This window comes from Thalassospiraceae bacterium LMO-SO8, from assembly GCA_031655335.1.
In the GTDB taxonomy this organism is placed as follows: Bacteria; Pseudomonadota; Alphaproteobacteria; order Rhodospirillales; family Casp-alpha2; genus UBA1479.
Window position 1 is genome coordinate 2,250,001 of sequence record CP134226.1, and the last position, 56,077, is coordinate 2,306,077.

The following is a 56,077-nucleotide window of genomic DNA, read 5'->3' on the forward strand; positions in this document are numbered from 1 at the left end:
TCCGTAGGTGCGGCAATACCGAATATTTTGGTCTGGCAAGTTTTGAATACCGCGGGCCGGTTGAGGTCTGGGGTTCCTGCACGGGGCCCCGTTCTGAGACCGGTTCGAGTTGAGTATCGAGTTTTCCCGTATGTATCCGTAAGGACGCGGTTCCTGACGGCATGAGGCACACAAAAGGCTCATGTTGGAAGGGGATTGCGGAAGACGCGGAACGGTCTGCCTTGCTTCGGCGAGGGGGTCCGGTCGGCTTATTCATGCGTATGGGGGACGTTCTCAAGTGTGACAAGAGCATCTGGTGGATGCCTTGGCGTCAAGAGGCGATGAAAGACGTGGCACTCTGCGATAAGCTTCGGGGAGGGGAGAGCACCCTTTGATCCGGAGATCTCTGAATGGGGCAACCCACCGCTTTAGCGGTATCGCATACTGAATACATAGGTATGCGAGGCAAACCCGGCGAAGTGAAACATCTCAGTAGCCGGAGGAAAGGACATCAACCGAGACTCCGTTAGTAGTGGCGAGCGAACGCGGACCAGGCCAGTGGCTGGATTGTAAGAACCGGAACCTTCTGGAAAGTAGGGCCATAGCGGGTGATAGCCCCGTACGGGTAGAAAGCAGTTCAGTCCTCGAGTAGGGCGGGACACGTGAAATCCTGTCTGAAATTGGGGGGACCACCCTCCAAGCCTAAGTACTCCTTGACGACCGATAGTGAACCAGTACCGTGAGGGAAAGGTGAAAAGCACCCCGACGAGGGGAGTGAAAGAGACCTGAAACCGGATGCTTACAAGCAGTGGGAGCCTCCTTGAGGGGTGACCGCGTACCTTTTGTATAATGGGTCAGCGAGTTGATTTTGCGAGCAAGCTTAAGCCGTTAGGTGTAGGCGGAGCGAAAGCGAGTGTTAATAGCGCGACGTAGTTCGTAGGATCAGACCCGAAACCCGGTGATCTAGCCATGAGCAGGTTGAAGGCGGGGTAACACCCGCTGGAGGACCGAACCCACCTATGTTGAAAAATGGGGGGATGACTTGTGGTTAGGGGTGAAAGGCCAATCAAACCGGGTAATAGCTGGTTCTCCGCGAAAACTATTTAGGTAGTGCGTCACGTATTACCGCCGGGGGTAGAGCACTGGATGGGCTAGGGGTCCCCACAGGATTACCAAACCTAACCAAACTCCGAATACCGGTGAGTAGAGCGTGGCAGACAGACTGTGGGTGCTAAGGTCCATGGTCGAAAGGGAAACAGCCCAGACCGCCAGCTAAGGTCCCTAAGTCATGGCTAAGTGGGAAAGGATGTGGGAAGGCCAAGACAACCAGGAGGTTGGCTTAGAAGCAGCCATCCTTTAAAGAAAGCGTAACAGCTCACTGGTCTAGTTAAGCCGTCCTGCGCCGAAGATGTATCGGGGCTAAAGCCATGCACCGAAGCTGCGGACTTCTCTTCGGAGGAGTGGTAGCGGAGCGTTCCGTAGGCCTGCGAAGGTGATCCGTGAGGATTGCTGGAGGTATCGGAAGTGAGAATGCTGACATGAGTAGCGACAAAGAGTGTGAGAGACACTCTCGCCGTAAGTCCAAGGGTTCCTCGGCAAGGCTAATCCGCCGAGGGTGAGCCGGCTCCTAAGGCGAGGCCGAAAGGCGTAGTCGATGGGAACCTGGTTAATATTCCAGGGCCTGGCGGAGGTGACGAATGGTGGAAGTAGTTCCGGCTTATTGGATTGTCGGGGCTGCGAAGCCGTTCCAGGAAATAACCCCGCCGTATAGACCGTACCCCAAACCGACACAGGTGGACTGGTAGAGCATACCAAGGCGCTTGAGAGAACGATGTTGAAGGAACTCGGCAAATTGCACCCGTAACTTCGGGATAAGGGTGACCCGTCTTTGGGCAACCAGGGGCGGGTGGCACAGACCAGGGGGTGGCGACTGTTTACTAAAAACACAGGGCTCTGCGAAGCCGCAAGGCGACGTATAGGGTCTGACGCCTGCCCGGTGCCGGAAGGTTAAGAGGAGAGGTGAGAGCTTTGAATCGAAGCCCCGGTAAACGGCGGCCGTAACTATAACGGTCCTAAGGTAGCGAAATTCCTTGTCGGGTAAGTTCCGACCTGCACGAATGGCGTAACGACTTCCCCACTGTCTCCAACATCGACTCAGCGAAATTGAACTCTCCGTGAAGATGCGGAGTACCCGCGGTTAGACGGAAAGACCCCGTGCACCTTTACTACAGCTTCAGAGTGGTATTAGGGAATGACTATGTAGGATAGGTGGGAGGCTATGAAGCATCGGCGTCAGCTGGTGTGGAGCCATCCTTGAAATACCACCTTTTTGTTCTCTGATATCTAACCGCGGCCCATGAACCTGGGTCCGGGACCCTCTGTGGCGGGTAGTTTGACTGGGGCGGTCGCCTCCTAAAGAGTAACGGAGGCGCGCGATGGTGGGCTCAAGCCGGTCGGACATCGGCTGTTGAGTGCAATGGCATAAGCCCGCCTGACTGCGAGAGCGACGGTTCGAGCAGAGACGAAAGTCGGTCATAGTGATCCGGTGGTCCCGCGTGGAAGGGCCATCGCTCAACGGATAAAAGGTACGCCGGGGATAACAGGCTGATCGCCGCCAAGAGTCCATATCGACGCGGCGGTTTGGCACCTCGATGTCGGCTCATCACATCCTGGGGCTGGAGCAGGTCCCAAGGGTTCGGCTGTTCGCCGATTAAAGTGGTACGTGAGCTGGGTTTAGAACGTCGTGAGACAGTTCGGTCCCTATCTGCCGTGGGTGTTCGAGACTTGAGAGGATCTGCCCCTAGTACGAGAGGACCGGGGTGGACGGACCTCTGGTGGACCTGTTGTGGCGCCAGCCGCATAGCAGGGTAGCTAAGTCCGGCCGGGATAACCGCTGAAAGCATCTAAGCGGGAAACCCTCCTCAAAACCAGGTCTCGCTTGAGAGCCGTGGAAGACCACCACGTTGATAGGCCGGGTGTGGAAGCGCAGTAATGTGTGAAGCTGACCGGTACTAATGGCTCGATTGATCTTGAGAACCCCTCCATACGTATGGATAAGCAAAACCCATACAGGGGAAACCGATACTCGGTATTCCCGACTTGCCAGACTGTTCTTGGAATATGCCCAACGAATATAACGAATATGCGCGAACCCGGTTTGACGACCTGGTGGTTATGGCGGAAGTGCCCCACCCGATCCCATCCCGAACTCGGCCGTGAAAGCTTCCAGCGCTGATGGTACTGCGTCTTAAGGCGTGGGAGAGTAGGTCGCCGCCAGGTCTTCAAACCGGGTTCCACCCAATTCCTCTTCATAATCTCCCGCGCAACCGCGCGGACCATTCCAGGCGCCGCAGGCGTCCCAGCACAGACAGTGCTATTCGGTGACGCGGGGTGGAGCAGCCCGGTAGCTCGTCAGGCTCATAACCTGAAGGTCGCAGGTTCAAATCCTGCCCCCGCAACCAAAACAAAAACGCCCTAACCTCATAAGGTTATGGGCGTTTTTGTTTGGCTAAACCCCAACCACCAAAATCCAGGGGTCAACCTATGGAAAGCAGGTGGAAGCAAGAACCGCCAAGGTTCTGCATGGAAAACCGGCGAAACCATGCGGCTTCGATGCGTTGATGGAGAAGGCCGCCGCATATGCATGTCGGTATGGTCACGGCGTATTTCGTCATGGACTATGCGAAATTGATCATCGGTGAGACCATATAATCGATGGCGACGATCTTATCGCCGCCTGGGCGCAGGTCTCTGTGTCCAGGGACCAGCAGGAAAAAAGAGAAAGAGATAAGTCGGAATGAATTCTAGAAAAATCCTGATAGCCGGCGCGGTGATTGTCGCCGTCGCAATTGGCGGTGGTTTCTTCTGGTGGCAGCAACACCAAAGCGATCTGCCCGAAGGGTTCAGCCGCGCCAATGGGCGGATCGAGGCGAAGCGGGTCGATGTCGCGCTGAAATTCGGCGGGCGGATCGCCGAGGTTCTGGTCGAAGAGGGGCAGATGGTTGCCGCCGGGGCCGTGGTCGCGCGTGTCGATGCGTCCGAGCTTGAGGCGGAGGTTCGCGCCGCCGAGGCGGCAACCCGGCAGGCGGTTCAGGAACTGGCGCAAGCCAAGGCCCTGTTCTCCCAGCGGGAAGGGGAACTGGCGCTCGCCAAATCCGAACTGAAGCGAACGGAGCTGCTGGCCAAACGTGGATTTGCGACGGGGGAAATACTGGACCAGCGCCGTTCCCAGGAAATCACCGCCTCCGCGGCCCTCAACACCGCCCGCGCGCAGATCGCCTCGGCAGAGGCGGCGATTGAGGCATCGGAAGCCAAGACCGCCGCCCTGAAGGCGAATCTCGCCGACCATACCCTGATCGCGCCACGGCGCGGGCGGGTGCAATACCGCCTGGCGGAGCCCGGGGAAATCCTCGCCGCCGGCGGCAAGGTCGTCACCTTGCTCGACCTGACGGACGTCTACATGGATGTCTATCTGCCCACGGACGACGCGGGCCGCCTGCGCTTTGGCGCCGAAGCACGGCTTATTCTTGATGCCGCCCCGCAATACGTGATCCCGGCGACGGTAACCTTCGTCGCGTCCGAGGCGCAGTTCACGCCAAAATACGTCGAGACCAAGAGCGAACGCGAGAAACTGACGTTCCGCGTGAAGTTGCAGATCCCGGCGGAGGTTCTCGGCAAGTATCAGGACGTCGTGAAAACCGGTGTGCCCGGGGTGGCGATTGTCCGCGTTTCGCCGGCGGTGGAATGGCCGGGGACGCTGGCCGTGAACCTGCCTTGATGACGGCGCCGGCCGATCCGGCCGCCGTCCTGAACGGCGTCACGCACCGCTATGGGGCGGTGGCGGCCCTTGACGATGTGTCGGTTTCGATCCCCGCCGGCCGGATGGTTGGCCTGATCGGGCCGGACGGTGTCGGCAAGTCGACGTTTCTGGCGCTGATCGCCGGGGTGCGCCGCCTGCAAACGGGCACCGTCACGGCGCTTGGCGGATCGATGGGCGACCAGAGGCACCGCGACGCGGTCTGCCCGCGCATCGCCTACATGCCGCAGGGGTTGGGCCGCAATCTCTACCCGACGCTTTCGGTCTTTGAAAACATCGATTTCTTCGGACGGCTTTACGGCCAGTCGGAACACGAACGCCGCACACGCATCGCCCACCTGCTGCAAAGCACCGGACTTGACCCGTTCGCGGACCGTCCCGCGGGCAAGCTGTCCGGCGGCATGAAACAGAAACTCTCCCTGTGTTGCGCGTTGATCCATGACCCCGATTTGCTGATCCTCGACGAACCGACAACCGGCGTCGACCCGTTGTCGCGTCAGCAGTTCTGGAAACTGATCGACCGCATCCGTGCGCGCCGTCCGGGCATGAGCGTGATCACCGCGACCGCCTATATGTCGGAGGCCGAGCGGTTCGACGATCTGATCGCCATGAATGCCGGAAGGATCCTTGCCGTCGGCGCGCCGGACACCCTGATGGCCGCCGCCGGCGCCGATACGTTGGAAGCCGCGTTCATTGCCCTTCTGCCCGAAGAAGACCGGCGCGGACATCGGGCGGTCACCCTGCCGCCACGCCCCCCGCAGGACGGCCCGCCCGCCATCGAGGCACAGGACCTGACCATGCGCTTCGGCAATTTCACGGCCGTCGACAATGTCAGTTTCCGCATTGAACCAGGCGAGATTTTCGGATTTCTCGGATCGAACGGCTGCGGCAAGACCACGACCATGAAGATGCTGACCGGCCTGCTGACCGCGAGCGAAGGCGAGGCCCGGTTGTTCGGGAAATCGGTCGGCAGCGACGGCATGGCGATGCGCCGGCGCGTCGGCTACATGTCGCAATCCTTTTCGCTTTATTCCGAACTTTCGGTGCGCCAGAATCTGTTCCTGCATGCGGACCTGTTCCACATCAAGGGTGATCGCCGCCGGGCCCGTGTCGACGAACTGATCGACCGCTTCGACTTGCGCGACGTGGCCGACGCCACGCCCGGAAGCCTGCCGCTGGGCGTGCGCCAGCGTCTGCAATTGGCCGTCGCGGTGCTGCATGAACCGGAAATGCTGATCCTTGACGAACCGACCTCGGGCGTCGATCCGATCGCGCGTGACGCGTTCTGGGAATTGCTGATCGAATTGTCGCGCAAGGACGGGGTGACGATCTTCATCTCCACCCATTTCATGAACGAAGCGGAGCGTTGCGACCGTATTTCGCTGATGCACGCCGGAAAGGTTCTGGCGCAGGGGACACCCGACGGTCTGCGCGCGCAGCGAAACGCTCCCTCGCTTGAGGCGGCGTTCATCGGATTTCTGGCGGACGCCGGCGCGGAAGACGCCTCCGCCGGGCGCGGGCTGGCCCTTCCGGCAACGGCGGCGCCGCACGATGCGGGTTCCAACTGGATCTTCGCCGCCCGCATCTGGGCGTTCGCGCGGCGCGAGGCCATGGAAATCCTGCGCGACCCAATTCGACTGACCTTTGCCCTGGCCGGCCCGATCGTCCTGATGCTGGCGATGGGGTTCGGCATTACGTTCGATGTCGAAAACCTGTCCTACGCCGCCCTGGATCAGGACCAGTCCCGCGAAAGCCGCATGTTTCTCAACGCGATGTCGAGTTCGCGCTATTTCGACGAACGGCCCCCGATTGCCGATTTCGCCGAATTGGACCGCCGGATGAAGGCGGGCGACATCTCTCTCGCCGTTGTCATTCCTCCTGGGTATGGCCGCGATCTCCTGGCGGGCCGCACCCCGCAAATCGGTGCCTGGCTGGACGGATCGAACACCACGCGGGCGGAAACGGGGCGCGGCTACGTGCAGGGCGTGCTGTATGCCCATCTGGCCGATGTGTCGATGCAGGAAACCGCCGTGGTTCCCCGCTACTACCCGGCAACGGTCGAACCTCGGTTTCGTTATAATCAGGCATTCCGGTCGCAATACGCGATTCCGCCGGGCGTTCTGATGATGTTGCTGATCATGATTCCCGCCATGCTGACGGCGCTCGGCGTCGTGCGGGAAAAGGAAATGGGATCGATCCTCAATCTCTATGCCGCCCCGGCCCGGAAAATAGAATTCCTGCTTGGCAAGCAACTGCCCTATGTCGGTGTCGCGCTGGTCAGTTTCATCAGCCTTGTGACGCTGATGCTGACGGTGTTCGGCATCGGTATGCCGGGCGGCGTTCTTGCCCTGGTGTCGGGCGCGGTGCTTTATGCGATGGCGGCCACGGCCTTCGGTCTCGTCGTGTCGACCTTTGTCCGCTCGCAGATCGCCGCGATCTTCGCGACGGCGATTATCGTCACGATCCCGACGGTCAATTTTTCCGGGATGATGTATCCGGTGTCGACGCTGGAAGGGGGGGCGGCGATCATCGGAAAGGTCTTTCCGGCGCTCTATTTTCAGAAAATCAGCGCCGGCGTTTTCAACAAGGGGCTCGACATCGCGGTTCTATATCCCAACCACCTGATTCTGGCCGGGTTCTGTCTCCTTTTTTTGGGGATCGCGACGGCGTTGCTGCGCAAGCAGGAGGCCTGAACCATGCAGAAGATTTCCAACATCTATCGGCTGGGCGTGAAGGAACTGTTCAGCCTGATGCGCGATCCGGTCCTGATGGGGCTGATCTTCTATACCTTCACCTTCGCCATCTACACCGTCGCCAACGGGGTGCAGACGGAATTGCACAATGCCTCCATCGCCATTGTCGACGAGGACCGCACGGGCTTGTCAAACCGCATCACAGGCGCCTTCCTGCCGCCCTACTTCAAAACGCCCGAGGTGATCGATCTGCATGCGGTTGACGCGGGCATGGATGCCGGCCGGTACACATTCGTGCTGGATATCCCCCCGGGATTCGAGGCGGACGTGCTGGCCGGGCGGGGGCCGGCGATTCAGCTGAACGTCGACGCGACGGCGATGACGATTGCGGGCAACGGCGCGACCTATATCTCCAGCATCATCAATGCCGAACTTCTGAAGTTCGTCAGCCGGTCCGGCGGCGTCGCGGCGCTGCCGGTCGATCTACAGACACGGGCGAAGTACAATCCCAACCTGAACTCTTCGTGGTTCATGGCGGTGATGCAGATCATCAACAACCTGACGATCCTCGCGATCATCCTCAGCGGAGCCGCGGTCATCCGGGAACGCGAGCACGGAACCCTGGAGCACCTTCTGGTGATGCCGGTTGCGTCGGGGGAAATCATGCTGGCCAAGATCTGGGCGAACGGGTTGGTCATCGTCCTGGCGGCGGTGCTGTCGCTGCACTTCGTCGTTCAGGGTCTGCTCGGCGTTCCCATCGTCGGGTCGGTCATCCTGTTTGCGCTTGGTTCCGCCGTCTATCTGTTCGCCGTCACCGCGATGGGCATCACGCTGTCCACCGTCGCGACCACGATGCCCCAGTTCGGGTTGCTGTCCATTCCGGTATTCGTCGTGATGAACCTGCTGTCCGGCGGGGTCACGCCGTTGGAAAGCATGCCGCCGGCGTTGCAGACCGCGGTGCAGGTTCTGCCCTCGACCCATTTCATCAAGTTCGCGCAGGCGGTTCTGTACCGCGGGGCAGGGATCGAGATCGTCTGGCCGGAACTGCTGATGACCGCCGGCATCGGCGGGGCGTTCTTTGCCTTCGGCCTGGCCCGGTTCCGGGCGACGCTGGCCGCCGCCAGATAGGGGCCGCGTCCCGCCGGGCGCCGCGACTTCCCGTTCCTGAAATGCGTGCCGCGAATTGAGATGGCCGCGCGCCCCCGCATTCAAAACAGCATGCCCGCAAGCCATTGGGGGCAGGCGGGCATTATTCGCGCGCTTTCCGGTACGGGAAAGCCGCATAACATGTATTTGACATCCATGAAAACGAAGGCTATTTAACATGTGTAAATAAAACATCTTTATGGAGGTATCTATGAATCATCTGCGTAACAACACCCCCCGTGCCTGGGTTCTTGGGTTGGCCGCGGCCGGGCTGCTTTCTGCGATCTCCGCGCCCGCCGCCGCCAAGACGGTGAAAGTCGACATCCCCGTCATCGAAAAAGAACTGCCGATCGACAACAAGGGCACGACGCAACGCATGTGGACCTTCGGCGGCACCGTGCCCGGCCCGCTGGTCCGCGTGACGGAGGGGGACGAGATCGATTTCACGCTCCTCAATCAGAAGACCAACAAGAACAGCCATTCCATGGATTTTCACGCCGCGGTCGTCGACGTCCTGGATGAGTTCTCGGAAGTCCGCCCCGGCGACACCAAGCAGTTTACGTTCAAGGCGAACCATCCCGGCGTCTTCATCTATCACTGCGGCGCCAGTTCCATGGCCGAGCATATTTCGCGCGGCATGTACGGCGTGATCATCGTCGATCCCAAGGAAGGCTATTCGGACGCCTATCCCAAGCCGGACCGCGAATACGTCCTGGTCCACGGCGATCTGTTTCAGGACGGCACCAGCGCCCAGGACCGGGCGATGAACAAGCAATGGGTCGGCACGCTGGTGAACGGCAAGCTGTTCCACTACGACCCGGTGCACGATCCCAACGCGGCCCTGACCCTGGAAGCCAAACCCGGCGAGCGTGTCCGCATCTTCTTCGTCAACGCGATGATCAACGAAGCGGCGGCGTTTCATCCGATCGCCGGCATCTGGGACCGGGTGTGGGACAACGGCAATCCGAAGAATATCCGCTACAGCCTGCAAACGGCGGAAGTGCCGCCGGCCCACGCCATGACCTTCGACATCGTTCCGCCGGCCGACCGTGCAACCAATAACGCCATTGTCGATCACCGGATGAAGCATGCTCTCAACGGCGCGATCTCCGTTCTGATGAACTTCAAGGACGCGAACCCGGACAAGGGCAAAAACGGCAATCTCATTCTGCGCTGAGAACAGGAGTTCCCCCCATGCGAAAGGTTATCGCACTCGGCGGCGCGGCCCTGATGACCGCGCTGTCCGTTACCTCGGCCCCGGCGGCCGAGGCGCCGGCGAAGATCCAAAAAGAGTGTGCGGTGTGCCATCAGATGTCAGGGCCGGCGAGCCCCGATCTGGCGGCGCGTCAGACCCGGAAGGGGCCGCCTCTTTTCTTCGCCGGAAACAAGTTCCGCCGGGACTGGCTGGAAACCTGGTTGCAGAAGCCCACCCGCATCCGGCCGGCGGGGGACTTCGCCCCCGACCATGCGGCCAAGGGGCCGGAGGGGGACGCCGTTGACGCGGCGTCCCTGTCCGACCACCCGGCGGTCGATGCGCCGGCGGCGAAGGAGATCGCGGACTACCTGATGACCCTGACACCGAATACGGCCCTCTTGGCGAAAGAGGACTACACCCCCGGCCGCGTGTCGGCCCGGATCGGGGCCATGGACTTCGTCAAGTTCAAGGGCTGTAGCGGCTGTCACAAGGATACGCCCAAGTACGGGGGCTTTTCCGGCCCCGAACTCCATACCGCGTGGCAGCGCCTCCAGCCGCCGTTCATCGTGTCTTACATCCGCGATCCGGCGGCCTGGGAGCCTCGGACCCTGATGCCGAACAAGCATCTGAACACGGCCGGGATTCACAAGCTGGCCAATTACCTGCGGACCATCGGCGAAAAACCGGAGAAGGCGAAATGAACAAGCTTTTCATACTGGCTGTCTTTCTGTGCGGATCGATCCTTTATCCGCGGCCGGCGCCGGCCGCCGACGCGGCGCACGGCAAGACGCTTTACCGGGTCTACTGCACCCAGTGCCACGGCCTGTCCGGCGACGGAAAGGGAATCAACGCCCCTCAGCTTTCTGTTCAGCCGCGCAATCACCGGGACCGGGCGGAAATGTCGGCCCGCACCGACGACGACCTGTTCAAGGCGATCAAGGAAGGCGGCCAGGCGGTCAACAAGTCGATCCTGATGCCCAACTGGGACGGCAACATGACCGATGACGAAATCCACGACGTGGTCGCCTACCTGCGCGCGCTTTGCTGCGCCGGCGCCAAATAGGAGAACGTGACATGCAAAGATCAGGACTGCTCATCCTCGCCCTGGCGCTGGGGGGCCTGTTGCCCGCCGGGGCCTGGGCCGAGGCCCGCCATTTCGACATGACGATCGAGGAAGTAACCGTCGATGTCGCGCCGGGCCTGAAATACAAGGTCTGGGCCTACAACGGACAGGTCCCGGGCCCGTTGCTGCGGGTCAAGGAAGGGGACGATGTCGAGGTCACGGTGACCAACAACACGACCCTCAGCCATACCATTCACTGGCACGGCATGTACCAGACCAACAGCTGGCGCAGCGACGGCGTGCCTAATGTGACGCAAAAGGCGGTCGAGCCGGGCGAGAGCTTCACCTATCGCTTCACCGCCGACAAGGTGGGTACCCTTTGGTACCACTGCCACGTCAACGTGCCCGAACACGTGGGCCTGCGCGCCATGTGGGGCCCCTTCATCATCGACCCGAAGGAGCCGATTCCCATCGAAAAGGAAGTCACCAAGGACGCCATCCTGATGTTTTCCGGCTGGAACCCCGAGGTCGCCCAGGAATACGGCAAGGGCGGGGTGCCTGGTGAGCCGATCACGTATTTCTCGATCAACGGCAAGTCCTTCCCGACGACGCAGCCGCTCCGGGTCAAGAAGGGCGACGTCCTGCGTCTGCGCCTGATCGCGGCCACGCTCGATGTGGCGTTCCACCCGCACGGTCATGACATGCTGGTCACCCACAAGGACGGTCTGCCGTTGGCCTCGCCCTATGCGGCGGATGTCATTCACCTGAGCCCCGGCGAGCGTTACGACGTCATCATGCGCATGGACAATCCGGGCCGCTGGATCGCCCACGACCATATCGAGCATCATACCTCCAACAACGGCAAGGCGCCGGGCGGATCGGTCCTGGTCATCGAATACGAAGGCGTCAAAACCGACGACTGGTACGTCTGGAAGGACAAGAAATACGACGCCGATTTCTATTATTCGGAAAGCATGACCAAGGGGCCGGGGATCCACGACGTTCCCGAACATGAAGGCACGTTTCCGGAGCTTCGCCGCTGACCGTCTTTGATCCGTGGCATGCCATCGGCCGAACGGCGGCGCCGGGTGCGGGACACCCGGCGCCGCCCAAAGGCGTCCGTGCCCCGGTGGACGGCGGGTGTTGCGAGTGGCGGCGTCCTCTTGTGTGATCTATAATCCGGCGCATGCATTTAAGCCGCCATTCAGATTATTCCTTGCGTGTTCTTCTGTATCTTGCGGCGCGTCCCGACGAACGGGGCACGCTGTCGAAGATCGCGGCCTATTTCAACATCTCGCACGAACATCTGCGCAAGGTCGTCCATGAACTGGGCAAGGCCGGGTTCATCAATACCTTCCAGGGCAAGGGCGGCGGCATGGAGCTTGCCCGCCCGCCGGACCAGATCAATGTCGGCGCTGTCTTGGCGCGGCTTGAGGGGGGCGCCCCCTTGATCGACTGCGCCGCCATCGAATGCCGTCTGTCGCCGTTCTGCTCTCTCAGCAACGCCCTTGCCGAGGCGCAGAAGGCCTTTTTCGAAAGCCTCGGGCGGCACACCTTGGCGGACCTCATCTCCAGCAAGGACATGGTCCAAAAGCTGATCGCCGTGGAGTGACGGCGCGGCGCCGGGGCGTCAGGCGGCTTCCGCGGCGACCCGGCGAATGCCGTCAAGCGCCGGTTCCAACAGGTGCGTGTCCGCGTCTCTGGAATAGACCAGATAGGCGGGCAGCGGGAAGGTCGGCGCGTCGAGCAGCCGGTGCAACTGCCCGTCCTGCAGATAGGGCTGTACCAGGCGGATCGGAAAATACCCGGACCCGCCGAACTGCAATACATGTTGCAGGCCGAGCCAGCCGATATTGGCGGTGATCCCCGCCCCCACGAATTCGGGGAACCGCGCATTGTGTTTGGCGTAGAATTCAGGCCCCCAGTCGACATAGACATAATCGGCATCCGGTTCCGCCCGCGCCGTCGGCCGGCTCGAAACCATGACCAGGCTTTCCGCCATCAGGGCCTCGACCGTCAGGCCTGGGCGGCTTTGCGGCGTGTACATGACGCCGATATCGAGGCGCCCTTCGATCAATCCTTGCATGAGCTCCGCCTCGAACCCGATCTCCGCGCGGACCGAGATGTCGGGGGCGCTTCGGCGCATCAGCGGCAGCCAGCGGAGCAGCAGACGTTCCCACAGCCCGAACCGCCCCCCCACCGTGAGCGACGCCCGGTAGCCCCTGGAAATGCCGACGTCCTGGCGCGCGTGTTCGACCGTGCGCACAAGAACGGCCGCGTGTTTCTGGAACTGGTGCCCGGCCGGGGTCAGGGCCGTCCCGGCCTTGTTGCGCACGAACAGTTTGCAGCCCAGCTGTTCCTCCAGGGAATGGATGCGGGCACTGACCGTGGATTGGGTGACGTGCAGGCGGTCGGCCGCGCCGATGAAATTGCCGGCGTCGATGACGGTGAGAAAGGTGCGGGCGAGTTCGGTATCCACGGGGGGCCTGATCATGTGCTAAAATTATATCGGTGATATCGATTTAATCGGCAAAATTTAATCGTTTGCAAGATATAAAAGTCAAGTCGTACCTTTTCCTGACCAACGCACAAGCGCACGGCGGAATCGGTCCCGGAAACGGGCCGGTCCGCGAAAGGGAACGACTCCATGCAGCTTACCCATTCCAGCCTTCCGTACGCCTATGACGCGTTGGAGCCGCATATCTCGCGCGCGACCCTGGAGGCCCATCACGGACGTCACCACCGCGCCTATGTGGAAAAGGCCAAGACGTTGGCCAAGGAACTCCGCATGGACGACATGCCGCTGGAACAGATCATCCAGTTCGCGTCCCGCAACGGCCATCAGAAGGGACTTCTGAACAACGCGGCGCAGGCGTGGAATCACGCGTTTTTCTGGCGCTGCCTGCATCCCGACGGCGGCGGCCGCCCGGCGGGGGATCTCGCGGACCGCATCGACGCCACGTTCGGCGGTTACGACGCCTTTCTCAAGGAATTCACCGCCGCCGCCCTGGGTGTGTTCGGCAGCGGCTGGGTTTGGCTGGTCATCGACGGTCCCGGGCTGGCGATCATGGATACCCCCAATGGCGAGACGCCGATCATGCGGGGCCTCTCGCCGCTGTTGACGCTCGATGTCTGGGAGCACGCCTATTACCTCGATTATCAGAACCGGCGCCCCGACTACGTGGCGACGATCATGGAACATTTGGTCAACTGGGGGTTCGCGGCGCAGAATTTGGCGCGGCCGCGCGCGGCGGCAAGCGCCGCCGATCCTCAGACCTGGAACAGCGCCGGGGGATGACGATGGTGCCGTCGGACATTCGATTCTGGTTCGGCTATTTCTTCATCGGCCCGCCCGCGTCGGGAAGGCTGCATCGCATGCTGGGCCTGGATGCCCGTCCCCGCGAGGCGTCGAACGGCGACCACCGCTGCGAGGTCATTCCCTTCCCCGGCGCGGCCCGTGTGACCCCGCCGCCCGCCAGGTCATTCCGTCCGGTCTGGAACCGCGCCCGGCGGAATGCCGAAATGATCTGGAGCCACCCGAAGACGCAGGGGGCTTTCGTCGTCCAACGGCTGGTCGCGATCACTCTTGCGGTCACCCTGGCGTCTCTGTTCGAACGGATATGTGAGTAGGGCCATGGACGGAATGATGATGAAATCGACACTCTGCACGCTGCTCGGCTGCCGCTATCCGGTGCTTCAGGCGGGCATGGGCGGCGTCGCGCGGGCCGATCTGGTCGGCGCGGTGACCCGTGCCGGCGGCTATGGTTTCCTTGGCATGGTGCGCGAAAGCCCGGATTTGATCCGCCGACAGATCGACGCCGTGCGGAACGGCACGGACCGGCCGTTCGGCGTCAACCTGATCCCCGCCGCGACCGATGCCCGGTTGCTCGAAGACGAACTGGCCGCCTGCTTCGATGCCGGCGTGCATTCGATCTGCCTGTTCTGGGACGTCTACCCGGACGTCATCAAGCGGGCCAAGGACCATGGTTGTCTGGTGTTCCATCAGGTCGGTACGGTCGAGGATGCGCGGCTGGCCGAACAGGCCGGCGCCGACGTGATCATCGCCCAGGGGGTGGAGGCCGGCGGGCATGTCCACGGCACGACATCGTCGCTGGTTCTGGTTCCCCAGGTTGTGCGGGCGGTATCCGTTCCCGTGGTTGCCTCGGGCGGGTTCGCTTCGGGCCGGTCGCTGGTCGCGGCTTTGGCGTTGGGGGCGGCGGGAATCCACTGCGGCACGGCGTTCCTGGCGACCGAGGAATCCTTCGCCCATGCCTATCATAAGGAACGGGTCGTCGGCGCGCGTTCGGAAGACACCCTGCGCACGGACCTGTTCGCCATCAATTGGCCCATCGGGGCATCGGTCCGGGTCATCGGCAACAGCCTGACGGCCAAGGCCGGCCCCGCGCGTTTCGGCCATGACCCTTATTTGCGAAAGCGTGAGCCCATCGCCCTGGAAGACGACCGCCCGATCTACCGCTACAGCACGGATTCCCCGCTGCGCAACATGCGGGGCGAACTTGAGCAACTGGCGCTGTTCGCCGGGCAGGTGGCGGGTGAAATCGACGACATTCCCACCGCGGCGGTGCGGATTGAGCGGATCATGGCCGAGGCGGCCGGGATCGTCGCGGGCCTGTCGGGCCGTTTCGAGGAGGTTGAGTGAATGGAATGGCGTGAGGTCAACAAGTGGCGGCGGGAAACGCGGAATGAAATTCTTGTCGCCAGGTTGGCGCGGCCGTTGGCGGTCCGCAAGGCCACCCGGGACAGGATCGTCGAACATCTCGGCCGTGAAATGCCCTGGCTTGGCCGGGGCGGGTTCGGGTTCTACTGGCCGTTCCGGGGTGAACTGGATCTGCGCGATTTCGCCGCGGCGGCGACGTCCGGGGGCGGGGCGATGGCCTTGCCGGTGGTCGTGAAGGAAAAGCAGCCGGTTGAGTTCTGGGAATGGTGCCCGGAGACCAAGATGGTCCCGGGGGTGTGGAGCATCCCGGTTCCGGCGTCGCGCAAGCCCATCCAACCGCCCGCGTTGCTGATCCCGTTGTTGGGGTTTGACGATGCCGGATACCGGCTCGGCTACGGTGGCGGCTATTATGATCGGACCTTGGCGGCCGCAGCCGGGAAACCCCTGGCCATCGGCGTCGGTTATGCCGTCGACCGCCTCGCCACCATCCACCCGCAGCCGCATGACATCCCCATGGACGCGATCGTCACGGAAGAGGGCGTGCGGTGGATCTCGGCGCGGAATCCCCTTGCCGCGGGCCCCGTGTCCGCCGGTGACGCGGGAGAGCCGCCCTGCATGATGAGCGAGGCCGATCCCGCCTACATGGGCTATCTCACGGATGAGGAAACGGCCGCGTTTCTCAACGAACTTCTGGAAGGGGAGCGGGCCGGCGCGCGCGGCGTGATCGAGATGGCGCGGGCAACCCCGGATCTGGAACTTCGCGTCGCGCTGTCCGCGGTGGCCCAGGACGAGGCCCGGTACTGCGCCATGCTGTCCCGCCATATCGAACGCCTGGGCGGTCAGCCCAGCATCGAAACCGGCGCGTTCCTGGACAAGCTGCGGGACACCGCGGACCAACAGGCCAAGATCGAACTGTTGAACAAGGGGCAGTCCTGGGTCGCGCGGCGGCTGGTTGAATTTCTGCCGAAAATCGCCGACCCCGATCTATACGACGATTTGTGCGAAATGCGCGAGGTCCATGACCGCAACGTCGCGCGCTGCGCGCGGTTTACCCAACTGCCGGCCTGACGGCCTGTTCATGAACCACGGGGACGGCGGCTCTCTTCGGCATCCGCATCCCCGCAGCAGATCCCCGGGTGGCCTGCCTGCCGCCCGGGGATCGTCGCCGCCGATTGTGTTTTTTTGGCACATATTGCAAAATTTCCGGCACTGTTCCGGCCCTTTCCCGGAACCTGCGGGAGGCCCATGACCCAGACGACGGCAAACAAGGCGGCGGGATGGCTTGGCGAGGTGTCGGGCGCGGTCGCCGATTTCGGCACGTTTCTGCCGCTGGTCATCGGCGTGCTGGCCGTGCGCGGGTTCGACGGCACCGGCGTGCTGACCGGCTTCGGCCTGTTCGCCCTGGCCGTGGCCCTGGTCTACCGCCGGCCCATCCCCATTCAGCCCATGAAGGCGGTGGCGGCGTTGATCATCGTCGGCGCGGTGACCCCGGCCCAGGCCATGGCCAGCGGCCTGATCATCGGCGGGGTGCTGGCGGCCCTGGCGGTCACGGGCATCATCACGCGCATCGCGCGGTTGATCCCCAATTCGGTCATCATGGGGGTGCAGTTGGGGGTCGGCGTACAACTGGCGTTGCTCGGGTTTCAACACATGGCGGGCGAGCCCTTGTTCGGCGGCGCGGCACTGGCCCTGCTGTTGCTGTTGTTCCTCACGCCCTACCGGCATCTGGGGTCGCTGGTCGTCGTGGTGACGGCGGCGGCGGCCTTTCTGATGACCGGCGGCGCGGGACTTGCGGTGACCGGCCCGGGTCTGCATTTTCCGTTGCCGGGCTTCCCGGCCCTGGCGGATTTCCAGGCGGCGCTGACGACCACGGCCTTGCCGCAGTTGGCGCTGACCCTGTCCAACGCGGTCCTGGCGACCTCGGCCATCGCCGCCGAATACTTTCCCGACGATGCCAAGGAACGCACCAGTCCCCGGCGTCTGGCGCTGTCGACGGGGGTGTTGAACATTGTGCTGGCGCCGCTCGGCGCCCTGCCCATGTGTCACGGGTCGGGCGGGCTGATCGCGCAGTACCGTTTCGGGGCGCGGACCTGGGCCGCGCCGGCCCTGTTCGGGCTGTTCTGCCTGACGCTCGGCATCGGCTTCGGCCCGCAGGCCCGCGACGTTCTGATGCTGGTGCCGGTCGGCGCCGTGGGCGCGATCCTGGCCGTGGCGGGGACCGAGATGGCCCTCAACCGCCGGATTCTCGGCGTCAAACCAAGCTGCCGCGTGGTCATCCTGCTGACCGGGGTGGTCTGCGTCGGCGTCAACATGGCCGTGGGCTTGGCCGTCGGTCTGGCGGCGGAAGCCCTGCGCGGCGCCTACTACCGCCGCCGCGGCGAAACCTCTGGAATTTGAACGCCTAGGCGCCCAGCATCACATCCGAGGCCTTGATGATGACCGTCACCTCCTTGCCGGCGGCGAGGCCCAGGGTTTTGACGGAATCCAGGGTGATGGACGAGACGATGGTATTGCCACCGCCGATGTCGACCGTGACCTGGGCGGTGACGACACCGTCCTTCACCTCGACGACCTTGCCGGTGATCTGATTGCGCGCACTGATCTTCATGGACCTGACTCCCGAATGGGTTGGCGGGGTTCCGTTTGTGACGCCTCGGTTATGACCTTTCCTGGGGGCATTTACAGGCTCTCATAAAACTGCATAATTATGCAAATATTACGGAACGAAAATACCGGATTATCGGGTCGGAGGATCAAGCCCATGCGAATCGCCGTTTTTGTTGCCTGCTTGTTGATGTCCGGAGGGGCCATGGCCGACACTGTGAAACTCCATGCGGCGGGCAGCCTGAAGGCCGCCCTCACGCAGGTTGCGGGTGATTTCCAGGCGGCATCGGGCCACAAGGTCGAAACGGCGTTCGGGCCGTCGGGCCTGCTGCGCCAGCGCATCGAAAAGGGTGAGCCGGCGGCGGTCTTCGCCTCGGCCAACATGAAGCATCCGAAAACCCTGGAGAAAGCCGGCAAGGCCGGGCCGGTGCGCATGTTCGCGCGCAACAAGCTCTGCGCCATCGCCCAGCCCGAGGTGGCCGTGTCGACGGACACGCTTCTGGACGTGCTGCTCGATCCCAAGATCACGGTCGGCACCTCGACGCCCAAGGCCGATCCTTCGGGCGATTATGCCTGGCGGCTGTTCGCCAAGGCGGACAAGGTCAAGCCGGGCGCGGAAAAGACGCTCGACGCCAAGGCGGTGAAACTCACCGGCGGGCCGACCTCGGAAAAGGCGCCCAAGGGCCGCAACCAATACGGCTGGGTCATGGAAAACAAGCGCGCCGACGTGTTCCTGACCTACTGCACCAACGCGGTGCTGGCGAAGAAAGAGGTTCCGGGCCTGCAAATCGTCGCCGTGCCGGATGTCCTTTCCGTCGGTGCCGATTACGGCATCACCTTGATGACGGGGGCATCCAAGGCGGCGGCGCAGCTTGCCGATTACATCCTGAGCCCCGACGGCCAGAAGGTGTTGGCCCGCTTTGGGTTCGACGCTCCGGCAAAATAGGACCGGGGTGGGTATCGGGCGAATCGCCCGGATCCGCCCGGCGCCGGGAGGGCCGATTTGCCGCCGCAAACGCGATGCCGGTGATCCCCGCGGGCGGGTCACTATCCGATTTGCGTAACCGATGTCCGATTTGCGCGGCAAAACTTCATGCACGGCCTATTTGCGCTTTCGGTTCCCGGGTTTCTCCCCCTTAATCCATCGTGGAAAGAATAATGCCTTGCGTGGATGGAGACGCGCGGCCGGATCGTGTCGGTCGGGCAGCATAATCTTGCGCTTGATCATAATGCAGTGTGCTTGTGCCTCGCCTGTCTGGCCGTGTAAGCAGTAACCTGCCGATTTGCAGCCAGCGAACACTTATGTGTATTTGCGTGCAGGCGGCGGGGAGTGCCGCAGTTGAAAAGAGAATTGGACGATTTTGAGTAGTGGGTTGTCTTTTTTCACTTAAATATTTGCACGCGCTTTGTGAGCACTCGCCGAGTGATTGGGGTTACGGAAAAGACGGCCTGTAACAGGCCGCAACGGGGGTATCAGTGAGTAACGGATTTGTGTTGGGTGTTCGGTGGCACGGTCTGCCAGTTGTCGTGTTGGCCGCCTCTCTTGGTGGGTGTCAGACCTTAAACTTCGACACGGCGGCGACCATGTCGTCCGGCGAAGAGGGGGCAAACCTGTCGGCGCAAATGTCGCAGCCGCGCGAGCTTGTCACCTTGATCCGGGAGGGTGAGCAGGCTCTCCGGGACAAAGACCTGGATAAGGCGCAACGCCTGTTCAGCGGCGCGCTCAAGCTTGATATCACCAATGCGGATCTGCAGTTCCTCAACGGTCTCGCCTATCATCTGATCGGTATTTCCAAGGACCGGTCCAAGCTTGAGTTGGCCGAACAGGGGCTGCTGCTCGCCCTCAAGTTCGATCCCAGCCATCTCGCGGCGCGCTATCAGCTGGGCCTGCTTTACATGGATCAACGCCGCTATGCCCTGGCTCAGGGGCATCTTGCCGCGGTTGCCCTGCACCGGCCGGATGATGCCGCCTTGCTCTACAATCTGGCGGCCAGTTCCTACTACAGCCACGACCCGCAAATGGCGGAAGCGGCCCTGAACCAGTTGACCAAGGTCTCGCCGGAAGCGGCGGCCGACCCCGATATCCTGTGGTCCCAGGCCCTGGTCAAGGCGGCTCTGAACGACAATGAAGCCGCGAAGGATTATCTCAATTCCTTCCGCGACAAGGATGCATCCAACGGCAAGGTCGAACAGCTTGAACGGCGGCTGCATTCCTGGCGCGGGTTCTACGAGCACGACGCCAAGGTCATTCCGGCCCAGTTCGGCCAGCAAAACCCCTATGGCTCGCCGTCCGCCCAGGGCAATCCCTATGGGGCGCCGAGCAGCCCTTACGGCAGCGCCCCCGCGAACCCCTATGGTGCGGATTCCGGGGCAGGTGTCGCGCCGGGCACCGCCACGGGGGGGCTGCAGAACGATTCCGGCATGGTCGTCGTCGACGTCGTCATCATCGGCACCCAGGAAGACGTGCGCCAAACCCGGGGCATCAACCTTCTGAACGGCTTGCAGCTTCAGTTCGGCAACCCGACGACGGGCGCTTACGGTTTCGGCTGGTCGCGCAACAACATCAACGACAAGATCGACAGCGGTCTCGACGAAAACACGCGGACGATCACCAATCAGATCGGCATCCCTGCCGTGACCTATTCGTTGAACATCGCGAACTCGGCCGATTCGGAGAATGAAATCCTGGCCAAGCCGAGCCTGGTCGCCCAATCGGGCCTGACGTCCGAATTTTTCTCGGGCACGGAAATCCTGGCCGCCGCCGTCTCCGGCGGCGACGGGGATTCGGTTTCCGTGCAGAAAGAGGTCGGGGTCAAGCTGGCGGTGACGCCGGAAATTCTCGAAGACGACTTCCTGCGCTTGCACGTGGTCGCGGAACGGACCTTCTTGACCGATCCGGCAAGTTCCGTGCTGTTCGAATTTCGCCTCGACACGACGAAGACCAACGTCAATTCGACGGTCACCATGCGGTTCGGCGAAACCCTGATTTTGGGCGGGCTGAGTGAGCGTGAAACGTCGAATTCCAAGGACGGCGTGCCGGGGCTCATGGATATCCCGGGCGTCAGTCTGTTGTTTTCCGAGCGGTCCAAGCGCCACTTCGAACGCTCGATCCTGATTTTGCTGACGCCCCGGCGCCCGCAGTATACCCGCCAGGCGGAAGACAACCGCAAGAAGACCCGCGAACGTTTGAGCGATCTTGAACGCGATCTGGAACGCCTGGCCAAACGCCACGAAGACTGGTTCACCCCGCGTCCGACATTCAATCAGATCATCGATAACCTGAAGAAACGCGAATTCTTCGAGGAATTCCGGTCGGGCGATTTCCGCCTCAGAGCTTGGAACGAAGATCCGAGAAACTTCGAACACATTGCCAGCATCCAAAAACGACTGGCGAACAATTAGAAACTTTAATCGTCTCTGAGCGGTGGGACGCATGAACCCCCATCCGACGCGAATGCCTGCGATCGATTAGGGAGGTCATGAATTGTGATGGTGAAGAACGTGTTTCTGCGCGGGATAACCTGTGCGGTACTTGTGCTGGCGCTTTTACCCTTTGTCGGCGGTCGTCCCGCGACAGGGCAATCGTCGCGCGTAACGGCGCCGCCGGCCAGTGAAACGATCAAGGCGGCCTGGACGCCGATCCCCGGCCGCGCCAAGGACCTGTCGATCAATGCCGCCGCCATGGCTTACGCCGTGGGGGATGACGGCGTCGCCCTTCGGTGGCGGGCGGTCAGCCAGAAATGGGCCAGGATGTCGGGGGCCTTCGTGCGCATTACAGCGGCCGAAGGCAACCGGCCCTGGGGCGTGACCCCGGACGGCAACGTCATGCGCTTCAACGGCCTGTGGTGGGAGGCGAAAGGCGACAAGGTCGCCGACGTGGCCGGTGACGCGGTCGGCAACATTTACATCGCCCGGCTTACCGGCGCCGTCGAAAAATGGGAGCCGCTGTCGCAAAGCTGGAAGCCCGTGCCGGGGCAGTCGGCGCGGCGCATCGCCCTCGATATTCGGGGCAAACCCTGGATCGTCACGCCCAAGGGGCAGATCATGCGCTGGGAAGACGGTGCATGGATCGCCATGCCGGGCATTGCCCGTGATATCGCGCTCGGCGCCGACGGTTCGGCCGTTATCGTCGACGGCGACGGACAGTTGCGGAAACTGCGCATGTCGCCCGTCCGCTGGGTGCCTTACGAGGGGATCTCCGGCGTTATCGCCGCGGGCCTTACCCCCAACGGCGGCCCCTGGGTGACCTTGGCCGACGGGCGTATCCTCGCCACCGTGCTGATCCGCGATCAGGTGCCGCTGACCGAGGAAGAAAACAAAGACAAGGCGGAAACACCGCATGCCCCGGTGCCCCAGGCGCCGCTGGCGCAGGCGAAACCGATCATTGCGCCGCAAATCACGGCGGGCAATGTGCAGCCCACGACAAGCACGGCCACGGAAAGCACCGCGCCGGACGCCAAGGCGACCACGCCGACGGCCCAATCCATCGGCACGTCGGGCAGCGGCTCGGGCACGGGTAACAAGTCCAATTCCAACAGCAATTCCGTGTCTCCCGGCGGCGGCGGCGGAACCAGCGACCCGGCCGCCAGCACGACGAACGAGAAACTGGAATTCGTCGATACGCGCGGCACCGCCCAGCAGATCGCCATCGGCCGCGACGGCAGCGTGTTCGCGCTGGATACCAGCGGCGGGATCACGCGGTGGAGCAATGCCCGGGGAGTGTTCGAAAGCTTTCCCGGACAACTGGCGCGCATCGCCGTGGACAGCACGGGCAGCCCGTGGGGCGTGACCGGCGTCGGCCGGGTGTTCCGTCACAACGGTGCGTCCTGGGTCCAGATTCAAGGCGTCACCGCGTCGGACATCTCCATCGGCGGAAAGGACGACATCGTTCTGTTCGCCAATGCCGACGGGCTGCTGTCCCGCCTCGACCGGGCCACGGGAAAGACGGACAACGTGCCCGGGTTGGGGGTTCAGGTCGCCGCCGGACCGGACGGCACGCCCTGGACCATTTCCAAGGAACAGGTCGCCCAGCGCTGCGGCAAAAGCCCCTGTACGCCCCTTTTCCAACTGGCGCGCAGCATCGCCGTGGGCCCCGACGGCACGGTGTTTCTGGTCAACACCAACGACCTGTTGATGCGTAAGCGGCCGTCCGATAAGAAATTCTCTCAGGTGCTGGTGCCGGGGCATACCCCGGCCTCCGTCGCTGTCGGCCCCAACGGATTTCCCTGGGTCGTGACGAGCGCGCGCAAGGTCCTGTCATCCCGCTACTTCGAACGCAACGAGGCCGGCGACCGGGTCCTGGCCCAGAAGTCGACTGGCAGCACGACGGGCAGCGGCTCGACCGCCGCCGTGGTCGCGTCCCAAAGCGCCAGCGCCTTCACCTTCACCAAAAACCTGAAGTTCGAGAAGTACAAGTCGAGCGACGCCGACGCCAACATGGGCATGCTGTCGGACGTCCATGCCGGGCATACGGGTGCGGTCTACATTTCGGGCGATACCGGGGTCTTCAAGTTCAACACCAAGACCGAAAAGTTCGAGGCCTTGGACAAGGCGTTCTCCAATTCGTCCCTGGCCGATGTGGGCGAGGACGAAAGCGGAACTTTGTGGGGGTTAAGCCAAATCGCGCCGGCCCGCGTCTATCGGATCAAGGGAACGCAGGAAAAGGTCTACTACGTCATCAACTCCACCGACACCACCACGCCACGCAACATGGCGGTCGCCGCGGACGGCACGGTGTACGTTGCCGTCGGCGCCCAGCTTTACAAGATGGAAGCCGGCAAGAGCGTGTTCAAGCAGATCGAAAGCAGCGGTATTTTCTATGTTCACCTAGGCGCCGGCGGCGATCTGTGGATTGTGAACCAGTCGTCCGAGGTGCAGCAGTACACGGGCTCCAGGTTCGAAAACCGGCCCAAGGGCACGGCCCAGAAGGCGCAGGATCTGGGCGTCGGCGCAGATGGGTCGGTATATGTCCTGGATCAGTCGACATCCCTTCTGAAGAAATGGAATGCGTCCAACGGGCGTTTCGATGCCGTCAACATCACACAGGCAATGCACCAGGTGACCGTGACCATCGAAGGCCGGCCGTGGATCGTCAACACTTCCGGCGACATCACGTCTTCCGGCGACATCTGGCGCGCCAAGGACTGATCGTTCCGTGTCGGTTAGTTGCCCGACGGCTGCGCGGCGTCCGGCTTCGTGCCGCTGCCGTTCCGGCGGCGCGGGGCGGCGGGCCTGGCCGCCGGTTCATGACGGGCGAGGGCGGCTTCCAACGCATCGACCCTGCGTTCCAGCCGAGTGAGCCGGGCATCCTCGGTCCCGCGGGCGGCCCGGATCATGGCCCGCAGGATGCGCCCCGCCGCGGCCATGCCGCCGGTCACCCGGCGGCCCATCGCGGTGGCCTGGGCGGGGGATGTCGCGGCAAGGATCCAACCAACGACGCTGACGGCCCCGCACCACACGGCGAAACCGGCACCACCGCCGCCGCCATAGAGCAGCAACACGGCGGGGGCCAGCACGCCGGCGATGGCAAGCCAGGTCTGCCACGCCTTGCGTTTAAAGGGGGGCAGGCCGAACACCCGCCGCCGCTTGGCGTCGCCCACGGCAAGATAGGCAAGGGCCGCCGTGGAGGCGGCGACGGCGGCGACGGTGGCCAGGATGCTCATTCCGCGGGTTCCGGCAACGGGTCGCCGGCAGGACGGCCATGGGGCTGCCGCGTCGCCCAGCGAAACAGCAGGACGCCGAGCACGAGGAACATCAGATCGAAGGACAGAACCGCCCCTTGTCCCTGAACCGCGGCATCCGCCCAGCCCAGGCCGCCCATGGCCATGCGCACGACGGGCAGGACGACGCAGGCGGTGCCGAGCAGGCGGCGGAACCGTTGGGCCAGGCCGCCGCCGTTGCCCGCGAAGACGCCGACCGCGATACAGGCGAGGGCGCCCAGGACGAAGCCCATCGGTGTCCAATAGAAGGGGTCGGCTGTCGACAGGGACAGGAAGAAGCCATAGGCCGCCGTCGTCATGGCGAACGGCAAGCCGTAGGCGGTGATCGTGACCGCGCGCCCGAAACCGCGCCATAGGGCGGCGTCTTCGCGGCGGCGCACCCAAAGCTGCATGCCCGACAGGATCACGTAGCACATGGCGGCACCTAACCCGACCCACACGGCCTTGGACAGAGTGCCCGCGAAATCGCCCGTGTGCAGGGGCCAGATCAGCTCGTACAGCGTATTGCCCGCCGACGGCTGCCGGCCGACCCGTGGCTTGACGCCCAGGAACCGGCCGTCCGTGCCGTCGAACACGTTGCGCACCCAGGCCAGGTTTCCTTGTGGCGGCATGTGCCAGACGTTGATGCGCGCATCGGCGCGGCCATAGTGATCGACCACGACGAAGCGGACCGGCGCGCCGGCCAGACCCGTGGACCGGGCGACCACGGCGTCGAGGTCGGTCAGGGCCACCGGGCGCGGGTCGGGGGTCACGGCGGGCTCGAAAAGGGTTTCGCGCATCGCCTTTTGGTCGCCGCCGAAGGCGACCTGGGATATCAGGGGCAGGGCGACCGTCCCCGCGAAACTGAAGAACGAGCCGGTGAACCCCAGAAGAAAGGCGAACAAGAGCCCCCAACTCGCGGCCAGCACATGGCGGTCGCGGGCCGTGACGAGGCGGTCGCCCGGCCGGGCGGCGACGAACAGGTCGCGGATCAGATGGCGGTGCATGAGAAAGCCGGTGACGCCCGCCGCCATCATGGACAGCCCCAGGATTCCGGTCAGGATCAGGCCCCACGGCCGCGGGACGTAAAGCTGCACGTGCAGATCGACGAGGAAATCTTCGAGCGCGCTGGCTTCGAACCATTCCGGTTTCGTGAACACGAACCCTTCGTTGCGCGCCAATTCCGCGCCCGTCGCGCCGTCAAGCCGGAACAGGGTGCCGTAGTTTTCAATTTTCCCGCTGTCCGGATTGCGGGCATGGGCATGGGGAAACACGTTCAGGTCGCCCTTGGCCGTCGCCCAGACGGCGATTTCTTCTAGGTATCCCTTGGTCATTCGGTCCGCGATGGGGCGGATCTTGCCGTCGAGGTCGCCCGTCAGCGGGGCATGATTTTTCGCGCCGCCGACGGACCATTCGGCAATTTCGTGGGCGAACACGGCGACCGTGCCGGTGGCGACGACGGCGTAAAGCAGCAGGCCCAGGACCGTTCCGGACCAGCCGTGCACGGCGGTCAGGCGTTTCAGTTGGGATTGCGAAAGAGATTTCATCGGTGGGGCTTCCATCGCTGTTCGATCTGGCGCTGTTCGATCTGGCCGGGGTGCGTCATATCCACCCCGCAAAGGCCATGGCGGCGGTCATCCCGCAGACGATGGCGGTGCCGCACATCACGGCCGTGCAGCGCAGAAGGCTTTCCTCCACGCAGGCATAAACGAAGACCACGGCCCAGATCAGCGGCACCAGGATCAGGGGAAAGGCGATGTTGTCGATGCCGGCGGCCCCCTTGGGCAGCCAGACCGGCATGGCCATGGCGAACAGAAGGGCCGCCGCCACCGCGCCGGGGCCGGCCAGCAGCCAGCGGGTCAATCGGGGGCGCGCGTCCAGGGCGCGGCGCAGACGTTCCGTCATGCGCAAAGGGCCGGTCGGTTCGTCGCAAGCAGTGTTCATGACTCTAAGACGAATCAACCGGCCTGAATCCTCGTGTCCCGGGAGAAAATTTTTCTCCCGGGACCGGGGCAGGGCGCCGGATGTCTCCGTGGCCTACCATCGGTAGGACAGGTTGCCGATCACGGTCAGCGGTTCACCCGCCGTGCAAATCCCGGCGCTGTTCCGGTAATAGCAGGACCCGACATGCTGCTTATCCAAAAGGTTTCGCGCATGCAGCCCGAAGTGCATACCGTTCCATTCGTAATGGACCGAGGCGTCGAACAGAAGAAAAGCGGGAACGGAAAGTGTCCGGTCGCCGTCACCCCAATGCATGCCGCGATAGCGGACGCCGGCACCGAAGCCCAGGCCTTTGAAGGCACCATCCGGGATGGTGTAGTCCGCCCAGGCCGTGGCGACGTGCTTGGGCGCGGGCGCCAGGACGTCGCCCAGGTCGGCCGGATCGACGCTCTCGATGACTTCGGTTTCCATGTAGGTGTATCCGGCGGTCACGTTCAGGCCGAAGTCGAAACTCGCGACACCTTCCAGTTCGATACCTTGGGAGCGGACGGCGGCCGTCTGGTCCGTCGTGTTCGTCGACGGATCCGTTTCCGTATAGTTCTGGCGACGCAGGTCGAAGGCGGCCAGCGTCACGGAACTGCGGCTGCCCTCAGGCTGGAATTTGATCCCGACCTCGTATTGCTGGCCGGTTTCGGGTTTGTAGTTCTTGCTGGCCGGGTTGGTGCCGATCACGGGCGCGAAGGATTCCGCATAGCTGGCGTAGGGTGCCAACCCATTGTCGAACAGGTAGACCACGCCCGCCCGGCCGGTGAAGGCGCTATCCGATTGCTGGGAAACCGCCTTGGTGAGGTGATTGACGGTTTCGGTCACCGCGCGGTCGAACCGCCCGCCCAGGGTGAAGCGCCAATGGTCGCCCCATTCGATCTGGTCCTGCAGATAGATGCCTGTCTGACTGCGCGTGAAGTCCTTGTTGATGATGATGTTCCCTTCGGACGTCTGCGTGCCGTAGACCGGCGCGAAAACGTCGATCGATGTCGCCGATGCGGAGCTAGCGATCTGTTCCAGGTACATGAGCTGATAATCGAGACCGGCCAGCAAGGTGTGCCTGGTGCCGGCGACATCCAGTTTCAGTTGCGCATTACTGTCCGTGTAGACACCGTCCAGGTTGCCGAAATTGCCGTAGACGCTGCGCGACAATGTCCGGTTGCCGTCGAACCCCGAGCCGTAAACAACGACATCGTCCAGGTCGACGTTGTTGTAGCGGAGTTTATGGCTGAGTTTCAGGCGTTCGCCCACGTCGTGCGCGACCTCGTACCCGATGGCGTATTCCGTCCGGTCGACCCGGTCGATATCCGGCTCGCCCACGAAGCGGCTGAGCGGAACCTCACCGTTTGGGTTTGCGACCACCGTTCCGGACCTGGGAAGGGCCTGGGAGTTTTTGGTCTTGTCCTGCTGGTAATGGCTGAACAGCGTCACGGTGGTGTGCTTCGACGGCTGCCAACTCACTTGTGGGGCAAACCAGTAACGATCGTCCTCGATGAAGTCGATGAAGGTGTCGCTGTCGCGGTAGAGGCCGGTAAAACGATACGAGAACTGCTTGGACTCGTCGATCGCCCCTGCGAAATCGAACTTGCCCTGATATCGATCGAAATCGCCGCCTTCAAAGTGGACGATGTTGATGGGGTCCGTTGTCGGGCGCTTGGAGACATAGTTGACCAGTCCGCCGGGCGATCCCTGACCGTAGAGCACGGAGGCCGGGCCGCGGGGGACCTCGACCCGTTCCGCGCCCCAGGGTTCCGGATTGTAGCTGACGACGTAATCGGGGAAGGTTAGCGCCAGGCCATCCTGAAAAATCCCGTTGGTCGTTGCATTCAATCCACGCATGCGCAGGTCGGTATAGCGCGGTTCGTTGCCATAGGGTTGCGGATCGACGCCTGGCGTATAGCGCAGCACCTCGTTGATCTTATTGACGTTGCGGGCATCCATTTGGTCGCGAGTGATGACGGAAATCGACTGCGGCGTCTCGATCAGCGGCGTGTCGGTCTTGGTCGCCGACAGGCTGCGTTTCGCGACATAGCCCGCGACGGCGCCGCTGGCCTTTTCACCCTGACCCTCGACGGTCACGGGGCCCATGGTCATGACGTCGCCGTTGGCGTCCTTGCCGGGCAATTCGACGGTGACCGACGCGGAAGATGTATAGCGCCCGATCAGGCCCGAGCCGGCAAGCAGGCGGGTCAAGGCGTCGCGCGCGGTGAAGTCGCCGGCCAGCGCCGGGGCGGTCCGGTCGAACACGGCGGGTTCCGTATAGAGAACCTGAAGGCCGGTGACGGCCGAGAATTCGGCGATGGCCTGGGGCAGGGGCTTCGATGAAATCTTGAAGGTGAAAACGTCGTCGGCCTGAGCCTTTTCGATGGCCCTGTCCGTGCCGTTGCCGGCCGGGAACGTCTCCGGCGCGGCGTCCGCGGGCGTGGCCAGCATCAAAGCCAGCAGCGACGCGCCGGCCAACAGGCCGGACCGCGCCATGTATGTCATCCCGCGGCCGGCTGCCCGCGTGGACTGGTGTTCGTTGTTCATCCCCGAATTCCCCTTAGAGTTCATGTTCATGCATTTAATTGCAACTAAGTTGCAAAATCATATGAACATGAGACGGAATTCAAGGGGCGCTTCCCCCAGTGCTGCCGGCATAATTTTTCATGTCCGCCGTCGGCGGGCGCGGCGCGTCCTTAATGCAGCACGACCAGATAGCCGGTGATGCGTGTTGCGCCGAGGGGCAGGGTATCGGTGATGGCGCGAAGCGCCGCATCGGTGTCGTCCGTGCGGAATACCCCGCTGACCTTGAGGTCGCGCAGCGCATCCTTGGCGATCACGATGCGGCCCGGCCGGTAGCGGTTGATTTCGGCGACCACGCTGGACAGCGGCGTGTCGTAGAACACGAACTGACCGCGCAGCCAGGCGGTCACGGCGGTTCGGTCGAAGGGTTCTGGATGTGAGATGCCCGCCGCCGTCAGTCGGGCGCTTTGACCCGGCGCCAGGATCAGGGCCTCGCCGGGCATGTTGCTGGTCAGGTTGACCCGGCCTTCGGCCAAGCTGACGTCGGTTTTGCCGTCGGCGATGCGAAGGTTGAACCGCGTGCCGGTCACGCGGACGGCGCCCATGGGGGTGTCGACCGTAAACGGGCGTCCGGCGTCCGGCGCGACATCGAACCAGGCCTCGCCCCTGAACAGGCGGACATGGCGAACATCATCGGCCATGTCGACGGCGATCGCCGTATTCGTGTTCAGGGTGATGCGGCTGCCGTCGGCCAGGTCAACAGGGGTGCGCCCGCCGATTGACGTCGTGTAATCGCTTTGCAGACGGACCGCGATGTCGTCGCGCCACATCAGCCCGGTCCCCAGCAGGATGATCAAGCCCGCGGCGGCTGCAAGGCTGCGCAGGGGGCGATGCCGCCGGACGGCGCGGAGGCGTCTGTTCTCCGCATCGGCCAACCTGCGGGTGGGCAGTTCCAGCCGACCCCACAGGCGCTCGGCCTCGGCAAAGGCCGCTTCATGCCGTGGATCGGCGCCGAGCCAGGCCTGAAAGGCGTCCCGCAGGGCCGCCTCGGCGGCCGCATCCCCGTTCCGTTCGCGCAGGCGCGTCAACCACGAAACGGCCTGTGCGAAAGCCGCGTCGTCCGGGTGCTGATGGGCGGAATGATCCTGATCGTCGGTCATCTGAACCTGTTGCGGGAGGCAACGGCGCATCAGGTCGATGTGCCTATGCGGGGGGCCTGATGATAAGACGATTGGCGGCCGGAAAATCCCCCCATGATATCCGGGGCCGTCGGAGGCGGTCACACGTCGCGCCCGGCATCACGCAGACGCCGGCGGCAATGGATCATGGCGCGGGCGATGTGCTTTTCCACGGTCTTATCGGAAATGTTCAGGGTATCCGCGACCTGGCGCATGGTCAGGCCGCGCCCACGGTACAGCAGGAAGACCTCGCGGCATTTATCGGGAAGTTCCGCAACCGCCTGGGTCAGAATGTGCCATTCCTGCCGGGCCGCAACGACATCGTCGGGGGCGGGGCTTCGGCTTTCGATGCGCGCCAGCGTCCCGTCGTCGGCATCGCCGTCGACCCAGGTTTCCCTGCGCCGGTTCCGGCGCAAGTGGTCGATCGCCAGGTTTCCCGCCATGCGGTACAGGTAGGCCCGGGGGTTGTCGGGCATGACGGCACCGGAGGCGGTTGCGCGAATCCAGGTTTCCTGGACCACGTCCTCGGCGATGGCGAGCGACCCCGTCCGCCGCTGGATGAAGCGGCGAAGTTCTTCGTAATAAATCTCCGCGGCCTGGGCCAGGGAATGGAACGGGCGTGCGGTCATGTTGCCGGTCTGTGGTCGTCGATCATCTTATTCGGCCTGGTCGTGTCATGATGTGGGCGAGCAAGGCATGGACTGAACAGGCGGTTCCGAGAAGCCGGGCCTGCATCCGCCGATAACTTACAATTGTTAAGAATGATTCTCAATAACGTTTGACGGCGTGCCAAGCGCGGGGCCGTGTCGTCGGAAACTTGTATTGCGTCGCACAAAAAACCTGGACAGGTTCGCCGCGCCGGTGCTTTCGTAGGGACATGACCAGGGGGACTCACGCAAGGTATAGATCGGGGACGCGGCGCGCGGTTGCGTGGGTTGCCTTGTTCCTGTTCGCTCTGCATGGGATTCTTCCGGCGGGCTACATGCTCGATACGGACTCCCTGCGCGACGGCCGCTATGAGGTCGTCATCTGTACCGGGGCCGGTTTACAGACCGTCGTCCTCGACAAGTCAGGCAACCGGATTGCCCCGGACGGCCCGGCCATCCCCGGCGGCGATGGGACGTTGAAATGCCCCTTCGCGACGGTCGCGGGCAAGGCCCTGGCGGTGCCCGAACAACCCGTCCCGATGACGGTCCATACGGTCCGCACCGTCCCCGGCACCCTGCCGCCCGCCCTCGGCCTGCCGGCGTCGGCGGACCGCCTGCCGCTTGGTTCCCGCGCACCTCCCATCCTCCTCGGCTGATTTCCGCCCGCGTCGGCGCGCCCAAGGCGTTCCCGGCAGTCTTCGTGCCCTGACGGCATTCAAGGACAGCCGCGCCCCTCGATGATCGCCGCGCGGCGGGCCCATTTCAATTAAACATGTAATTAACATACATGATATGTTGCCATAATGAACATGCTTACAAAATGCATGTAAAGGAGCGATTCATGCCCCGATATGTCCCCGTGGTCGCCGGTTGCGCGATTCTGATTTCCGGCCTTATGGCTGCGCCAACATCCGCCCATGTCGTTCTCGATACCCGCGAAGCGCCGGCGGGCAGTTATTTCAAGGGCCTGTTCCGCATCGGCCACGGCTGCGGCACGTCGCCGACCGTCCGTGTCACGGTGCAAATTCCGTCCGGCATCCTCAGTGTGCGGCCCCAGCCCAAGGCGGGCTGGACCATCGACATCCGCAAGAAGACGTTGCCCGAACCCGTCACCGGCCCGCACGGCAAGACCGTCACGGAGGTGGTTTCCGAGATCGTGTGGCACGGCGGTTCCCTGCCGAACGAGCACTTCGACGAGTTCGCCTTGCAGATGAAACTGCCGGACGCCGCCGAGGGCGGGGTGCTGGCCTTCCCGGTCATCCAGGACTGCGAGCAAGGCTCGCGTGCCTGGGTCGAGGTGCCGAAGCCGGGGCAATCGCGCCGGGATCTTACGTCCCCGGCCCCGATCCTGACCCTGACCGCCAAACCGCACGCCCACAAACATTGAAGACCCGCACAGGGGGCAATGTCGCCGAGGCGCAATGCGCCACTGGCCGGCTCCCGTGCCAAGGAGAACACGACCATGAACCGATATCCGATCCGCAATCCGCTTGGCACCCTCGTCGCGACAGCCCTGACCGTGGCCGTCATTCCGGCCGCGGCGGCCCAGGATAAGGCGGCGCCCGTCGAAATGAACCCGGTCACCGTCACCGGAACCGCCGTGCCGTCGCTCACCGTTCCTGCCACGGACGATGCCCGCCGTCTGATCGAACGCACCCCCGGCGGCGTCGAACTGGTGCCCGACACGGCCTGGAAGGATACGGCCTCGGGCACGCTCAAGGACATTCTTGATTTTACCCCAGGCGTGTTCGTGCAACCGAAATGGGGCGAGGATTCCCGTTTGTCAATCCGCGGCTCGGGCCTGTCCCGGAACTTCCACATGCGGGGGATTCAGTTGTACCAGGACGGCGTGCCGGTCAACGCCGCCGACGGCAGCACGGATTTCCAGGAACTGGATCCGACGGCGTTCCGCTATACCGAGGTCTACAAAGGCGCCAACGCCCTGCGGTACGGCGCCAACACGCTTGGCGGGGCGATCAATTTCGTGACGCCCACGGGCTATGACGCCGACCTGGCGCAGGGGCGTCTTGATGTGGGCAGCTTCGGGTTTCGCCGGGGACAGATCTCGTCCGGCGGCAACAACGGTGTCGTTGATGCCTTCGCCACGGCGTCCTGGCTGCGTCAGGACGGTTACCGCGATCACAGCGGCGGACATTCCGTCCGCGCCTCGGGCAATGTGGGCTGGCGCGTCACGCCCGGTCTGGAAACCCGCTTCTACATGAGTTACGCCGACATTCAGCAGGACATCCCGGGGTCGGTGACCAAGACCGCCGCCCTGACCGACCCCAAGACGGCGGCGTCCGCCAACCTGACCCGTGACTACCAGCGCAACATCGACTCCTGGCGTTTCGCCAACAAGACGACCTTGCAGTTGGATACGGCGACGGTGGAACTGGGCGGTTATGCCGTGAACAAGCACCTGATCCATCCGATCTTCCAGTATCTGGATTACACCTATCACGACTTCGGCGCCTACGGCCGGATCGTCGACGAGCGCGAGATCGCCGGTCACGGGAACCGCCTGACGGCGGGGCTGACGGTTTCCGGCGGCTGGGTCGACAACAGCCAGTCGACCAACAACGCCGGCAGCAAGGGCGGCCTTTTGTCCGCGTCGTCTGATCGGTCGGTCAATTACGCGGCTTATGTGGAAAACGCCTACGACCTGCGGCCGGACCTGGCGTTGATCGGCGGGGTGCAGTTCCTTCACGCGACGCGCAAACGCAACGACCGCTTCGATAACGCGACCGACACCTCGGGCGAAAACGATTACACCTTCGTCAATCCCAAGGTCGGGATTTTGTGGCAGGCGGCGCCCGACTGGCAGGTGTTCGGCAACCTGTCGCGCAGCGGCGAGGCGCCGACCTTCGGCGAACTGAACTTCACCAACACGGCCCTGTCCGATACCGAGGCCCAGACCGCGACGACTTTGGAAATCGGCACCCGCGGCCGGGTCCGGGACCTGACCTGGGACCTTGCCGTCTACCGCGCCCATCTGAAGGATGAATTCCAATACTTCGACCTGGGCGGCGGCAATTATTCCGTCACCAACGCCGACAAGACCATCCACCAGGGGATCGAGGCCGGGGTCGGCTGGGCGTTCGCCAGGAACCTGCTGGAAAGCGGCGACAAGGGGGACAGCCTGTCGCTGGACGCGGCCTATACCTACAGCGACTTCAAGTTCGACGACGACGCGACCTGGGGCGACAACGACCTGCCCGGCGCGCCCAAACACTTTATTCGGGCGGCCCTGACCTACCGCCACCCCATGGGGTTCCATGCCGGACCCAACATCGAATGGGTGCCTCAGGCCTATTTCGTCGATAACGCCAATTCCGTGGCGACCAAGTCCTATGTCCTGTTCGGCTTCCGCGCGGGATACGAGGTGTCGAAGGACGTGTCCATGTTCGTCGATCTACGCAACCTGGCGAACACGAAGTACATCGCCAGTTCCAGCGTCGCCGCCACCGCAACCGACAGTTCGGCCCTGTTCGAACCGGGAACCGGGCGGTCTGTCTTCGTCGGCCTGCGCGCCGCGTGGTAGGCGGCAGATTAAGAAGGGGTGCATTGGGGGTATTGACTTGATATTAATAGTCAATCGCATTATGGAGCTCCCAATCACCTGTGCTGCCGCCGGGGATCGGCCCCGGCGGCGCCCCATCGAAGCCAGAAATACGAGGCCTAAAATGAACAACCGCACCCCATCCGTCCTTGCCGCCGCCTTGCTTTTCGCCGGCCTTTACCTTTCCGCCGGTGCCGCATCGGCTGCGGAAAAAGGCCGCATCGGGGTCGAGTTGAACAAGCTGGAGCCCGCCGACGACGCCTGCCGGGCCTATTTGCTGTTGTCCAACGGCACGGCGGCGGCGTTCACGTCGTTGAAGCTGGACCTTGTCACCTTCGATGCGGACGGGATCGTGCAGCGCCGGGTCGCCGTCGAGGCGGCCCCCATCGGCGCCGGCAAGACCAGCCTCAAGGTATTCGACATCAGAGGCACCCAATGCGCGGCGATCGGGCGCATGCTGTTGAACGGCGTGCTGTCCTGCAAGGGGGGCAAGGAGCAGACACCGGACTGTCTCGCGCTTGTGTCCGTGTCGTCCCGCGCGGCCCAACCGTTCATCAAGTGATTTTTTGGAGGGCGGAGTGAAGGAAACCGACTTTTCGTTCGTCTTATTGAGTAGGCGGCTCGCATCCGACCGGATGCAGGGCGGCTTTAGCTGTGCCCGCAAGGGACTGAATAATCCGGGATCAGAGGAGTAATCGAATGGAGAACCAACAGGTGGGGGAGCCGCTGGCAGCCGTCGCGGAAGATCCCGGAATGTTGGCGCAAGGTCTGGACTGGTTGATTGCCGGCGGGCCCGTCGTCGCCATTCTGATCGCCATGTCCGTCGTCGCCGTGGCCATTCTGGGGCTCAAGCTGTGGCAGTTCCGTGGCGTGCGCTTGTGGGACCGCGACACCGCGCGCCGGGGCCTGGCCCTGTACCGCGCGGGCAAGGCACCGCGCGCGGCGGAACTTCTGCGGGCTTCGCCCAATCCGGCGGCGCGGGTCGTGCTGCTGGCCATGCGCGGCAAGGCGCGCCGCGACCTGGACGAAGGCAAGGTGCGGGAAGAGGTCGTGCGGTGCGGCCTGGACATGCTGGAAATGCTGCGCGCCTACATGCGCCCGCTCGAGGTCATCGCCACCCTGGCGCCGCTGCTGGGGCTGTTCGGCACGGTGCTTGGCATGATCGAGGCCTTTCAGCAGCTGGAACAGGCGGGCAACCGTATCAACCCGGCGATTCTGTCCGGCGGCATCTGGGAGGCCCTGTTGACCACGGCCGTCGGCCTGGCGGTCGCGATCCCGACGGTCGCCGTGGTCAACTGGCTGGAACGGATGATCGACCGCACGGCCCATGAAATGGACAACCTGGTGACCCAGGTCTTCACGGCGGACCTGACGGCCGCCCCGCAAACGGAAGAAAGCCATGCCGGCTCTGCCTACCGCACGCCTGTCGCTGGCGCCGCCGAATAACGGGCGTCGCCGCAACCTGATCTCGCTGACGCCGCTGATCGATGTGGTGTTCATCCTGCTGGTGTTCTTCATGCTGGCGTCGTCGTTCCTCGATTGGCGGTCCATCGCCCTGGACTCGCCGAAACAGACGGGAAGGTCGGCGTCGCTGGAGCAGGCCCTGTTGATCGAGGTGCGCGCGGACGGTCTGCGTCTTGCCGGCGAGACCATGTCGCTCGACCGCATCACGGGCCGTGCCGCGGCGGCGCTTGCCAAGAAGTCCGACCGTCCCGTGCTGGTCCGCCCCGACGACGGCGTGGCCGTGCAGGAGGTGATTCAGGTGGTGGACGCGCTGTCCGCCGCCGGGGTCGCCAATCTGTCGCTGATCCGGAGGAACAAGTGATGCGTTCCCTGCGGCCCGGTCCCGGGCGCGGCGCCAACGACGACGACCGCATCCTGCCGCTCATCAACGTGGTGTTCCTGCTGCTGATCTTCTTCATGCTGGCGGGCCATCTGGCGGCGACCGATCCTTTTCATATCGAGCCGCCGGTTTCGGCCAGCGAGACGGAACCGGGCGACGCCGGTCCCGTCATTCTGGTCGGCCCCGACGGGCGTGTCGCCTTCGACGGCAAGACCGTGGACGATGCCGGGCTGACGGCCGCGTTGGCCGCGCCGGTCGAGGCCGGGGTGACGCATTTCCGGCTCAAGGCCGATGGCGGCGCGCCGGCGGTGCGTCTGGTCGAGGTCATGGAACTGCTGCGTGCCGCCGGGGTGCGGAAGGTGCACGTGCTGACCGTGCCGAAGGCCTTGTGATGGAAATTCGTGTCCGTCATTGGAACATGGCCATCGCCGGGGCAGTGTGTCTGCACGCGGCGGCGGCGGCCGTCGTGTTGTGGACCCCGGCGCCGTCGGGTGCGCAGCTTCCGGGCGTCGGCGGGATCGAGATATCGTTGGGCCCGGCGGGGGGTGCGCCCGGTTCCGACGCTCAAGACTCCCCTGAACCGCAGGAAGAGAAGCCGATCGAGCCGACCGAGACCGTCGAGGCGGTGACGCCCGAGGTTCCGGCCGAGGCGGTGCCCGTGGAACCCGTGGTCCCCGATGCCGTCGCCATCGAGCCGGTCAAGGCCGTCGAGGAACGCCCGCGCGACCCCTTGCCCGTGCCGCCCAAGGTGGTGCGTCCCAAGGCAGCGCCGCCGCCCAAGCCGGTGGAGACGGCGGCGGTCGCGCCCGCCCCGGTTCACACGCCGCCGCCGGCGGTCGCGGGATCCCAGGGCAAGGCGGGGACCAAGGACGCCAAGGAAACCGGCAGCGGCGACAATTCCCAGGGCGGCGGCCAGGCGGGCGCGGCGGCGAATTACATGTCCGTGTTGCAGGCCTGGCTGGAAAAGCACAAGGAATACCCGCGCTCGGCCCGCCTGCGGCGCATCGAGGGGGCGGTGCTGCTGTATTTCGCCATCGACCGGGACGGACGCCTCTTGGCCTACCGGATCGAGCGGTCCTCGGGCCACCGCATGCTGGACACGGAAACCATCGCCATGATCAACCGCGCCCAGCCCCTGCCGCCGATTCCCACCGACATGTCCCGCGACAAGTTGGAAGTCGTCGTGCCGGTTCAGTTTTCCCTGAGATAACGGTCTGGCCGGGGGACGGTGCAGTTTCCGGATTGGGTCTAATCCGGCTTGCGCAGCAGCAGGCGCGCGATCCGCGCCTCGCCCCGGTGGCGCAGGCCTTCGTTGACGCGGATGCGGCCCTTCAAGGCTTCCATGACCTCGAACCCCGGCAGGGCGTCCAGCAGGTCGCCCAGTTCATACAGAAGGTCGGGGTCGTCCGGGCCCAGGCTGCGCCCGCCGGCCCCCGCCGGGGCGAAGCCCTCGGCGACGAACCAGCCGCCGGGGGCAAGCGCGGCCGCCGCCGTCTTGGCCGCGTGCAGGCGCACGGCGGCCTCGCATTGCAGGTACATCAGGAACACGGCGTCCCAGGCGCGGCCCGGCGGCGGCGTCCAGTCGGCCAGGTCGGCGGCGATCCGTTCGACCGTCACGCCGCGCCGGGCGTCGTGGGCAAGGGCCAGTTCCGTCGCCACGCTTGAGGCGTCGACCGCCGTCACCACGATTCCCTGTTCGGCCAGCCAGCCGCCGTTGCGGCCGTCGCCGTCGGCCAGACACAGGGCCGTGCGCGGGGAGAAGTCGGAGCGTGCCAGGACGGCGCGCAGATAGTCGCAAGGCTGGTCGCCGAACAGGCGGGTGTCGGGCGCCGTGCCCGCCTTGGCGTAGCGGCTGTTCCAATCCTTCATGGCCGGGACCTCCCGTTTCCCTGCTTATTCCTACGCGTCCCGGGCGCGGTTTTCCAGCCCGCCGGACGGCGCGGTCAGCCGAGAGAGCGCCGGTCGAAGGTGATGCTCTTGATCAGGGCATGGATGGGCATGCCCTGCGCCAGATTCAGATCCGCCACCGCATGGCGGGTAACGCGCGCGCGCAGGCGTCCGCCGCCAATGTCGATCAGGGTTTCGGCGAAGGCGGTGTCGGGTTCTTCCCGGATCTCGATGACCGTGCCCTTGAGGATGTTGCGGATGCTGATGCCCGTGGGAGGATGGGTCGCCAGGGACACGTCGCGGGCGCGCACGCGCAGGCGCAGGGTCTCGCCGACGGCGGCGTCGGCGGCGGGGATGGTCAGGGTCTGGCCGTGATGGTCGAGGAAGGTCAGGTTGAAGGCATCGTCATGGGATTTGACCGTGGCGGTCAGCATGACCCCCGCCTCGAACCGCCCGGTCATGGGTTGCAGGTCCAGGCGCTCCAGCACCTCGCCGACCGAGCCCTCGGCGACCTTGCCGCCGCGCGACAGCACGACCAGCCGATCAGCCAGGCGGGTAACCTCGGCGATGTCGTGGCTGACGTACAGGATGGGGATGTTCAGCTCCCGGTGCAGGGCTTCGAAATAGGTCAGGATTTCGTCCTTGGTCGCGCGGTCGAGGGCCGACAGGGGCTCGTCCATCAGCAACAGGCGCGGCTCCGACAACAGCGCCCGGCCGACCGCGACGCGCTGCCGTTCGCCGCCGGACAATCCGGCCGGGGCGCGGTCCAGCAAATGCGCAATGCCCAGTAGATCGACAACCTGGCCGAAATCGACGGTGGGCGTGGTTCCGTTGCCGCGCGGCGCGCGCTTGGCGCCGTATTCAAGATTGCCCCGAACGGTCAGGTGGGAAAACAGCGAGGGTTCCTGGAAGACGTAACCGATGCGCCGTTCATGCGGTGGGCGAAACAGGTTTTCCCGGTCGTCCTGCCACACCCGGTCGCCGAGGGCGAGGCGGCCCGGCAGGCGGTGCAATCCGGCGATGCAGCGCAGGATCGTGGTCTTGCCGCAGCCGGACGCCCCGAACAGGGCCGTCACGCCCGCGAGCGGCGCCTTGAACGCGACGTCCAGGTTGAAACTGCCGACCGGCCCCGTGAAGGCGGCGTCGAGAACCGGGGTGCCGTCGGTCATGGGGCGGGGCGTCCGATGCGCTTTTCCAGGATCATCATCGACAGGATGACGACGAAGGCGAAGACCAGCAGGCCGCCGGCCAGGATATGGGCCTCGGCCCAGCGCAGGGTTTCCACGTAATCGTAAATGGCGACGGACAGCACCTTGGTTTCACCCGGGATATTGCCGCCGATCATCAGCACCACGCCGAATTCACCCACCGTATGGGCGAAGCCCAGCACAGCACCGGTGAGGAATCCCGGCCGGGCCAACGGCACGGCGACGGACCAGAAGGCGTCCCAGGGCGAGGCGTGCAGGGTTGCCGCGACCTCGAGCGGACGGTCGCCGAAGGCTTCGAAGGCGTTGCGGATGGGTTGCACGACGAAGGGCATGGAATAGAACACGGAGCCGATGACCAGCCCTTCGAAGGTGAAGGCGAGGGAACGTTCGCCCCACAGTCCGGCGATCCAGCCGCCGGGGCCGTCCGGCCCCATGGCGACCAGCAGGTAGAAGCCCAGCACCGTCGGCGGCAGCACCAGCGGCAGGGCGACCACGGCGGCGACCGCTTCCTTCCACCGGGCCTTGGAGCGCGCCAGCCACCAGGCGATGGGCGTGCCGATGATAAGAAGTGCGACGGTGGTCACCGTGGCCAGTTCAAGCGTCAGGCGGATCGGCGACCACAGCCCGGCGAGATCGAGCCCCTGGTCAGGCATCCGGGCGGATCTTGGGGGGCTCCCCCACGCCGTAACCGAACTTGTCCTTCACGGTGTTGGCCTCGGCCCCGCCCAGAAACCGCATGAAGGCGCGGGCCGCCGGGTTGTCCTTGCCGCTGTTCAGCAGGATCGCGTCCTGGGCGATGACGGGATGAAGGTTTTCCGGCACGGGCCAACGCGATCCCTTGTCATGTCCCGCGATCTGCGACAGGGCGACGAAGCCCAGTTCCGCGTTGCCCGATTCCACGAACTGATGGGTCTGGGCGATGTTGTTGCCCTGGACGATCTTGGGCTTCAGGTCGTCATAGACGCCCAGCGCCTTCACGGCCGCCACGGCGGCGGCGCCATAGGGGGCGGTCACCGGGTTGGCGATGGCGATCTTGGAAAATGCCCCCAGTTTCAGGGTGCGGGGCCCTTCGATCAGTCCGGCGTCGCGGCTGTAGAGCACGATCTTGCCCGTGGCATAGGTGAACCGGGTTTCGGCCATGGCCAAGCCATCCGCGCCGGCCTTCTGGGGGCGCGCCCGGTCGGCGGCCAGGAACACCTCGAACGGCGCGCCCTTGGCGATCTGGGTATAAAGCTGTCCGGTCGATCCGAAGCTGAATACAATTTTGTGGCCGGTTTTCTTCTCGAACAAGGTGCCGATGTCCTGGGCGGCCTGAGTGAAGTTGGCGGCCACGGCGACCTTGACCTCGCCCGCGCGGGCGGGGCCGGTGAAGCCGAACGCCACGACGGCGGCGGCCAACAGCAGCATGCGGCGTTTCAGTGCGGCGGTGGTGGACATGGTGAACCCTTCCGATAGGACAACTCGGACATATCGGAAACTATCGCCGCGGACGGTTCTTGGCAAGAGGCGCGTGCGGGCGGGTCAGGCGCCGTTCTTGGGCAGCAGCTTGCGCATGGCGATCAGGTCCCCGGCGATGGCCTTTTCGGTCTTGGCTTCCATCTTGCGGTACTGCTCCAGAACCTTGTGTCCCAGGTCCGTCAGTTCGGCGCCGCCGCGCGTGCTGCCGCCGCGCGAGGTGGTGACCAGGGGCGTGCCGAACTGCGCGTTCAGGGCTTCGATCAGGCCCCAGGCCTTTTTGTAGCTCATGCCCAAATCGCGCCCGGCGGCGGCGATGGAGCCGGTTTCGCCGACACCCTGCAACAGGTCGGCCTTGCCCGGCCCGATGGCGACGTCGGGGGCGAGAACGACACGGAGCCGCGCCCCGGTCTGCTGATTTCCTGCCTTCATGGCGGCATTCTACTCCGCTTGATGCTGCCCGGTCAGGCGAAAACGCCTCTCGTGACTGTGCCTTTCGGGTTCCCTGGGCTAGGATGCGGCCCGCAGAATTCAATTGCCATCCAACAATCACGGAACCAAGCCCCATGACCACACCCGCAGACGACCAAGGCGCAGTGCGCCTGACCCGCAACGGCGCCGTTGCCCATCTGATCTTCGACCGGCCGCAGGCGCGCAACGCGATGACCTGGACCATGTACGAAGGCCTGGCCGACGCCTGCGACGAGATCATGGACGATCCCTCCGTGCGGGTCGCGGTGTTCCGGGGGGCGGGGGGCAAGGCCTTCGTCGCCGGCACGGACATCGCCCAGTTCGGCGCCTTCACCTCGGGCGACGACGGCCTGGCCTACGAGGACAAGGTCGAAACCTATATCTCCCGCGTCGAACGCCTGCCCATGCCGACCCTCTGCGTGGTCGAGGGCTGGGCCGTCGGCGGCGGCATGGCGATCGCCAACGCCTGCGATTTCCGCATCGCCACGGCGGGATCGCGGTTCGGCGTGCCGATCGCGCGCACGCTCGGCAACTGCCTGTCGGCGCAGAACCTGCGCGCGCTGACGGAAACCCTGGGCCTGCCCATGGTCAAGCGCATGCTGATGCTGGCCGAAATGCCCGAGGCAGAAGAACTTTTGGGCCACGGCTATCTGCTGGCCGTGGCGGACGCCGACGGCATCGACGCCTTGCAGGCGGAGATCGTCGAAAAGCTGCTGGGCCACGCGCCGGTGACCATGCGCGTGACCAAGGAAGCTCTGCGCCGCCTGGGCACGGACCTGACCCCCGACGACCGCGATCTGATCCATGCCGCCTACGGCAGCCGCGATTTCAAGCACGGCGTGGAAAGCTTCGTCGCCAAGCAGAAACCGGACTGGCAGGGCAAGTAAGCGCGGTTATGGCGCTGGGGCGAAAAACTCGAACCGCAGCCCGCCCGGAATGATGCAGAGAAAATGCCGCGCCGGGGATTCCGGCCGGACCGGGCCGGGCGCGCATTCGATCTCGACGCCGGGCCAGGTGCTGACCCGTTCGTAAACGGTGTCCAGCGCCGCGACATCCGCGACCTTCAGGGCCAGGTGATGCAGGCCGATGTTCTTTCGGCGGTCGAAGGGCGTGGCGGTTTTCGGGTTTTCCGCCCGCCACAGGGTCAGCATGACCGTGCCGTCCGAAACGAACACCGCCGGATAATCGGGAACCTCCCCCACTTGTTGAAAGCCGAGTGCTCCTTCAAGGAAGGACTTGGTCTGGGCGAGATCGGGAACCGTCAGGCCGACGTGATGGGCGCCGAGGGTGAGCGGGGAAGTGCTGGTCATGGGGGGCTCCGGGTTGCGATGGAAATATACAGAACGGTCTACATATTGCCGAGGAAAAACCGCGGCGGCAACCGTCTTGCCATTCGGATCGCGAATTCTTGATGCCTTGGCCGGATGGGGCCGTATCAGGACGGAAACCGCGCCTTCAGGTCGGCGACCTGTTCCGGCGTGAGGAAGGTGGTGTCGAGCCCGCGCAGCATCAGGTAGAGGCGCGCCGTTTCCTCCAGTTCCTCCGTCGCGTAGACGGCGTCGGCCAAGGTTTTGCCGGCGACCACGGGGCCATGATTGGCGAGCAGCACCGCGTGGTGGTCCGACGCCATTTCCTTGACCGCCTTGGCCAGATCGACGCTGCCCGGCGGAAAGAACGGGATCAGCGGCAGGGTGCCGACCTTCATCACGTAATAGGCGGTGATCGGCGGCAGCACGTTCTTCGGGTTCACTTCCTTCAGGCAGCTGACGGCCACCGAATGGGTCGAATGCAGGTGCACGATGGCCTTGGCCGTGGCGCGCTGATCGTAGACCGCCATGTGCAGGAAGGTTTCGATGGTCGGCTTGTCGCCGCTGACGTGGTTGCCGTCCTTGTCGAGCTTGGAAATGCGTTCCGGATCGAGCCGTCCCAGGCAGGACCCGGACGGCGTCATCAGCCAGCCGCCGTCTTCCGTCCGCACGCTGATGTTGCCGGACGAGGCATAGGTCATGCCCCGGTCGAACAAGGATTTTCCGAGCAGCGCGATCTCGTCGCGTTGTTTGTTTTCCGGGGTCATGCGGCGGACCTTTCGTCGAGCATGCCGAGTGCCTTCTCGAAAAAGTCCTCGCTTCCGAAGTTACCGGATTTCAAGGCCAGGGCCAGGGTTGCCTCGCCGCCCGTTCCGAAGGTCAGGCTTTCCGTCCAGGGCACGCCCGGGTCGATTTCCGGGCCGATGCGCATGGCTTGCACGCCCAGCGCCTGGACCACGGCGCCCGAGGTTTCGCCGCCGGCGACGACGAAGCGCCGCATGCCGCCGTCGCGCAGGTTCTGGGCCAGCCGCCCGAAGAATTTTTCGACCGTATCGCCCGCCCTGTTGCGGCCCAGTTCCGACTGAACCCTCAGGACCGTGTCCGGATCGGCGGTCGAGTAGATCAGTTGCGGCCCGGCGTTCAGCCCGGCCAGCACCTTGTCGGCGACGTCGCGCGCAGCCACGGCCACGTCGTCCAGGGCCAGGGGGTTGACCTGATGGCTCGGCCACAGCTTGCGCGCGCGCGCGACCTGGCCGCGGGTCGCCTGCGAGCAGCTTCCGGCGATGACCACGGCGGGGCCGGCGGCATTCGGCAATGGCGCCTTGGCGGCGACGCCCAGAAGGCCCTGGCGGCGATAGTTTTCCGGCAGGCCCAGCGCAATGCCCGAGCCGCCGGTGACCAGCGGATGATCGGCCACGGCCTGGCCGATCACGCCCAGATCGGCGTCGTCCAGGGCGTCGACAATGGCATAGCGGTTGCCGCTTTTTTTCAGGGCGGCGAAGGCGGCCTTCACCTCGGCCGGGCCCTTGCGCACGGTCTTGTGTTCGACCAGACCGACCATCTCGTCCGTCTGGCGCGACAGCACGCGCACCAGATTGGCGTCGCGCATCGGCGTCAGGGGATGGTCCTTGAGGCTCGATTCCGACAACAGGACGTCGTTCACGAACAGATAGCCCTTGTAGATCGTCCGCCCGGTGGTCGGAAAGGCCGGGCAGGCAATGGCGAAATCGGCGTCGAGCGCATCCAGCAGGGCGTCCGCGACCGGGCCGATGTTGCCCATGTCCGTGGAATCGAAGGTCGAACAGTATTTGAAGAATATCTGCTTGGCGCCCAGGCCCTTGAGCCAGGCCAACGCGGCGAGGGATTCCTTCACGGCCTCGTGCACGGGGCAGGTGCGCGATTTCAATGCCACGACCACGGCTTCGGCGTTGCCCAGGTCCTTGGCGTTGGCGCTCGCCGGCACGCCGTTGACCTGAACCGTGCGCATGCCGTTCTTGACCAGGGTGTTGGCAAGGTCCGTGGCGCCGGTGAAATCGTCGGCGATGCATCCCAAAACGATGGACATGGGGGCGGGCGTCTCCTCAATGACGGCCGCCGTCAAGGGAGGCGGCCTTTTTTGTCTCTGAAGCTATATAACGCCTTATGTCCGGAAACGCACGACCTAGGCGGCGGGCCCGAGAAGGGCCAGAAGCGCGCGCAGGCGGAACGGCTTCAACAGCGTGTGGTCGGCGCCCAGGCGGGCCGCGTCGGCGAGATACATGGCCTTGGCCGACATGGCGATGATGGAAAGGGCCGGGCGGGCCGCCTTCGCCTTGATGATGAACTCGATGCCTTCGCCGTCGGCCATGACGATGTCGGTGACGGCGGCATCCAGGGCCTCGCGCGTGACGATATCAAGCGCGGCATGGCCGCCCGACGCGGCCAGCACGCGGAATCCGGCGTCTTCCAGGGTTTCGTACAGCGTCCCGCGCAGGTCCGCGTCGTCATCGACCAGCAAAATCGTTGTCATGTCCGGATTATCGCCATCCCGCGGGGGGGCGTGAAATCACACCCCATCACATTGGCGTTCACTCAGGCGTCATCATACAGACGGGCGAGATAGCGGGGATTGCTCTCGCCCAGTTCCGCCCGCATGCCGGCGGTCAGATGGGCATGGGTGCCCTTGGGGGCATTGCCCGTGCGGATCGCCCGGGCGAGGGCGCGGTTGAGGTCGTCAAGCGTGCCGTTCGCGCCCAGCAGCGCCTTGAGCGACGCCGTCTCGGCCCGTTCCGGCGCATCGCCGGCGGCGGCCTGGCGCGCCGCGATGGCGCGGGCGTTGCGGATCATGGCGGCGACGTAATTGGCGTTGCCGGCGCCGGGATCGGCGGCCGCCTCCGTGGCGTCGGCGATCTCGGTCAGGGCCGGTCCGCTCGGATTTTTCCTCAAGGGGCGTCTCCCGTCATGGCAAGGATCTCCGCTTCCAGTTCCGGCACCACATGGGCGGTCAGGGCCAGTTCGATGGACGGCTCTTCGCCCGAAACGTGCCGCCAGGCCTGCTGCAGGGCGATGACGGCCCAACGCACATGGGCCATGACCTCCCAATAGGTGACGGCGGCGGGATCGACCGCGCGGCCCGAAGCCTCCCGATAGCCGTCGAGGAAGGCCCCGCGCGGGCCCAGGCCCCCGGCTTCTTCCTCCCAGCGCCCGAACCGCCAGCATTTGGCGAGAAACCAGCCGATATCCTCCAGCGGGTCGGACCAGCCGGCGAATTCCCAGTCCAGGGTCGCCGACAATTTTCCGTCCACGATCATCAGGTTTCCGATACGGTAATCGCGGTGCGATAGCACGATTTCGCCGGGGTCAGGGGCATGATCGGAAAGCCAGGCGAGGCCCCATTCCACGGCGGGATGTGGGTCGGGCAGGGCGTCCAGATAGGCGCGGTATTGCGCCACGGCGGCACGGGCCGGGTCCCCGGGTGGCGCGCCCAGAAACGGCAAATCGTCACGCGGCGGCGTGATGCTGTGGATGCGCGCCAGATTGGCGCCGATGGCGCGGACAAGCTCCGCGTCGGGCGCGTTCTTGACCAGTCGGCTGCCCCGGGCCTCGCCCGTCACCCGATGCATGAGAAAAAACGGCACGCCCAGAACATCGGTATCCTCACACAGCACACAGGGCGTCGGCACGGTGACCCCGGCTCTGTGCGCGGCCTTCAACAGCGCGAATTCCTCGGCCCGGGAATGGCTGGTGGCGACGGCGGAGGCCGCGTCCCGGCGCAGGACCAGGTCGTGACGGCCGGGCCAGGGGCCGCCCGCGACGTCGATATCCAGGCGGTGGTTTTCCTGGATCGCGCCGCCGGACAGCCGCTCCGTCGTCAGGATGCGGACCGGCGCCCCGGCCTCGCCCGCAAGCCAGTCCGTCAGGCGGGCGCAGTCGTCGGCGGTCAGGTTTCCGGCCACGGGCGGCCTCAGCCCCAATGCCAGTAATCGAGGCCCTGTTCGCGGAACTGGCCGGCCAGGACCATCTTGTGAACTTCGGAGGCGCCGTCGACCAGCCGCGCCTGGCGGGCGTAGCGGTAGATCCATTCCAGGACCGTATCCTTGGAATAGCCCCTGGCGCCGCACAACTGCACCGCCGTGTCGACGCATGTGTGCAGGGTGTCGGCGACCTGGACCTTGGCGGTCGAAACCTCGGCCCGGGCGCGGCTGCCCTGGTCGAGGGTCCAGGCGGCATGCATGGTCAGCAGGCGGCCGATCTGGATTTCCTTGGCCGCCTCGCCCAGCAGCAGCTGCACGCTTTCCCGGTCGGCCAGTCGGGTGCCGAAGGCCTCGCGCCCGGAGATGTATTCGTCGGCGATTTCCAACGACCGCTTGGCCAGGCCGAGCCAGCGCATGCAATGGGTCAGGCGCGCGGTGCCGAGGCGGATCTGTACGCATTTCATGCCTTCGCCGACGCCCATCAGGCGGTTCTCGTCGGGAATTTCCAGGCCGTCGAAGGTCAACTCACAATGGCCGCCGTGTTCTTCCGGCCCCATGATCGGGATGCGGCGCTCTATCTTCCAGCCCGGCTGGTCCTTGTGGAACAGGAAGGCGGTCAGGTTGCGCCGCGCGTCGTCGGACGTGCGCGCCAACAGGATAAAGTGCGACGCCACGCCGGCCCCGGTGATGAACCACTTGCGGCCGTGGACGATCCACTTGTCGCCCTTCTTCTCGGCCCGGGTCTGCATCATGCCCGATGGGTCGGACCCGGCGCCGGGCGCGGGTTCCGTCATGACGATGGAGGACCGCACGGCGCCGTCGATGATCGGCTGCAGCCATTGTTCCTTCTGGGCGTCGGTCGCGACCTTGTTGAGCACGAACATGTTGCCGTCGTCCGGGGCGGCGGCGTTGAACACCACGGGCCCGAAGATGGAACGGTTCATTTCCTCGTAGCAGGCGGCCATGCCGACCGTGTCGAATCCGCGCCCGCCACGGGCCGTCGGCATGGACAATGACCAGAGCCCCTCGCTCCTGGCCTTGGCGCGCAGATCGTCCAGCAGATCCAGCCGGATGTTCTCATGATCGTCGTAGCTGGCGGGGTCGGCCTCCAACGGCAGGATGTTCTGGGCGACGAACCGGCGGATGGCCTGCCGGGTTTCGTTCACTTCCGGTGTCAGATTGAAATCCATGAAGGCGGGTTCCTGTCATTCTGCGATTGGGAGCGGGCCATGGTCACCCGACGGCGGGCCGCGAGACTATCAGACTTGCCCGAAAAACCGGAAGTGGGCCGGGAAATTTACCTTGTTTTCGGCGCCTGTCAGGGAGGGATCAGGCTTCTGGCCCAGAATGTGCTTCATAAGATGAAAACGACGGCTCTTGAGGGCGGGATCTTTGATGCTAAGGATAACCGCCATGATGTTGAACGAACAAAAAGATTCCCGCAGAAACCCCCGTTCCGTCGTGCATGGGAACGTGGAGGTCAACGGCGGCGGCCCTTACCGGGGCGGCAAGCTGCACGACATGTCCGTGGGTGGGGCATCGGTTCTCTATCCCGAGGGAAGCCAAGCCCAAGATAATCCGGTTCAGGTCGATGACGAGATCTTGCTGGTCATTCGCGGCCGCGCCAAAGTGCCGGGACGCGTGGCCCGCGTGTTCGATGGCGGATTCGCCGTGGCATTCGACTGGTCCCTGAATATCGAGCACGACCGCTTTCTGAAAGACCGGGATAACTGAGTCCTAGGTCCGGTCCTGGGCCGGGGCCACGCCGCTGAAGCCCACCGTCGACATGTCGCGCAGCGGCCAGGACCCTTCCGCGACCCATTGGTGAAACCGCTTGATGCGCAGGTTGAAGGCGGCGGGTTCCTCCAGATTCAACAGATGCCCCGATTTCGGCACGACCTCCAGCCCGGCGCCGGGCATGGTGCGTTTCAGCCACAGGTTGATGTCGAGCACCGGCTCGTCCTCGTCCCCGACCATGAACAGGACGGGCGTCGACGACGCGGCCAGCTGATCCCGGAAGGTATAGAGCGACGGCCGGCCGCCGACGATTTGACGGAGCACGTGGGCGGCGCCCGTGACGTCGTGTTCGGCAAGCTCGTCGCGGAATTTTTCCCAGGCCCCGATGTCCTTGCGCTTCAATTGCAGGCGCGTCGGCCCGCCCGCGAAATCGTCGGCGGGAAAGCCGTCGGCGCCGGCGATGGCGTCGGCCAGGCGCTGGGATTCGGCGCGGTAGCCGGGATTGTCCTCGGGGTGCGAGCCCGATCCGCCCGACGCCGCCGTCAAGGTGAGAACCCGGTCCGGATGGCGCAGTGCCAGCATCAGGCCCGTATAGGCGCCCATGGACAGGCCGACCACATGGGCCTTGTCGATGCCCAGGTGGTCGAGCACCGCGCGCGCGTCCTCGGCCACGATGTCGTGGGAATAAGCGGCGGGGTCGTCCGGGATGCCCGACGGCGTGTAGCCGCGGGACGCGGTGACGATGCAGCGGTTGGTCTTGGCGAAGGCCTCGACCTGGGGCTCCCAACTTCGAGGGTCGCCGCCGTATTCATGGAGAAACAGGATTGCCTCGCCCACGCCCTCGTCGGCGTAATACAGCGTCGTGCCGTCGTCGGCGGTGGCGAAGGGCATGGCGAAATCCTTTTCTACAGCGTGTTGACGAGGTGGCCGCCGTCGACGGCGACAACCTCGCCGGTCATGAAGTCCGATGCGTCCGACGCCAGCAGCAGCAGGGCACCATCAAGATCCTCCGGCTTGCCGAAGCGGCGCTGGGGAATGCGTTTCATCAGCGTCTGGCCGCCCTCGCTTTCCAGGAACTCCCGGTTCAGGTCCGTCTCGATGTAGCCGGGGGCGATGGCGTTGACGCGAATCCTGTGGCGCGCCCATTCGAGCGCCAGAGACTTGGTCATCTGAACAATTCCCGCCTTGGACACCGCATAGGGCATCACGCCGCCCGCCTGACGCAGGCCCAGGACGGAGGCGACGTTGACGATGGTGCCCGGCCGGCCGGCGGCGACCATGTCCTTGGCCGCGCGCTGGGCCACGGTCCAGGCACCGGTCAGGTTGGTCGCCATGGTCTGGTCCCAGGTCGCGGGATCGAGATCGATGGCCGGGCCGGTCGAGGCAAGACCCGCATTGTTGATGAGGATCGTGACCTGGCCCAGGGCACGGTCGGCGGTCTCGAAGGCGTCGGCCACGGATTCCCGGTCGGTCACGTCCATTTCCACGGCCAAAGCCTGTCCGCCCGCCGCGGTGATCGCATCGACCGTTTCGGCGAGCTTTTCCCGCCGCCGGGCGCAGCAGGCGACGGCGGCGCCGTGGGCGGCCAGCACTTCGGCGAAACGGCGACCCAGGCCAGACGAGGCCCCGGTGACCAGGGCCACCCGGTCGGCCAAAAGGTCGTCGCGGAAAAAGCGGGTCATGACTTAAATCTCCTGGTCGGTGTCGTTGGCGCGGTCGCGCAACACGAACTTTTGGATCTTGCCCGTCGACGTCTTGGGCAGGGGACCGAACACGACATGGCGCGGCGCTTTGTAATGGGCCATGTTGGCGCGGCACCATTCGATGATGGCGGCGGCGTCGATGCGGTCCTCCGCGCCCGGCTTCAGGGTGACGAAGGCGCAAGGTGTCTCGCCCCATTTTTCGTCGGTCTTGGCGACCACGGCGGCTTCCATCACATCGGCATGGCGGTAGAGGCATTCCTCGACCTCCAGCGACGAGATGTTCTCGCCGCCGGAAATGATGATGTCCTTGGACCGATCCTTGATTTCCACATAGCCGTCGGCATGCAGGACGGCAAGATCGCCCGTGTGGAACCAGCCGCCCTGGAACGCGGCCTCGGTCGCGGCCGGGTTCTTCAGATAGCCCTTCATGATGGTGTTGCCGCGCAGCATGATCTCGCCCATGGTTTGGCCGTCGGCGGGCACGGTTTCCATGGTGTCGGGGTTCATCACGGTCTGGCCGGACACGGTGGGATAGCGCACCCCGGCGCGGCTGATCTTCTGGGCCTGGGCATCCGGGTCCAAATCGTCCCAGGCGTCCTGCCAGGCGCAATAGGTCGAGGGCCCGTAGGATTCCGTGAGCCCGTAAAGATGGGTCACGCGAAAGCCCATCTTTTCCATGCCCGAAATCACCGCCGAGGGCGGCGCCGCGCCGCCGGTGAACACCTGCACTTCCTGATCGAACGTCCGCTTCACGTTGTCCGGCGCGTGGATCAGCATGTTGAGCACGATGGGTGCACCACACATATGCGTCACGCCGTGTTCCGCGATCATGGAAAAGATCAGGGCCGGATCGACCCGGCGCAGGCAGATGTGGGTCCCCGCCGCCGCGGTGATCGACCAGGGATAGCTCCAGCCGTTGCAGTGGAACATGGGCAGCGTCCACAGATAACGCGACCGGCGGTCCAGCTTGGAGACGAGGGCGCCGCCCATGGCGGTCACGAAGGCGCCCCGGTGGTGGTAGACGACGCCCTTCGGGTTGCCCGTGGTGCCGGAGGTGTAATTGAGCGAGATCGCCTGCCATTCGTCTTCAGGCGGATGAACCGGGAACTCGGGATCGCCGGTCTTGAGGAACGCCTCGTAATCCATGTCGCCCAGATGCCCGCCCCGGGTGCCGCCCTGGGCTTCGGTTTCCGCGTCGTCGATGTCGATGACGGGAATTTTCCGGCCGAGCTTGGCGAGTGCGTCCTTGATGACGGGTGCGTGTTCCCGGTCGGTGATCAGCAGCTTGCTTTCCGCATGGTCCAGGATGAAGGCGATGGTCTGCGCGTCGAGCCGCGTGTTCAGCGCGTTCAGCACGCCGCCCGCCATGGGAATGCCGAAATGCGCTTCGAGCAGTTCCGGCGTGTTCGCCCCCATGACCGATACCGCGTCGCCTCGGCCGATGCCGCGTGCGGCGAGCGCCCCCGCAAGCCGGCGGCAGCGGACCAGCATCTCGGCGTAGGTGATGCGCCGGGGGCCGTGGATGGCGGCGACCTGATCGGGATAGACTGACGCCGCCCAGGCAAGGAAGCTCAGCGGCGTTTGCGGCTGATGATTGGCCGGGGTGCGTTCCAGGCCTTGTTCGAAGATGTTGTCCGCCCTGCTCACGGGTGGGTGTTCCCCCGTTCGTTTCCTGTTGTCGGCTCAACAGATACCACCGGGCCGCCGCCCCGCAAAGAGGGTGGGGTGCCGCGCGGCCTTTCAGGGGGCGTCGGTGCAGGTCGATTGCGGCGGAAGTTTCCCGGCTTCGACCTTGTCCACGGTCACGCTCTGGATCAGGTTCCCGTTCAGGGCAAGGTTGAATCGCCGACGCAGGTGTTCGGGCAGAGCCCTGGTCAGATCCGTCCGCAGTTCGTCGACGTCGGAATAGCGAATGGTGACGTCGTTGGTGACGGTCGATACCAGACGCGGGGCCAGACGGCAGACCAGATCCCTTTCTGCGCGGCCAGGAACCGTGACCGATACGGACAGCATGACGATATCGCCGGCCCCTCGTTTGTATTTCAGGCTGTAGCCGCCCAAACGTATGGGGATCGCCTGAATGCGGAGGGTCTGGGGGCGTTTGAACTCTTTGTTTTCCAAAGCCAATTTCTGGTCGGTCATCAATCCAGTCAGCAGGACGGCACCCAGAATGGTTCCGGTAACGCCGCCGGCAACGGCGAGGCTCTTGTAGAAATTCACGTGCTGGACATCCTCGATCGCACCCTCCCTTCCCTCAAAGATGTCTGGCTGGATCGGCGATGAAATGGGGTGAGACAGGCGTTAATTGGTCTGGTAGCGGTAGAGCCCCTTGGTGTTGATGGTATCCACGGCGTAGGCCAGATCGGCCATTCCGCGCAGCAGGGCCTGGGCCCGGTCGGGCGGCACGTGGATCAGGCTGTCGTCGGGATCGCTGGCATGAAAGGCATCCATGGCCACGCGATAGCGGCTGCGCTCGGTGATGATGAAAAGGTCGGGGTTCGCCTTTGACCGCAGGACAATCAGATCAGAGTCGGCCATGGCGCGTCCCTTTTTGGTTTTCAAGGCGCCGACGCGGTTGTCAGCGGGTGGCGCCGAGGATGGTGTTGTGGGCAAGGGCCACTGTAGTATCGGTCTGCCTGCCGATCCGGTACGCGTGAATGCAATGGTACGTATTTAGATGCATTGATGCTAATTAGTCGCAATATACGAGCGCGTTAGCAACATTTTTATATGCAAAATAAGACAAAATAATTTCGCCGTCGCGGCCAAAGCCCATATCGGCGGTCGCGCCGGGCGGGAAAATTGCATTTCCTGATGGGGGTGAACGGGGTATGGATGAAAACCCACCCCGACGAAGGCCCCCCAACACATGGAACTCTGGATACCGATCACCGTCCTGGCGGCATTTCTTCAGAATGCGCGTTCGGCGTTGCAGAAGCATTTGAAGGGGCGGCTCTCGACCCTGGGCGCGGCCTATGTCCGCTTCCTTTATGCCATGCCCTTTTCGCTGGTCTATCTGTGGGGGCTGCACGAAATCGTGGGCAAGGATCTGCCCGTGTTCAACACCACCTTCCTGATGTACTGCGTGCTGGGCGGCGCCAGCCAAATCATCTTCACCGTGCTGTTGCTGTACCTGTTTCAGTTCCGCAACTTCGCTGTCGGGACGACCTTTTCCAAGACCGAGGTATTCCAGGTCGCCGTTCTGGGGTTTCTCATTCTCGGCGACACGGTGACCACCACCGCCGCCGCCGCCATTGCGCTGGCGGGTGTCGGCGTCGTCGTGCTGTCGGCGGGCCAGTCCAAGGTGTCGCTGAAGGCGCTGATATCCGGGGTGACGGAAAGGGCGACGGTGATCGGGCTTGTCTGCGGCGCCTTCCTGGGCGCGTCGGTGGTGTTCTTCCGGGGGGCGGCGCTGTCGCTGAAATGGGACGACCTAGCGATGACGGTCGCCTATACCCTCGCGGTGTCGCTGGTCATCCAGACGATCGCCATGGGTGCCTACCTGGCGTGGAAAGAGGCGCCGACCTTGAAGGCCGTGTTCGTCCATTGGAAATGGTCGGCCGCGGTGGGGGCGGTGGGCATGGCGGGGTCGGTCGCCTGGTTCCTCGCCTTCACCATGCAGAACGCGGCCTATGTCCGCGCCTTGGGGCAGATCGAACTGGTCTTTACCTTCGCGGCGTCGATATTCTTTTTCAAAGAGAAGGTGACCCGCCTCGAAGTGATCGGCATCGCCCTGATCATTCTGGCGATCCTGCTGTTGATTCTCAGTCGGGCGTAGGCGTGCCGGCGCTTAGTGGAACTCTTCGACCTTCATCTTGATGAGAAGCTTGCCCTTCTCGTCGATGCCTTCCATCAGGCGCGCGGTGAAAGAAACCTTGGCGCCGGTCTTGGCGGTCTCCAGGTTGTCGACGCCGATGTTGACGAACAACTCCGGTCCCGGCGCGCCGTCCATGTCGACCAGCATGCCGGCGGCGGGGGCGTAATCGTCTTCGTGCCATCTGCGGGTTTCCGTGACCGTGCCCGTCCATTTCACCAGCTTGTTGTCGAGGCCCTTCACATAGGCCTTGAAGCTGTCGGCGCCTTTCGCCAATTCCTGCGCGGCTTGATCGAAGGTCAGCGTGCTGGGCTCTTTCTTGCCGCATGCGGCGAGCCCAAAAGCAGTGGCTGCTGCGAGGGCAATAACGAGTGACTTGTGCATGAACGCTCTTCCCCATTGTCCAGTTTCAGCGTGTCGATTCGCGCGGAAGTCGCGCCGCTTGATAAGCGAGTTAGAACGCAAAATCTAGCATTTTGGCTGGCTGAATAAATGGTACATGGATCGTAAAGGATAAAAATGTCATATTTACTGGTGGCGCGGCCTGTGAATACTCGGGCCGCATTTGTTCAACGATTAAGGGGGGCATGCAATGGCCGGACCTCAGAAAACAGTTTCTAAAAAGCCTGCGGCAAAGAAGCCGGCGGCAAAGCCCGCGACGGCCAAGAAGCCCGCTGCGAAAAAGCCGGTGGCCAAAAAAACCGCGGTGAAGAAAGCTGCTGCCAAGAAGCCTGCGGTGAAGAAGGCGGCTGCCAAGAAGCCTGCGGCGAAGAAGGTGGCTGCCAAGAAGCCTGCGGTGAAGAAGGCGGCTGCCAAGAAGCCTGCGGTGAAGAAGGCGGCTGCCAAGAAGCCCGCGGCGAAGAAGGCGGCTGCCAAGAAGCCCGCGGTGAAGAAGGCGGCGGCCAAGAAGCCCGCGGTGAAGAAGGCTGCTGCCAAGAAGCCTGCGGCGAAGAAGGCGGCGGCCAAGAAGCCCGCGGCCAAAAAACGCGCAGCAAAGAAATAAGTACGACTGGCGCGTCCGGCCCTTTTTAGGGCCGGATGATGCCGTCGACTGTTTCGGTGTCCGATCCCGCAATCACGCGGAATTTTCCCGTCGTGTCAGGGGCTGTTCCATCCTTGCATCGCCGCTCTTGATCTGAGAGGGCGAGCGGGGGGGTGATGTCTTGTTGCGTCACGGGCCGAACACGGCGGTGATGGGAGTTCATTCGTCATCCCGGCGGGGATCAGTGTACGTTGGGCAATGGCGTGCCAGCCTTGACGTTCCAGAACAGGACGCGGGCGTTCTTGTCCGTGATGTCGAGCAGCGACGCCGCCCCCGTCGCCATTTTGGCCTTGCCCGCCGCCTGATGGCCGGCGAGGCCCTCCGGGGTCAGATCCAGGAAATAGCGCAGAATACCGTTGGAAGAACAGATCAGCGCTGTTTCGTCCGCGCCAAGCCGGCCCGCCAGTTCTGCGGTCAGATTGCGGAGGTTGCGCGTCACCGTCTCGGCGCCGGGCATCCAGCGGGCGGTTTCCGTCGGCCAGCGGCTTTCGTTCTCCCAGGCGGCGAGTTCACGCGCCGCCGCCGGGCCGAAGCGAGCGACGATGTCCTGATCGCTCATCCCGCCCCAGGGGCCGTAATCGATTTCCGTCAGCCGTGGGTCGATCTCGGCCGCGCCCGAGGCGGCAAGATCCTTCATGACGATCTCCGCATGCCGACGGGTGCGGTTGAGCGGTCCGCAGACGAACAATGTGGGACGGATAGCGGCCCCCTTCAGTTCAGTGGCCAGCGCATGGGCCTGATCCTCGCCCGTGGCGGTCAGGGGCAGGTCCTCGTTGGCGCCGACGCGAACCGGCGTCTCGCCTGCTTCGAAAGTGTTGCCGTGGCGGACCAGCAGAAGTTTCATGAACGGACGGCGCCCGTGCCGTCATAGGCGGTCAGCAGTTCGCCCTCGCGGGCGATCAGGTCTTCG

General features: G+C 64.2%; 56 protein-coding genes, 1 tRNA gene and 2 rRNA genes (1 of these 59 cut by a window edge). 31 read left to right on the forward strand and 28 right to left on the reverse strand.

The annotated features are described in order from the left end of the window. Positions 1-271: 271 nt before the first annotated feature. The 11 genes from RJ527_10875 to RJ527_10925 all read left to right on the forward strand — a co-directional run bounded on the left by RJ527_10875 (position 272) and on the right by RJ527_10925 (position 12,504). Positions 272-3,016: ribosomal RNA gene (locus RJ527_10875) — 23S ribosomal RNA — on the forward strand. Between the two features lie 127 nt (positions 3,017-3,143). After that, positions 3,144-3,258: ribosomal RNA gene (gene rrf / locus RJ527_10880) — 5S ribosomal RNA — on the forward strand. Between the two features lie 105 nt (positions 3,259-3,363). Further along, positions 3,364-3,440 (forward strand) — tRNA-Met (locus RJ527_10885). Positions 3,441-3,775: 335 nt separating this feature from the next. Next, complete coding sequence (locus RJ527_10890; protein ID WND74546.1) at positions 3,776-4,756, forward strand: HlyD family efflux transporter periplasmic adaptor subunit; 981 nt, start codon at positions 3,776-3,778, stop codon at positions 4,754-4,756. After that, entirely contained in the window at positions 4,756-7,488 is a 2,733-nt protein-coding gene (gene rbbA / locus RJ527_10895; protein ID WND74547.1) for a ribosome-associated ATPase/putative transporter RbbA, read from the forward strand. Before RJ527_10890 ends, rbbA begins: the two co-directional genes overlap by 1 nt. 3 nt (positions 7,489-7,491) lie before the next feature. Beyond that, complete coding sequence (locus RJ527_10900) at positions 7,492-8,616, forward strand: ABC transporter permease (protein WND74548.1); 1,125 nt, start codon at positions 7,492-7,494, stop codon at positions 8,614-8,616. 229 nt (positions 8,617-8,845) lie between these two features. Continuing rightward, positions 8,846-9,811: a multicopper oxidase domain-containing protein gene (locus RJ527_10905; GenBank protein ID WND74549.1), complete on the forward strand. Its 966-nt coding sequence runs from the start codon at positions 8,846-8,848 to the stop codon at positions 9,809-9,811. 17 nt (positions 9,812-9,828) lie between these two features. Further along, positions 9,829-10,530, forward strand: a complete 702-nt coding sequence (locus RJ527_10910; GenBank protein WND74550.1) for a hypothetical protein — start codon at positions 9,829-9,831, stop codon at positions 10,528-10,530. Next, the gene (locus tag RJ527_10915) at positions 10,527-10,892 is read left to right on the forward strand and encodes a cytochrome c (GenBank protein ID WND74551.1); all 366 of its coding nucleotides are present in this window, start codon (positions 10,527-10,529) and stop codon (positions 10,890-10,892) included. Before RJ527_10910 ends, RJ527_10915 begins: the two co-directional genes overlap by 4 nt. An 11-nt stretch (positions 10,893-10,903) precedes the next feature. Continuing rightward, positions 10,904-11,935, forward strand: coding sequence for a multicopper oxidase domain-containing protein (locus RJ527_10920; protein WND74552.1), 1,032 nt, complete (start codon positions 10,904-10,906; stop codon positions 11,933-11,935). Positions 11,936-12,108: 173 nt separating this feature from the next. Then, positions 12,109-12,504 (forward strand): Rrf2 family transcriptional regulator, encoded by a 396-nt coding sequence (locus RJ527_10925; GenBank protein ID WND74553.1) that lies wholly within the window; start codon positions 12,109-12,111, stop codon positions 12,502-12,504. An 18-nt stretch (positions 12,505-12,522) separates the two neighbouring features. Here RJ527_10925 and RJ527_10930 read toward each other — a convergent pair whose 3' ends face one another. Further along, positions 12,523-13,371, reverse strand: coding sequence for a LysR family transcriptional regulator (locus tag RJ527_10930; protein WND74554.1), 849 nt, complete (start codon positions 13,369-13,371; stop codon positions 12,523-12,525). Between the two features lie 168 nt (positions 13,372-13,539). Here RJ527_10930 and RJ527_10935 point away from each other — a divergent pair, with 168 nt between their 5' ends. From RJ527_10935 to RJ527_10955, 5 genes are all read left to right on the forward strand, one after another. Then, positions 13,540-14,190 (forward strand): superoxide dismutase, encoded by a 651-nt coding sequence (locus tag RJ527_10935; GenBank protein WND74555.1) that lies wholly within the window; start codon positions 13,540-13,542, stop codon positions 14,188-14,190. Next, on the forward strand, positions 14,187-14,522 hold the full coding sequence (locus tag RJ527_10940) for a hypothetical protein (protein WND74556.1): 336 nt from the start codon (positions 14,187-14,189) through the stop codon (positions 14,520-14,522). The genes RJ527_10935 and RJ527_10940 overlap by 4 nt, the downstream gene beginning before the upstream one ends. A gap of 4 nt (positions 14,523-14,526) precedes the next feature. After that, complete coding sequence (locus RJ527_10945) at positions 14,527-15,552, forward strand: nitronate monooxygenase (GenBank protein ID WND74557.1); 1,026 nt, start codon at positions 14,527-14,529, stop codon at positions 15,550-15,552. Next, positions 15,553-16,638: a 5-formyltetrahydrofolate cyclo-ligase gene (locus RJ527_10950; GenBank protein WND74558.1), complete on the forward strand. Its 1,086-nt coding sequence runs from the start codon at positions 15,553-15,555 to the stop codon at positions 16,636-16,638. It abuts the gene before it with no gap. 177 nt (positions 16,639-16,815) lie between these two features. Next, a complete protein-coding gene (locus RJ527_10955) occupies positions 16,816-17,967 on the forward strand; it encodes a putative sulfate/molybdate transporter (GenBank protein ID WND74559.1) in 1,152 nt (383 codons plus the stop codon). Positions 17,968-17,971: 4 nt separating this feature from the next. On the opposite strand, the gene RJ527_10960 is transcribed toward RJ527_10955, so the two are convergent. Beyond that, positions 17,972-18,178, reverse strand: a complete 207-nt coding sequence (locus tag RJ527_10960; protein ID WND74560.1) for a TOBE domain-containing protein — start codon at positions 18,176-18,178, stop codon at positions 17,972-17,974. A 201-nt stretch (positions 18,179-18,379) separates the two neighbouring features. Here RJ527_10960 and RJ527_10965 point away from each other — a divergent pair, with 201 nt between their 5' ends. From RJ527_10965 to RJ527_10975, 3 genes are all read left to right on the forward strand, one after another. Continuing rightward, the gene (locus RJ527_10965; protein WND74561.1) at positions 18,380-19,120 is read left to right on the forward strand and encodes a molybdate ABC transporter substrate-binding protein; all 741 of its coding nucleotides are present in this window, start codon (positions 18,380-18,382) and stop codon (positions 19,118-19,120) included. A gap of 530 nt (positions 19,121-19,650) precedes the next feature. Beyond that, positions 19,651-21,576: a hypothetical protein gene (locus tag RJ527_10970; GenBank protein ID WND74562.1), complete on the forward strand. Its 1,926-nt coding sequence runs from the start codon at positions 19,651-19,653 to the stop codon at positions 21,574-21,576. An 87-nt stretch (positions 21,577-21,663) separates the two neighbouring features. Continuing rightward, a complete protein-coding gene (locus RJ527_10975; GenBank protein ID WND78050.1) occupies positions 21,664-24,321 on the forward strand; it encodes a tectonin domain-containing protein in 2,658 nt (885 codons plus the stop codon). Between the two features lie 14 nt (positions 24,322-24,335). Here the strand turns inward: RJ527_10975 and RJ527_10980 are convergent, their stop codons facing one another. The 6 genes from RJ527_10980 to RJ527_11005 all read right to left on the reverse strand — a co-directional run bounded on the left by RJ527_10980 (position 24,336) and on the right by RJ527_11005 (position 31,170). After that, positions 24,336-24,836, reverse strand: coding sequence for a hypothetical protein (locus RJ527_10980; GenBank protein ID WND74563.1), 501 nt, complete (start codon positions 24,834-24,836; stop codon positions 24,336-24,338). Then, complete coding sequence (locus RJ527_10985) at positions 24,833-26,419, reverse strand: PepSY-associated TM helix domain-containing protein (protein WND74564.1); 1,587 nt, start codon at positions 26,417-26,419, stop codon at positions 24,833-24,835. Before RJ527_10985 ends, RJ527_10980 begins: the two co-directional genes overlap by 4 nt. A gap of 55 nt (positions 26,420-26,474) precedes the next feature. Next, entirely contained in the window at positions 26,475-26,816 is a 342-nt protein-coding gene (locus RJ527_10990; GenBank protein ID WND74565.1) for a hypothetical protein, read from the reverse strand. 93 nt (positions 26,817-26,909) lie between these two features. Then, on the reverse strand, positions 26,910-29,387 hold the full coding sequence (locus tag RJ527_10995) for a TonB-dependent siderophore receptor (GenBank protein WND74566.1): 2,478 nt from the start codon (positions 29,385-29,387) through the stop codon (positions 26,910-26,912). 149 nt (positions 29,388-29,536) lie between these two features. Continuing rightward, complete coding sequence (locus tag RJ527_11000) at positions 29,537-30,553, reverse strand: FecR family protein (protein WND74567.1); 1,017 nt, start codon at positions 30,551-30,553, stop codon at positions 29,537-29,539. 89 nt (positions 30,554-30,642) lie between these two features. Further along, the gene (locus RJ527_11005) at positions 30,643-31,170 is read right to left on the reverse strand and encodes an RNA polymerase sigma factor (GenBank protein WND74568.1); all 528 of its coding nucleotides are present in this window, start codon (positions 31,168-31,170) and stop codon (positions 30,643-30,645) included. Positions 31,171-31,523: 353 nt separating this feature from the next. Here RJ527_11005 and RJ527_11010 point away from each other — a divergent pair, with 353 nt between their 5' ends. The 8 genes from RJ527_11010 to RJ527_11045 all read left to right on the forward strand — a co-directional run bounded on the left by RJ527_11010 (position 31,524) and on the right by RJ527_11045 (position 37,800). Continuing rightward, entirely contained in the window at positions 31,524-31,844 is a 321-nt protein-coding gene (locus tag RJ527_11010) for a hypothetical protein (GenBank protein ID WND74569.1), read from the forward strand. A 185-nt stretch (positions 31,845-32,029) separates the two neighbouring features. Further along, complete coding sequence (locus RJ527_11015; protein ID WND74570.1) at positions 32,030-32,575, forward strand: YcnI family protein; 546 nt, start codon at positions 32,030-32,032, stop codon at positions 32,573-32,575. A 75-nt stretch (positions 32,576-32,650) separates the two neighbouring features. Further along, positions 32,651-34,729 (forward strand): TonB-dependent receptor, encoded by a 2,079-nt coding sequence (locus RJ527_11020; protein ID WND74571.1) that lies wholly within the window; start codon positions 32,651-32,653, stop codon positions 34,727-34,729. Between the two features lie 142 nt (positions 34,730-34,871). Continuing rightward, positions 34,872-35,309: a Tat pathway signal sequence domain protein gene (locus RJ527_11025; GenBank protein ID WND74572.1), complete on the forward strand. Its 438-nt coding sequence runs from the start codon at positions 34,872-34,874 to the stop codon at positions 35,307-35,309. 137 nt (positions 35,310-35,446) lie between these two features. Continuing rightward, on the forward strand, positions 35,447-36,193 hold the full coding sequence (locus tag RJ527_11030; GenBank protein WND74573.1) for a MotA/TolQ/ExbB proton channel family protein: 747 nt from the start codon (positions 35,447-35,449) through the stop codon (positions 36,191-36,193). After that, the gene (locus RJ527_11035; GenBank protein ID WND74574.1) at positions 36,147-36,572 is read left to right on the forward strand and encodes a biopolymer transporter ExbD; all 426 of its coding nucleotides are present in this window, start codon (positions 36,147-36,149) and stop codon (positions 36,570-36,572) included. The genes RJ527_11030 and RJ527_11035 overlap by 47 nt, the downstream gene beginning before the upstream one ends. Next, on the forward strand, positions 36,572-36,982 hold the full coding sequence (locus tag RJ527_11040) for a biopolymer transporter ExbD (protein ID WND78051.1): 411 nt from the start codon (positions 36,572-36,574) through the stop codon (positions 36,980-36,982). The genes RJ527_11035 and RJ527_11040 overlap by 1 nt, the downstream gene beginning before the upstream one ends. Continuing rightward, a complete protein-coding gene (locus tag RJ527_11045) occupies positions 36,982-37,800 on the forward strand; it encodes an energy transducer TonB (protein ID WND74575.1) in 819 nt (272 codons plus the stop codon). The genes RJ527_11040 and RJ527_11045 overlap by 1 nt, the downstream gene beginning before the upstream one ends. Before the next feature lie 38 nt (positions 37,801-37,838). On the opposite strand, the gene RJ527_11050 is transcribed toward RJ527_11045, so the two are convergent. The 5 genes from RJ527_11050 to RJ527_11070 all read right to left on the reverse strand — a co-directional run bounded on the left by RJ527_11050 (position 37,839) and on the right by RJ527_11070 (position 41,572). Beyond that, positions 37,839-38,459, reverse strand: a complete 621-nt coding sequence (locus RJ527_11050; protein ID WND74576.1) for a class I SAM-dependent methyltransferase — start codon at positions 38,457-38,459, stop codon at positions 37,839-37,841. Positions 38,460-38,533: 74 nt separating this feature from the next. Beyond that, on the reverse strand, positions 38,534-39,646 hold the full coding sequence (gene modC, locus RJ527_11055; protein WND74577.1) for a molybdenum ABC transporter ATP-binding protein: 1,113 nt from the start codon (positions 39,644-39,646) through the stop codon (positions 38,534-38,536). Further along, positions 39,643-40,338: a molybdate ABC transporter permease subunit gene (gene modB / locus RJ527_11060; GenBank protein WND74578.1), complete on the reverse strand. Its 696-nt coding sequence runs from the start codon at positions 40,336-40,338 to the stop codon at positions 39,643-39,645. The genes modC and modB overlap by 4 nt, the downstream gene beginning before the upstream one ends. Then, on the reverse strand, positions 40,331-41,122 hold the full coding sequence (gene modA, locus RJ527_11065) for a molybdate ABC transporter substrate-binding protein (GenBank protein ID WND74579.1): 792 nt from the start codon (positions 41,120-41,122) through the stop codon (positions 40,331-40,333). Before modA ends, modB begins: the two co-directional genes overlap by 8 nt. 84 nt (positions 41,123-41,206) lie before the next feature. Next, positions 41,207-41,572, reverse strand: a complete 366-nt coding sequence (locus RJ527_11070) for a winged helix-turn-helix domain-containing protein (GenBank protein ID WND74580.1) — start codon at positions 41,570-41,572, stop codon at positions 41,207-41,209. Positions 41,573-41,706: 134 nt separating this feature from the next. Between RJ527_11070 and RJ527_11075 the strand changes: the two genes are divergently transcribed. Then, complete coding sequence (locus RJ527_11075; GenBank protein WND74581.1) at positions 41,707-42,498, forward strand: enoyl-CoA hydratase/isomerase family protein; 792 nt, start codon at positions 41,707-41,709, stop codon at positions 42,496-42,498. Positions 42,499-42,504: 6 nt separating this feature from the next. Here the strand turns inward: RJ527_11075 and RJ527_11080 are convergent, their stop codons facing one another. The 7 genes from RJ527_11080 to RJ527_11110 form a co-directional block, all read right to left on the reverse strand. Then, positions 42,505-42,921 carry a VOC family protein gene (locus RJ527_11080; GenBank protein WND74582.1) on the reverse strand — a complete coding sequence of 139 codons (417 nt, stop codon included), beginning with the start codon at positions 42,919-42,921 and terminating at the stop codon, positions 42,505-42,507. Between the two features lie 125 nt (positions 42,922-43,046). Next, a complete protein-coding gene (locus RJ527_11085) occupies positions 43,047-43,685 on the reverse strand; it encodes an aldolase (GenBank protein WND74583.1) in 639 nt (212 codons plus the stop codon). Continuing rightward, complete coding sequence (locus RJ527_11090) at positions 43,682-44,983, reverse strand: four-carbon acid sugar kinase family protein (protein ID WND74584.1); 1,302 nt, start codon at positions 44,981-44,983, stop codon at positions 43,682-43,684. Before RJ527_11090 ends, RJ527_11085 begins: the two co-directional genes overlap by 4 nt. Positions 44,984-45,079: 96 nt before the next feature. Continuing rightward, on the reverse strand, positions 45,080-45,427 hold the full coding sequence (locus tag RJ527_11095; GenBank protein WND74585.1) for a response regulator: 348 nt from the start codon (positions 45,425-45,427) through the stop codon (positions 45,080-45,082). Between the two features lie 62 nt (positions 45,428-45,489). Next, a complete protein-coding gene (locus RJ527_11100; protein ID WND74586.1) occupies positions 45,490-45,843 on the reverse strand; it encodes a DUF6285 domain-containing protein in 354 nt (117 codons plus the stop codon). After that, the gene (locus RJ527_11105; GenBank protein ID WND74587.1) at positions 45,840-46,853 is read right to left on the reverse strand and encodes a phosphotransferase family protein; all 1,014 of its coding nucleotides are present in this window, start codon (positions 46,851-46,853) and stop codon (positions 45,840-45,842) included. The genes RJ527_11100 and RJ527_11105 overlap by 4 nt, the downstream gene beginning before the upstream one ends. Positions 46,854-46,861: 8 nt before the next feature. After that, positions 46,862-48,061 (reverse strand): acyl-CoA dehydrogenase family protein, encoded by a 1,200-nt coding sequence (locus RJ527_11110; GenBank protein WND74588.1) that lies wholly within the window; start codon positions 48,059-48,061, stop codon positions 46,862-46,864. Positions 48,062-48,284: 223 nt separating this feature from the next. Between RJ527_11110 and RJ527_11115 the strand changes: the two genes are divergently transcribed. Next, positions 48,285-48,605 carry a PilZ domain-containing protein gene (locus RJ527_11115; GenBank protein ID WND74589.1) on the forward strand — a complete coding sequence of 107 codons (321 nt, stop codon included), beginning with the start codon at positions 48,285-48,287 and terminating at the stop codon, positions 48,603-48,605. A gap of 3 nt (positions 48,606-48,608) precedes the next feature. On the opposite strand, the gene RJ527_11120 is transcribed toward RJ527_11115, so the two are convergent. The 5 genes from RJ527_11120 to RJ527_11140 form a co-directional block, all read right to left on the reverse strand. Beyond that, a complete protein-coding gene (locus RJ527_11120) occupies positions 48,609-49,499 on the reverse strand; it encodes an alpha/beta hydrolase (GenBank protein ID WND74590.1) in 891 nt (296 codons plus the stop codon). A gap of 14 nt (positions 49,500-49,513) precedes the next feature. Continuing rightward, entirely contained in the window at positions 49,514-50,290 is a 777-nt protein-coding gene (locus RJ527_11125) for an SDR family NAD(P)-dependent oxidoreductase (protein WND74591.1), read from the reverse strand. A gap of 3 nt (positions 50,291-50,293) precedes the next feature. Further along, a complete protein-coding gene (locus RJ527_11130; protein ID WND74592.1) occupies positions 50,294-51,958 on the reverse strand; it encodes an acyl-CoA synthetase in 1,665 nt (554 codons plus the stop codon). 93 nt (positions 51,959-52,051) lie between these two features. After that, the gene (locus RJ527_11135) at positions 52,052-52,531 is read right to left on the reverse strand and encodes a hypothetical protein (protein WND74593.1); all 480 of its coding nucleotides are present in this window, start codon (positions 52,529-52,531) and stop codon (positions 52,052-52,054) included. A gap of 81 nt (positions 52,532-52,612) precedes the next feature. Then, on the reverse strand, positions 52,613-52,849 hold the full coding sequence (locus tag RJ527_11140) for a hypothetical protein (protein WND74594.1): 237 nt from the start codon (positions 52,847-52,849) through the stop codon (positions 52,613-52,615). 331 nt (positions 52,850-53,180) lie between these two features. On the opposite strand from RJ527_11140, the gene RJ527_11145 reads away from it, so the two are divergent. Then, the gene (locus RJ527_11145) at positions 53,181-54,089 is read left to right on the forward strand and encodes an EamA family transporter (GenBank protein ID WND74595.1); all 909 of its coding nucleotides are present in this window, start codon (positions 53,181-53,183) and stop codon (positions 54,087-54,089) included. Positions 54,090-54,101: 12 nt separating this feature from the next. Here RJ527_11145 and RJ527_11150 read toward each other — a convergent pair whose 3' ends face one another. Next, positions 54,102-54,509, reverse strand: a complete 408-nt coding sequence (locus RJ527_11150) for a hypothetical protein (protein WND74596.1) — start codon at positions 54,507-54,509, stop codon at positions 54,102-54,104. Positions 54,510-54,717: 208 nt separating this feature from the next. Between RJ527_11150 and RJ527_11155 the strand changes: the two genes are divergently transcribed. After that, positions 54,718-55,128 carry a histone H1-like repetitive region-containing protein gene (locus tag RJ527_11155; protein ID WND74597.1) on the forward strand — a complete coding sequence of 137 codons (411 nt, stop codon included), beginning with the start codon at positions 54,718-54,720 and terminating at the stop codon, positions 55,126-55,128. 220 nt (positions 55,129-55,348) lie between these two features. Here RJ527_11155 and RJ527_11160 read toward each other — a convergent pair whose 3' ends face one another. Further along, positions 55,349-56,011, reverse strand: a complete 663-nt coding sequence (locus RJ527_11160; protein ID WND74598.1) for a histidine phosphatase family protein — start codon at positions 56,009-56,011, stop codon at positions 55,349-55,351. After that, positions 56,008-56,077: the 3' portion of a 3-deoxy-manno-octulosonate cytidylyltransferase gene (gene kdsB / locus RJ527_11165; GenBank protein WND74599.1), read on the reverse strand. The gene runs 746 nt beyond the window's last position; 70 of the gene's 816 nt are visible here — the last part of the coding sequence; its start codon lies beyond the right edge, outside the window — the gene reads right to left on this strand; it ends in the stop codon at positions 56,008-56,010. The genes RJ527_11160 and kdsB overlap by 4 nt, the downstream gene beginning before the upstream one ends.

Excerpts from the sequence above, each read along its gene's own strand:
- RJ527_11140 (WND74594.1), bottom strand. The coding sequence starts at position 52,849 with ATGGCCGACTCTGATCTGATTGTCCTGCGGTCAAAGGCGAACCCCGAC.
- RJ527_10940 (WND74556.1), top strand. The coding sequence starts at position 14,187 with ATGACGATGGTGCCGTCGGACATTCGATTCTGGTTCGGCTATTTCTTC.
- RJ527_11145 (WND74595.1), top strand. The coding sequence starts at position 53,181 with ATGGAACTCTGGATACCGATCACCGTCCTGGCGGCATTTCTTCAGAAT.
- RJ527_10995 (WND74566.1), bottom strand. The coding sequence starts at position 29,387 with ATGAACAACGAACACCAGTCCACGCGGGCAGCCGGCCGCGGGATGACA.
- RJ527_10945 (WND74557.1), top strand. The coding sequence starts at position 14,527 with ATGGACGGAATGATGATGAAATCGACACTCTGCACGCTGCTCGGCTGC.
- RJ527_11160 (WND74598.1), bottom strand. The coding sequence starts at position 56,011 with ATGAAACTTCTGCTGGTCCGCCACGGCAACACTTTCGAAGCAGGCGAG.
- RJ527_10980 (WND74563.1), bottom strand. The coding sequence starts at position 24,836 with ATGAGCATCCTGGCCACCGTCGCCGCCGTCGCCGCCTCCACGGCGGCC.
- RJ527_11015 (WND74570.1), top strand. The coding sequence starts at position 32,030 with ATGCCCCGATATGTCCCCGTGGTCGCCGGTTGCGCGATTCTGATTTCC.
- RJ527_11070 (WND74580.1), bottom strand. The coding sequence starts at position 41,572 with ATGAAGGCAGGAAATCAGCAGACCGGGGCGCGGCTCCGTGTCGTTCTC.
- modB (WND74578.1), bottom strand. The coding sequence starts at position 40,338 with ATGCCTGACCAGGGGCTCGATCTCGCCGGGCTGTGGTCGCCGATCCGC.
- RJ527_11025 (WND74572.1), top strand. The coding sequence starts at position 34,872 with ATGAACAACCGCACCCCATCCGTCCTTGCCGCCGCCTTGCTTTTCGCC.
- RJ527_11030 (WND74573.1), top strand. The coding sequence starts at position 35,447 with ATGGAGAACCAACAGGTGGGGGAGCCGCTGGCAGCCGTCGCGGAAGAT.
- RJ527_11150 (WND74596.1), bottom strand. The coding sequence starts at position 54,509 with ATGCACAAGTCACTCGTTATTGCCCTCGCAGCAGCCACTGCTTTTGGG.
- RJ527_10900 (WND74548.1), top strand. The coding sequence starts at position 7,492 with ATGCAGAAGATTTCCAACATCTATCGGCTGGGCGTGAAGGAACTGTTC.
- RJ527_10975 (WND78050.1), top strand. The coding sequence starts at position 21,664 with ATGGTGAAGAACGTGTTTCTGCGCGGGATAACCTGTGCGGTACTTGTG.
- RJ527_11090 (WND74584.1), bottom strand. The coding sequence starts at position 44,983 with ATGTCCATCGTTTTGGGATGCATCGCCGACGATTTCACCGGCGCCACG.
- RJ527_11080 (WND74582.1), bottom strand. The coding sequence starts at position 42,921 with ATGACCAGCACTTCCCCGCTCACCCTCGGCGCCCATCACGTCGGCCTG.
- RJ527_11085 (WND74583.1), bottom strand. The coding sequence starts at position 43,685 with ATGACCCCGGAAAACAAACAACGCGACGAGATCGCGCTGCTCGGAAAA.
- rbbA (WND74547.1), top strand. The coding sequence starts at position 4,756 with ATGACGGCGCCGGCCGATCCGGCCGCCGTCCTGAACGGCGTCACGCAC.
- RJ527_10935 (WND74555.1), top strand. The coding sequence starts at position 13,540 with ATGCAGCTTACCCATTCCAGCCTTCCGTACGCCTATGACGCGTTGGAG.
- RJ527_10950 (WND74558.1), top strand. The coding sequence starts at position 15,553 with ATGGAATGGCGTGAGGTCAACAAGTGGCGGCGGGAAACGCGGAATGAA.
- RJ527_10905 (WND74549.1), top strand. The coding sequence starts at position 8,846 with ATGAATCATCTGCGTAACAACACCCCCCGTGCCTGGGTTCTTGGGTTG.
- RJ527_11115 (WND74589.1), top strand. The coding sequence starts at position 48,285 with ATGATGTTGAACGAACAAAAAGATTCCCGCAGAAACCCCCGTTCCGTC.
- RJ527_10955 (WND74559.1), top strand. The coding sequence starts at position 16,816 with ATGACCCAGACGACGGCAAACAAGGCGGCGGGATGGCTTGGCGAGGTG.
- RJ527_11005 (WND74568.1), bottom strand. The coding sequence starts at position 31,170 with ATGACCGCACGCCCGTTCCATTCCCTGGCCCAGGCCGCGGAGATTTAT.
- RJ527_11020 (WND74571.1), top strand. The coding sequence starts at position 32,651 with ATGAACCGATATCCGATCCGCAATCCGCTTGGCACCCTCGTCGCGACA.
- RJ527_11125 (WND74591.1), bottom strand. The coding sequence starts at position 50,290 with ATGACCCGCTTTTTCCGCGACGACCTTTTGGCCGACCGGGTGGCCCTG.
- RJ527_11010 (WND74569.1), top strand. The coding sequence starts at position 31,524 with ATGCTCGATACGGACTCCCTGCGCGACGGCCGCTATGAGGTCGTCATC.
- RJ527_11040 (WND78051.1), top strand. The coding sequence starts at position 36,572 with ATGCGTTCCCTGCGGCCCGGTCCCGGGCGCGGCGCCAACGACGACGAC.
- RJ527_10990 (WND74565.1), bottom strand. The coding sequence starts at position 26,816 with ATGAACACTGCTTGCGACGAACCGACCGGCCCTTTGCGCATGACGGAA.
- RJ527_11050 (WND74576.1), bottom strand. The coding sequence starts at position 38,459 with ATGAAGGATTGGAACAGCCGCTACGCCAAGGCGGGCACGGCGCCCGAC.
- RJ527_10915 (WND74551.1), top strand. The coding sequence starts at position 10,527 with ATGAACAAGCTTTTCATACTGGCTGTCTTTCTGTGCGGATCGATCCTT.
- RJ527_10890 (WND74546.1), top strand. The coding sequence starts at position 3,776 with ATGAATTCTAGAAAAATCCTGATAGCCGGCGCGGTGATTGTCGCCGTC.
- RJ527_11000 (WND74567.1), bottom strand. The coding sequence starts at position 30,553 with ATGCGCCGTTGCCTCCCGCAACAGGTTCAGATGACCGACGATCAGGAT.
- RJ527_11075 (WND74581.1), top strand. The coding sequence starts at position 41,707 with ATGACCACACCCGCAGACGACCAAGGCGCAGTGCGCCTGACCCGCAAC.
- RJ527_10910 (WND74550.1), top strand. The coding sequence starts at position 9,829 with ATGCGAAAGGTTATCGCACTCGGCGGCGCGGCCCTGATGACCGCGCTG.
- RJ527_10920 (WND74552.1), top strand. The coding sequence starts at position 10,904 with ATGCAAAGATCAGGACTGCTCATCCTCGCCCTGGCGCTGGGGGGCCTG.
- RJ527_11110 (WND74588.1), bottom strand. The coding sequence starts at position 48,061 with ATGGATTTCAATCTGACACCGGAAGTGAACGAAACCCGGCAGGCCATC.
- RJ527_10985 (WND74564.1), bottom strand. The coding sequence starts at position 26,419 with ATGAAATCTCTTTCGCAATCCCAACTGAAACGCCTGACCGCCGTGCAC.
- RJ527_11045 (WND74575.1), top strand. The coding sequence starts at position 36,982 with ATGGAAATTCGTGTCCGTCATTGGAACATGGCCATCGCCGGGGCAGTG.
- modC (WND74577.1), bottom strand. The coding sequence starts at position 39,646 with ATGACCGACGGCACCCCGGTTCTCGACGCCGCCTTCACGGGGCCGGTC.
- RJ527_10960 (WND74560.1), bottom strand. The coding sequence starts at position 18,178 with ATGAAGATCAGTGCGCGCAATCAGATCACCGGCAAGGTCGTCGAGGTG.
- modA (WND74579.1), bottom strand. The coding sequence starts at position 41,122 with ATGTCCACCACCGCCGCACTGAAACGCCGCATGCTGCTGTTGGCCGCC.
- RJ527_11155 (WND74597.1), top strand. The coding sequence starts at position 54,718 with ATGGCCGGACCTCAGAAAACAGTTTCTAAAAAGCCTGCGGCAAAGAAG.
- RJ527_11035 (WND74574.1), top strand. The coding sequence starts at position 36,147 with ATGCCGGCTCTGCCTACCGCACGCCTGTCGCTGGCGCCGCCGAATAAC.
- RJ527_11120 (WND74590.1), bottom strand. The coding sequence starts at position 49,499 with ATGCCCTTCGCCACCGCCGACGACGGCACGACGCTGTATTACGCCGAC.
- RJ527_10965 (WND74561.1), top strand. The coding sequence starts at position 18,380 with ATGGCCGACACTGTGAAACTCCATGCGGCGGGCAGCCTGAAGGCCGCC.
- RJ527_11095 (WND74585.1), bottom strand. The coding sequence starts at position 45,427 with ATGACAACGATTTTGCTGGTCGATGACGACGCGGACCTGCGCGGGACG.